This is a genomic window from Streptomyces sp. P6-2-1, from assembly GCF_050613165.1.
Lineage (GTDB): Bacteria > Actinomycetota > Actinomycetes > Streptomycetales > Streptomycetaceae > Streptomyces.
This window is the reverse complement of the sequence record NZ_CP192513.1, coordinates 7,157,221-7,214,891: the sequence shown is the minus strand read 5'-3', so window position 1 is coordinate 7,214,891 and position 57,671 is coordinate 7,157,221. Positions and strand designations below refer to the sequence as shown.

Annotated in this window: 39 protein-coding genes and 2 pseudogenes (2 of these 41 only partly in view); 23 read left to right on the top strand and 18 right to left on the bottom strand. The window is 71.8% G+C overall.

Annotated features, from left to right (window positions below):
• From ACQYWQ_RS30295 to ACQYWQ_RS30280, 4 genes are all read left to right on the top strand, one after another.
• Positions 1–182 carry the final stretch of an ATP-binding protein gene (locus ACQYWQ_RS30295; protein ID WP_431039002.1) on the top strand. 949 nt of this gene lie to the left of the window's left edge, so only the last 182 of its 1,131 coding nucleotides appear in the window; its start codon lies beyond the left edge, outside the window; it ends in the stop codon at positions 180–182.
• A 770-nt stretch (positions 183–952) separates the two neighbouring features.
• Entirely contained in the window at positions 953–1,708 is a 756-nt protein-coding gene (locus ACQYWQ_RS30290) for a hypothetical protein (protein WP_431039001.1), read from the top strand.
• Complete coding sequence (locus ACQYWQ_RS30285) at positions 1,669–3,381, top strand: preprotein translocase subunit SecA (RefSeq protein WP_431039000.1); 1,713 nt, start codon at positions 1,669–1,671, stop codon at positions 3,379–3,381. The genes ACQYWQ_RS30290 and ACQYWQ_RS30285 overlap by 40 nt, the downstream gene beginning before the upstream one ends.
• 78 nt (positions 3,382–3,459) lie before the next feature.
• The gene (locus tag ACQYWQ_RS30280; protein WP_431038999.1) at positions 3,460–6,633 is read left to right on the top strand and encodes a DEAD/DEAH box helicase; all 3,174 of its coding nucleotides are present in this window, start codon (positions 3,460–3,462) and stop codon (positions 6,631–6,633) included.
• Positions 6,634–6,735: 102 nt separating this feature from the next.
• Here the strand turns inward: ACQYWQ_RS30280 and ACQYWQ_RS30275 are convergent, their stop codons facing one another.
• Positions 6,736–7,920, bottom strand: a complete 1,185-nt coding sequence (locus tag ACQYWQ_RS30275) for a hypothetical protein (protein WP_431038998.1) — start codon at positions 7,918–7,920, stop codon at positions 6,736–6,738.
• 129 nt (positions 7,921–8,049) lie between these two features.
• Here ACQYWQ_RS30275 and ACQYWQ_RS30270 point away from each other — a divergent pair, with 129 nt between their 5' ends.
• Positions 8,050–9,021, top strand: coding sequence for a PIN domain-containing protein (locus ACQYWQ_RS30270; RefSeq protein WP_431038997.1), 972 nt, complete (start codon positions 8,050–8,052; stop codon positions 9,019–9,021).
• Between the two features lie 603 nt (positions 9,022–9,624).
• On the opposite strand, the pseudogene ACQYWQ_RS30265 reads toward ACQYWQ_RS30270, so the two are convergent.
• The 4 genes and pseudogenes from ACQYWQ_RS30265 to ACQYWQ_RS30250 form a co-directional block, all read right to left on the bottom strand.
• Positions 9,625–10,065: pseudogene (locus tag ACQYWQ_RS30265) on the bottom strand (response regulator); the annotation flags it as partial.
• Positions 10,062–11,238: pseudogene (locus ACQYWQ_RS30260) on the bottom strand (sensor histidine kinase). The pseudogenes ACQYWQ_RS30265 and ACQYWQ_RS30260, both read right to left, overlap by 4 nt.
• Before the next feature lie 188 nt (positions 11,239–11,426).
• Positions 11,427–11,864: a lysostaphin resistance A-like protein gene (locus ACQYWQ_RS30255; protein ID WP_431039410.1), complete on the bottom strand. Its 438-nt coding sequence runs from the start codon at positions 11,862–11,864 to the stop codon at positions 11,427–11,429.
• Positions 11,864–12,100 carry a hypothetical protein gene (locus tag ACQYWQ_RS30250; protein ID WP_431038996.1) on the bottom strand — a complete coding sequence of 79 codons (237 nt, stop codon included), beginning with the start codon at positions 12,098–12,100 and terminating at the stop codon, positions 11,864–11,866. The genes ACQYWQ_RS30255 and ACQYWQ_RS30250 overlap by 1 nt, the downstream gene beginning before the upstream one ends.
• 411 nt (positions 12,101–12,511) lie before the next feature.
• On the opposite strand from ACQYWQ_RS30250, the gene ACQYWQ_RS30245 reads away from it, so the two are divergent.
• On the top strand, positions 12,512–15,454 hold the full coding sequence (locus tag ACQYWQ_RS30245; RefSeq protein ID WP_431038995.1) for an acid phosphatase: 2,943 nt from the start codon (positions 12,512–12,514) through the stop codon (positions 15,452–15,454).
• Between the two features lie 317 nt (positions 15,455–15,771).
• On the opposite strand, the gene ACQYWQ_RS30240 is transcribed toward ACQYWQ_RS30245, so the two are convergent.
• Both ACQYWQ_RS30240 and ACQYWQ_RS30235 read right to left on the bottom strand, forming a co-directional pair.
• Positions 15,772–16,176 carry a cupin domain-containing protein gene (locus ACQYWQ_RS30240; protein ID WP_431038994.1) on the bottom strand — a complete coding sequence of 135 codons (405 nt, stop codon included), beginning with the start codon at positions 16,174–16,176 and terminating at the stop codon, positions 15,772–15,774.
• A gap of 141 nt (positions 16,177–16,317) precedes the next feature.
• Positions 16,318–16,635, bottom strand: a complete 318-nt coding sequence (locus tag ACQYWQ_RS30235) for a hypothetical protein (RefSeq protein WP_431038993.1) — start codon at positions 16,633–16,635, stop codon at positions 16,318–16,320.
• Between the two features lie 97 nt (positions 16,636–16,732).
• On the opposite strand from ACQYWQ_RS30235, the gene ACQYWQ_RS30230 reads away from it, so the two are divergent.
• Both ACQYWQ_RS30230 and ACQYWQ_RS30225 read left to right on the top strand, forming a co-directional pair.
• Positions 16,733–17,617: a LysR family transcriptional regulator gene (locus tag ACQYWQ_RS30230; RefSeq protein WP_431038992.1), complete on the top strand. Its 885-nt coding sequence runs from the start codon at positions 16,733–16,735 to the stop codon at positions 17,615–17,617.
• Positions 17,618–17,756: 139 nt separating this feature from the next.
• Positions 17,757–18,263 (top strand): DUF4232 domain-containing protein, encoded by a 507-nt coding sequence (locus ACQYWQ_RS30225; protein ID WP_431038991.1) that lies wholly within the window; start codon positions 17,757–17,759, stop codon positions 18,261–18,263.
• Between the two features lie 55 nt (positions 18,264–18,318).
• On the opposite strand, the gene katG is transcribed toward ACQYWQ_RS30225, so the two are convergent.
• Both katG and ACQYWQ_RS30215 read right to left on the bottom strand, forming a co-directional pair.
• Complete coding sequence (gene katG / locus ACQYWQ_RS30220) at positions 18,319–20,535, bottom strand: catalase/peroxidase HPI (protein WP_431038990.1); 2,217 nt, start codon at positions 20,533–20,535, stop codon at positions 18,319–18,321.
• 290 nt (positions 20,536–20,825) lie between these two features.
• Complete coding sequence (locus tag ACQYWQ_RS30215) at positions 20,826–21,884, bottom strand: LacI family DNA-binding transcriptional regulator (protein ID WP_431038989.1); 1,059 nt, start codon at positions 21,882–21,884, stop codon at positions 20,826–20,828.
• 367 nt (positions 21,885–22,251) lie between these two features.
• Here ACQYWQ_RS30215 and ACQYWQ_RS30210 point away from each other — a divergent pair, with 367 nt between their 5' ends.
• The 3 genes from ACQYWQ_RS30210 (at position 22,252) to ACQYWQ_RS30200 (ending at position 27,936) form a co-directional block, all read left to right on the top strand.
• On the top strand, positions 22,252–23,328 hold the full coding sequence (locus ACQYWQ_RS30210) for a DUF1996 domain-containing protein (protein WP_431039409.1): 1,077 nt from the start codon (positions 22,252–22,254) through the stop codon (positions 23,326–23,328).
• 192 nt (positions 23,329–23,520) lie between these two features.
• Positions 23,521–25,266 (top strand): discoidin domain-containing protein, encoded by a 1,746-nt coding sequence (locus ACQYWQ_RS30205; protein ID WP_431038988.1) that lies wholly within the window; start codon positions 23,521–23,523, stop codon positions 25,264–25,266.
• A gap of 480 nt (positions 25,267–25,746) precedes the next feature.
• The gene (locus ACQYWQ_RS30200; RefSeq protein WP_431038987.1) at positions 25,747–27,936 is read left to right on the top strand and encodes a discoidin domain-containing protein; all 2,190 of its coding nucleotides are present in this window, start codon (positions 25,747–25,749) and stop codon (positions 27,934–27,936) included.
• A gap of 83 nt (positions 27,937–28,019) precedes the next feature.
• On the opposite strand, the gene ACQYWQ_RS30195 is transcribed toward ACQYWQ_RS30200, so the two are convergent.
• Positions 28,020–28,745 carry an ABC transporter ATP-binding protein gene (locus ACQYWQ_RS30195; protein ID WP_431038986.1) on the bottom strand — a complete coding sequence of 242 codons (726 nt, stop codon included), beginning with the start codon at positions 28,743–28,745 and terminating at the stop codon, positions 28,020–28,022.
• A gap of 281 nt (positions 28,746–29,026) precedes the next feature.
• Here ACQYWQ_RS30195 and ACQYWQ_RS30190 point away from each other — a divergent pair, with 281 nt between their 5' ends.
• The 5 genes from ACQYWQ_RS30190 (at position 29,027) to ACQYWQ_RS30170 (ending at position 38,444) form a co-directional block, all read left to right on the top strand.
• Positions 29,027–32,383, top strand: a complete 3,357-nt coding sequence (locus tag ACQYWQ_RS30190; protein ID WP_431038985.1) for an FtsX-like permease family protein — start codon at positions 29,027–29,029, stop codon at positions 32,381–32,383.
• 1 nt (position 32,384) lies between these two features.
• Positions 32,385–35,117 (top strand): ABC transporter permease, encoded by a 2,733-nt coding sequence (locus ACQYWQ_RS30185; protein WP_431038984.1) that lies wholly within the window; start codon positions 32,385–32,387, stop codon positions 35,115–35,117.
• Positions 35,117–36,130, top strand: a complete 1,014-nt coding sequence (locus tag ACQYWQ_RS30180; RefSeq protein ID WP_431039408.1) for an ABC transporter ATP-binding protein — start codon at positions 35,117–35,119, stop codon at positions 36,128–36,130. Before ACQYWQ_RS30185 ends, ACQYWQ_RS30180 begins: the two co-directional genes overlap by 1 nt.
• 183 nt (positions 36,131–36,313) lie before the next feature.
• A complete protein-coding gene (locus ACQYWQ_RS30175) occupies positions 36,314–37,543 on the top strand; it encodes an MFS transporter (RefSeq protein WP_431038983.1) in 1,230 nt (409 codons plus the stop codon).
• 73 nt (positions 37,544–37,616) lie between these two features.
• Positions 37,617–38,444, top strand: a complete 828-nt coding sequence (locus ACQYWQ_RS30170) for an aldo/keto reductase (RefSeq protein ID WP_431038982.1) — start codon at positions 37,617–37,619, stop codon at positions 38,442–38,444.
• Positions 38,445–38,563: 119 nt separating this feature from the next.
• On the opposite strand, the gene ACQYWQ_RS30165 is transcribed toward ACQYWQ_RS30170, so the two are convergent.
• Positions 38,564–39,556, bottom strand: coding sequence for an NADP-dependent oxidoreductase (locus tag ACQYWQ_RS30165; RefSeq protein WP_431038981.1), 993 nt, complete (start codon positions 39,554–39,556; stop codon positions 38,564–38,566).
• A gap of 142 nt (positions 39,557–39,698) precedes the next feature.
• Between ACQYWQ_RS30165 and ACQYWQ_RS30160 the strand changes: the two genes are divergently transcribed.
• Together ACQYWQ_RS30160 and ACQYWQ_RS30155 are read left to right on the top strand one after the other, a co-directional pair.
• Positions 39,699–41,237, top strand: coding sequence for an ATP-dependent DNA ligase (locus ACQYWQ_RS30160; protein ID WP_431038980.1), 1,539 nt, complete (start codon positions 39,699–39,701; stop codon positions 41,235–41,237).
• A gap of 328 nt (positions 41,238–41,565) precedes the next feature.
• Positions 41,566–42,909, top strand: a complete 1,344-nt coding sequence (locus ACQYWQ_RS30155; protein ID WP_431038979.1) for a SpoIIE family protein phosphatase — start codon at positions 41,566–41,568, stop codon at positions 42,907–42,909.
• A gap of 78 nt (positions 42,910–42,987) precedes the next feature.
• On the opposite strand, the gene ACQYWQ_RS30150 is transcribed toward ACQYWQ_RS30155, so the two are convergent.
• The gene (locus ACQYWQ_RS30150; protein ID WP_431038978.1) at positions 42,988–44,490 is read right to left on the bottom strand and encodes a DNA-binding protein NsdB; all 1,503 of its coding nucleotides are present in this window, start codon (positions 44,488–44,490) and stop codon (positions 42,988–42,990) included.
• A 254-nt stretch (positions 44,491–44,744) separates the two neighbouring features.
• Here ACQYWQ_RS30150 and ACQYWQ_RS30145 point away from each other — a divergent pair, with 254 nt between their 5' ends.
• Both ACQYWQ_RS30145 and ACQYWQ_RS30140 read left to right on the top strand, forming a co-directional pair.
• A complete protein-coding gene (locus ACQYWQ_RS30145) occupies positions 44,745–45,878 on the top strand; it encodes an aminoglycoside phosphotransferase family protein (RefSeq protein WP_431038977.1) in 1,134 nt (377 codons plus the stop codon).
• A 373-nt stretch (positions 45,879–46,251) separates the two neighbouring features.
• Positions 46,252–48,255, top strand: a complete 2,004-nt coding sequence (locus ACQYWQ_RS30140) for an N-acetylmuramoyl-L-alanine amidase (protein ID WP_431038976.1) — start codon at positions 46,252–46,254, stop codon at positions 48,253–48,255.
• Between the two features lie 63 nt (positions 48,256–48,318).
• On the opposite strand, the gene ACQYWQ_RS30135 is transcribed toward ACQYWQ_RS30140, so the two are convergent.
• From ACQYWQ_RS30135 to ACQYWQ_RS30110, 6 genes are all read right to left on the bottom strand, one after another.
• Positions 48,319–50,697: a glycoside hydrolase family 95 protein gene (locus ACQYWQ_RS30135; protein WP_431038975.1), complete on the bottom strand. Its 2,379-nt coding sequence runs from the start codon at positions 50,695–50,697 to the stop codon at positions 48,319–48,321.
• A gap of 193 nt (positions 50,698–50,890) precedes the next feature.
• Complete coding sequence (locus tag ACQYWQ_RS30130; RefSeq protein WP_431038974.1) at positions 50,891–51,391, bottom strand: hypothetical protein; 501 nt, start codon at positions 51,389–51,391, stop codon at positions 50,891–50,893.
• A 224-nt stretch (positions 51,392–51,615) separates the two neighbouring features.
• Complete coding sequence (locus ACQYWQ_RS30125; RefSeq protein ID WP_431038973.1) at positions 51,616–52,551, bottom strand: universal stress protein; 936 nt, start codon at positions 52,549–52,551, stop codon at positions 51,616–51,618.
• A 187-nt stretch (positions 52,552–52,738) separates the two neighbouring features.
• A complete protein-coding gene (locus tag ACQYWQ_RS30120) occupies positions 52,739–53,470 on the bottom strand; it encodes an alpha/beta fold hydrolase (protein ID WP_431038972.1) in 732 nt (243 codons plus the stop codon).
• Positions 53,471–53,561: 91 nt separating this feature from the next.
• The gene (locus tag ACQYWQ_RS30115) at positions 53,562–54,428 is read right to left on the bottom strand and encodes an oxygenase MpaB family protein (protein ID WP_431038971.1); all 867 of its coding nucleotides are present in this window, start codon (positions 54,426–54,428) and stop codon (positions 53,562–53,564) included.
• A gap of 91 nt (positions 54,429–54,519) precedes the next feature.
• Positions 54,520–54,927 carry a ferredoxin gene (locus tag ACQYWQ_RS30110; RefSeq protein WP_431038970.1) on the bottom strand — a complete coding sequence of 136 codons (408 nt, stop codon included), beginning with the start codon at positions 54,925–54,927 and terminating at the stop codon, positions 54,520–54,522.
• Positions 54,928–55,108: 181 nt separating this feature from the next.
• Here ACQYWQ_RS30110 and ACQYWQ_RS30105 point away from each other — a divergent pair, with 181 nt between their 5' ends.
• The 3 genes from ACQYWQ_RS30105 to ACQYWQ_RS30095 all read left to right on the top strand — a co-directional run.
• Complete coding sequence (locus ACQYWQ_RS30105; protein WP_431038969.1) at positions 55,109–56,419, top strand: MFS transporter; 1,311 nt, start codon at positions 55,109–55,111, stop codon at positions 56,417–56,419.
• 190 nt (positions 56,420–56,609) lie between these two features.
• The gene (locus ACQYWQ_RS30100; RefSeq protein WP_431038968.1) at positions 56,610–57,587 is read left to right on the top strand and encodes a rod shape-determining protein; all 978 of its coding nucleotides are present in this window, start codon (positions 56,610–56,612) and stop codon (positions 57,585–57,587) included.
• 33 nt (positions 57,588–57,620) lie between these two features.
• A protein-coding gene (locus ACQYWQ_RS30095) for a DUF6458 family protein (protein WP_431038967.1) crosses the window boundary here: on the top strand, positions 57,621–57,671 show its 5' portion. It continues 225 nt past the right edge of the window; the window shows 51 of its 276 coding nt (coding positions 1–51); the start codon lies at positions 57,621–57,623; its stop codon lies beyond the right edge, outside the window.

Genomic DNA, 57,671 nt, shown 5'->3' with positions numbered 1-57,671 from the left:
TGCACAAGCTGACCAAGCACGCCCTGACCGAGCACCACGAGTACCTCCACAACCGCACCGGCGGATACTTCCTCGCCCTGTCCCAGCTGATCTGCCAGGCAGCCACCCTCGCCATCCTCACCGGAACCGAGAACATCACCCGCACCGAACTCGACGCCATCCACATCGGCCGCGGGCACTAACTACGGGAAGCGATGCGCCTGAGGGAGCACTGGGACAAGATCTGCAGGTGCTGGCCATGCGGCAAGAACAACATGATGCGTGCCGCAGACAACGTCCTGCGTTACACGGCGGTAGTGTCCATACACCGGTCTGCGAAGGACTGGACCGCGTGCCGGAGACATCCCGGATGCTCCGTGGCACCAACAGAGGGTGCGGGGCACCCACTTCGCACTTCATCGTTGTTCTTGACGCGCATTGCGTGGTGATCCAGCTGGCCGGGCAGCACCGAAGGATTCACCGTGCCCTCCTCACTCCGCCGCCGGGCTGCACACCTCCGCGCCGCCTACACCGGTGAGACCTATCCTCTCGCCACCCCCGGCATCGCCCGACACGGCGCCGGCAGCGGCCTGGGCCTCGACACATGCACGGCGCCGCAGCGCCGGCTGCGCCCTCCTCGCGCTCGGCCTGCTCAACCACGGTCCGACCAGTACATGGCCTCGCCATGTCAGCCTGGCCACGTCACTCGCTACACCCTCGTCGTATCACCCCACCACGACGATCTGGTCATCACCGGCGGCACCGGTCTCGAGCACGGTTCCTCTCGGCGCGGGGCGGGCCCACGATCTGGAGGCCGACGGGAAGCCCGGCAGGGGTGAAGCCGGCGGGGACGGAGTGGGCGGGTGCGCCCAGCCGAGGTCTTCGTTGCGCAGGCAGTGGCCCAAAGCGCACGTCTGCAGGCGATGAGGTGTGATGAGGTTGTCTCATGGGGTCTCGACCTAAGCGCCGCAAGATGCGCAACAAGAAGCAGCGGCGTCGTTCCAGTTCCGCGCCGCCGGTGACCGACCCGCGCGTACAGATGCTGGTGAATTCCGTGGCGGAGTTGACTGCGCTCATGGCCACCCTTGATGGAGAAGATCCTGCAGCGGCTGCCGATGCGGCTTTCACCACGGCGGTCGACGGGTTTGTCGAGAAGGTGGTGCGGTTCGACGCGATCCGGCTGATCGAGGTGGCTCGTCAGCGGTTCCTGCCGTTCACGGTTTCGGGAAACGTTCCGAACGCCATTGAGGCGAACACCGCGCATCTGGAACTACTGGCGCTGGTTGCCTACGCCCTCCAGCAGGGTGCTGAGGCACGCGTACCGGCTCCAGCCGGATTCCAGGAGATGAGCCGGTACATCGCCGGGGCGACAGCTGCGCTCGACAATATCCTGCATCTCGCCCAGTTGCGATCGTTTGCTGCCACCGACCCGGATGACCAGCTCGCTTCGGTGTCGCTGCTCATTCGCAGCGCCGAGGTCTGGATGCGCAACTCGTCCTACCCAGAGATGGCCACGACAACGAACCTCGCGCTTCTTGATGGCAACCCAGGCGTCCGCGCTGCGTTGAAGGAGCATCTCGGATTTGACGCTCACGATGCCCTGGCTGTCCTCAACGCCTGCAACGACCTGCAAATGGATGCCCTGAACCACCGGCTGCAGACGATGCGTACCGCCGTGACGGATGCCATGTGGCCGCGACGCAGAACGGCCAGCTCGACGATGAGGTGAAGGAGTCGGCCAGGTCCAGCCTTCTGTCCGTGTTTGAACCCACCGCCGACCAGGCCACCGTCTCCGTCGATGACATCACCGCACGCACAAGCATTCCCGCAGCACGTGTCACGGCCGTCGTCGAGCAGTTCCGGCTCGACCTGAGTGCGACCCCTGCGGCGGATGTCATCGATGCCTTCACCACCGGCAGAAACCCCCTGCGCGCCCGCCCGCTCCTGGTCACCGACAACGGGCGGCTCATGCTGCCGCATCCGGCGCTGCACGTGTTCGCAGTGAGGGAGAACCTGCAGGGGTACCTGAAGACGCTTGGGCCGGTGTGGAGTCAGTACGCCAAGCACCGCGGGGAACTTCTCGAGTCCCGCACCCGCCGTGCACTGGGCCGGGTGTTCCCCGGCGCCCGCTTCCGCGACGCGTTCGAGTACTACGTGCCCGCCAACGACAACGAGGCCCAGGCCGCAGATCCGGCGAAGTACACCAAGCGCGTCGAGGGCGACCACCTCATCGTCCTCGACGATGTCGCCGTCATCGTCGAGGACAAAGCTGTCGCGCTCAGCGCACTGTCCCGCGGAGGGAAGAAAACACGCATCCACACTGATCTGACCGGCATCATCACGAAGGCAGCCGAACAATCCGGCCGCATGCGCGACGCGATCGAACGAGACGGCGGTCTTCGTGTCGAAAAAGAAGGCTGGGTCGACCTCAGCGGCATCCGCGAGATCCACACCATAGCCGTCAGCCTCGACGACATCTCCACCGTCCTGACCGCCACCGCGGAACTCGTCCGTGCCGGGCTGCTCAGCATCGACAACATTCCCTGGACGGTGTCCCTGCACGACCTTGAGCTCATCACCGAGCTCGTCGTGCACCCCGCACAGTTCCTGCTCTATCTGCGCCGGCGCCGCGATCCCGACGTCACCGTCATGTTCCACGCCCCGGACGAACTCGACCTCTTTCTCTACTTCTTCGAAGCCGGCCTGTTCGTCGAACCCGACCCGGTCCAGGTACGCGCGGCGTTCCCGTTCCTTCCCGAGCCGACCGCCGCCGATCTCCGCAGATACAGCACCCAAACGCCTGCGCTTGTGACCAGCCGGACCGACGCGCTCGACGCCTGGTTTCACGCCAGAACGCATGGCAGCTCGGGAGCCGGCACCACGCCCAAACCCGCGATGGCGCCCGCGCCGCTGCTGCCTCTCGCCGAAGAACTGCGAACACACGACGTCCAAGGTTGGCTCAGCATCGGAGCGACGCTACTGGCCCTGGAGTCGACCACCCAGCGCAAGGCGGCGCGGTACGGCGACACCCTCCTCGACAACCCGAACCCGTCCGGGCAGGGCCGCAGCCTAGCCATGCCGCTCACTCCCGGCGCCGACCCAGCCGAGGGATGGCTGCTGGCATGGGTCACGCAACCAGCCGGGCACAACCCCGACGCCGTCGAGAAGAGCGCCCGCGGCTACCTGCGTGCCAAGAAGTACCAGCTCGGCCTGCCGCGAGGCGTCGTCTTCCTCTACGACGAAGCGACACGTGAACTCGCCGGGGCTTTCTACGACGGGCACATCGGCCCGCTCGACGCAGCCCTGACCGCAACGGTGCACGCCCTGCGCCCCGCGACAGATCTACGAACGCTGCATCCCAACGCCAAGCGGCCTCCACGACGGGGCAAAGCCACAAAGTAACCGGCGAAGTAGGCCATCCCGTGCTCTGGTGGCCTATCGGTCGATAGATCCTCCGTTCCCGCACCAGAAGGGCTGCCCATGAACGTGACCACTCCCCCGTTGTGGGCCGATGATCTCAGGTTCGAGTCGAACAAGGTCCGTCAGCTGCTGGTACCTGAGGGCGCTCTTAAGTTGTCCGAGCAGGACGGAACGCTGCAGGTGTCGAGTGTCTTCGGCGTCTGGCCGGCGTGTCATGCGGGCCAGGAGCTGGCTGCGGAAGCTCTGACAGCGGTAGTTCCGGCGGGCGGCGGTAACGTTGCCTGGCTCGGGAGATTGCAGGCGCATGGCCCGGAGACGGTCGTGGAGTCTTTCAGGGGCGCCATCGGTTTCCGCCACCACGACGAGCCGCACAGTCTGCGCCGCCCTCAGGTCGGGGCGCTGCATGCGGTCATGGGGCACTGGGCGTCAGGGCTTGGGGAGCCAGGCGTCGTGGTGATGCCCACCGGGACAGGCAAGACGGAGACGATGCTTGCCCTCCTCGTGGCCGCGCGGCCTGAACGGTTGCTGGTGTTGGTGCCGAGCGCGGCCCTGCGGGACCAGATCGCAAAAAAGTTTGAAACGCTCGGTGTTTTGCAGCAGGAGCAGATCGTGGCCCCCGGTGCACTGCGGCCATGCGTGGGGCGACTTGAACGTGGCTTCAAGGATCCGGCCGAGGCTGAGCGTTTCGCGCGGGCATGCAATGTCGTCGTGGCCACCCCCAACATCCTGAACCGCGCCACGCCGCAGGTGAGAGCCGCGCTGTTGGGGTCGTTCTCGCATCTGATCGTGGACGAGGCCCATCACGCTGCCGCCGCCACCTGGGCAAGCGTCATCGACGAATTCGCGGACCGGCAAGTGCTGCTGTTCACTGCCACACCATTCCGGGAAGACGGACGCCGGCTTCCGGGGCGGATCGTCTTCCGGTTCCCATTGCGCGAGGCACAGCGGGACGGGTACTTCCGGCACATCACCTACCGGGCCGTGCTGGGGCTGCAGGACGTAGACGAAGAGCTGGCCACACAGGCGGTCGCGCAGCTGCGGGCAGACCTGTCGGCCGGATTCGATCACCTGCTGATGGCTCGGGCCGGGAACATTCGCTCAGCTGAACGCATCGCGGAGATCTACCAGCGACTGGCTCCAGACTTCGCCCCCACGGTGGTGCACCAGGACATCAGCACGGCCCGCCGCAGAGCAGCCGTGAAGGCTCTGACGGAGCGCACGTGTCGCGTCATCATCTGCGTCGACATGCTCGGCGAAGGCTTCGATGAGCCGGCGCTGAAGATCGCAGCCATGCACACGACTCGCAAGAGCCTCAGTCCTATGGTCCAGTTCATCGGCCGGTTCACCCGTGCCACAGCGGGGCTGGGCGAGGCCACCGTGTTCGTCGCCCAGGAGCCCCACAACGGCACCTCGCCGCTGCGCCAGTTGCTACGGGAGGACGCCGACTGGAACGAACTACTGCGCGATCTGACCGACCATCCAACCGTCACCGCTGAAGAGAACGATGCCTTCGACGCAACGTTCAACGGCGCTCCGGACGAAGTCGCCGTCAGCGTGCTCGAGCCGAAGATGAGCGCCATCGCCTACCGCGCGGCCACGTCCGAATGGACCCCCGAGGCTGCGCTCACGCTGTTTCACGGCAACGAACGTGTCCTGGACGAGACCATCGCCCTGGGTGGAGAGGGCCTGCCTGTCGTCTGGTTCGTCGTCGAGCGCCGTACACCGGTGCGCTGGGGCGCGCCACAGGCGCTGGAACAGGTCGTCTACGAGCTCGTGGTGCTGTACTTCGACACCACACGGCGGCTGCTCTACATCCACGGCTCGGAGAAGTCGAGCGTGTACAAGGATCTGGCCGAGGCAGTCCTCGGCACGGGTCACGAGCTCATCAATGGCGGTCGTACGTACCGGGTTCTCGCCGGCGTGGACCGGCTTGTCCCGACGAACGTCGGGCTGAAAGATTCCCGGGCCTACTTCACGCGCTTCTCGATGCATGTGGGGAGCGATGTGTCGAAGGGATTCGACACGGCCCAGGAGCACAAGAACCAGACCCATATCGCCGCGTCCGGCTTCGACCGGGGCGAGACTGTCGCAATCAGCGCTGCCGCCTCTGGTCGGTTCTGGTCTCCTACCACCGCCCCCAGCCTGAAGGCATGGACCGAGTGGTGCGATCACCAGGGCACAAAGCTCCTCGACAGCACGATCAACCTGGAAAGGATCTTCGACGGCTTCATCATCCCCGAGGACCTCACCGAGCGTCCGCCGTATGTCCTGCTGGGAGTCCAGTGGCCGTGGCAGGTCTACACGGGTACACGCGACAGGCTTACGGTCACCTACGGTCAGAGCAGCTACCCGATCACCGATGTCGACTTCGAAGTAGACAGCCACTCCCCCACGGGCCCGTTTCTCTTCTCCGTGACGGCCAAGGACTGGCGTGTGTCCTATCAGGCGTCCTACGAGGACAAAGGTCTCGTCTACCGCCCGCTCGGACAGGATGCTGTGGTCACCTCGAGAGGCCCGAGCGCTCGTCCGAAGTCGTTGGAGGAGTGGCTGAACGCCAACAAACCTGACCTGTTCCTCGAGGGTGACCGCCTCATCGACGACAACGGCAAGCTCATCAGCCCCAGCTACCAGCGCCGTCCCTTCGATGTGGATCTGTTGACACCACTGGACTGGACCGGAGTGGACTTCACCAAAGAGTCTCAGGGCGCAGGGCGACTCGTCGACTCAATCCAGTACCACGTCTCATCCCACCTGCAGGCCACCGGCTCCTTTGACGTTCTCATCGACGACGACGGCGCAGGAGAGGCTGCCGACCTCGTCGGTCTCACAGTTGACGGGAAGTACCTCGACGTGACGCTCGTGCACTGCAAGTACTCGAAGGAGAAAGCAGGTAAGCGGGTGAAGGACCTGTACGAGGTGTGCGGTCAGGCGATGCGCGGCGCCAAGTGGCGGCGCGGGGCGGTACAGCAGCTGCTGGCGCATCTGAACGACCGCGCCGTGAAGTACGCCCAGCGCAACAACGGAATCTCGCCGTATGACGTCGGAGACGCCAAAAAGCTGTTCGCGATCCGCGAGCGGGCTCACATGCTGGAACCCCGCTTCCACACCATCGTCGCCCAGCCTGGCCTGCAGGCCGGCCAGGCCACCAATGACCAGCTGCTTCTCCTGGCGGGCACGGAGAAGTACGTCCGCGAAACCACGGCCGGCGACTTCACCGTCTACTGCAGCCAGTAGCCGGGGCTGACAACGCGCCGTACAGAGCCTCTCGGAGTCTGCGCGGCGTACCTGACACCGCTCCAGACCAGCTGCAGTCGAGCGGCGTGACAGCCTGCTCGCTCAGCGGGTGTAGCGGACTTCGGGATAGGCGATACGGCCCGGGTCGTCGTGAGAGAGGAGTCCGGCCGGGTCGATCAGAGGCACCACTGCTTCGTAGAGGTCGTCGCCGGCTGGGTTGGACTGACCGTCGTAGCGCTCAGCCACGGCGAATCCTGCGCCTGAGACCAGGTCTGCAAGCTGAAGCGAAGGGTGGTTTTTGGACTTTCCTCTCACAAGCTCGCCCAGATGGACTCCGTAGGAGAGGTAGCGAAATTCGGGAAGCGTACGGCCGCGTGCTTCGTCTTCGATGCGGTCCAGGTTGGCGTCGGTCATGGCCCGCTGATCATCAAGCAGGAAATTGACCCGCCCCAGCTCCTTGGACCGGTTAGCGATGATCGCCGCCGTCGCGGGGATCAGGGGTTCGAGCGACTGTCCAAGAGCTGCGTCGGGGCCGTGGGCCTCCTGAAGGTACTCCGCGGCCTCTTCCTTCGTTGTGCGCAGGGCGGCAAGGGCTTCGGTGACTTTGCGTCGTCGGGACTGTGTCCATGCCTCCTCTACGAGGTTGTGGAAGTCCTCGACAGTGACGCTTTGGTCATGGTTCTTCGCCGCCGCGAAGGCAACGGTGGTAGACAGCAGGCGCCCGAAGAGCTCCGGCCCCAGAGCTCGGGGGCCTTCCGCGAAAAGGCTACGGGCCATCTGGCGAGCACGGTCTGTGTTGAGGATGTCGCGCCCTTGCTCGGCTTCCTTCTCTTCAATGAAGAGGTCGATCAGCTTACCCACGATGAAGTAGTGCTTGTCGACCAAGTACACCGATGCCCGCTCGTGCAGAGCCCCTCCGGGTGCGAGCATCGTGGCCAGTACTGCTCGGCGTGGGCTGTGGCGCGGCCCGGTGAACCCCTTGGAGAACTTCACTTCGGCTGCCTGCAGGCGCGTCGCCGTGCGTATCTCCTCCACGATCGGCGCGGCCTCGTCGTCGCTGATGGCGACTGTGCCGATGGACAGGTAACGGCTGCGCTGCTGACCGTAGAGCTGGTCACCGTCCCAGCCTGATTCGTCCAGGGCCACCCACTGCCCGAGGTCCTCGGTTTCGTCGGTCGGATGGGGCCGGTTACGGCGGGCGAAGTTTGGTCCGAGCAGACCTGTTCCAGGATTCGGCTGGCGAGCGAGTTCGTTCACTGCGCCATCGTCTGCCAGCTGGTTCGTCATCGGCAACAAGTTTGGTCATGGCGCGGCGACGTCGAACTTGGCCTGCGCGGCCCGTCCATCGGTGGCTTCCGTGACCCTACCTCTGCGGAAACCCTCACCATCGGGCCTGTCAGGTCCTACTCTCCGGTCATGAACAGCCAGGTCACCCCGCCCCTGACCGGATCCTTCCGGCTCGGCGTCTTCGACACCTCAGTTCTCACCATGGACATCCTCGCGGCCTTGCAGCGGGACGAGCCCTCCTCGTTCCTCGCCGCGATGCAGTACGGAACGCTGCGCGGGTTCATCCCTCACTACGTGTGGGCGGAGGTACCCCGGGTGCTCGCCGACCGCCGACGCGAGGGCGAGAACTTCGACCTGCGGGTGGCCGAAGACCTTTGGTGGCGTCAGTACATACCACTCCTGCACGTTGTGCCCACTCACGAGCTACCCATGACCTCGGCTGCCCATAAGGTCGCCCGCATCGACCCCAGCGACGCCGGGGCGGCGAAGCTGATGGACCTGTTGAGCCCGGTGGTGCTGCTCGCCGCCGACCGCGACCTGCTCCGCCAAGACCTCGGCCCCCGGGATTGGGGACGCGTCCGGGCCGGACTGGGGAAACTCGGCGGCGCCGAGAGCAAGGTCCGGCTCAACCTGACTCTCACCGTGCACGCCGGCAGCGGGGTCGCCCGCTTGGCCCGGCTCGCGTGGAACCACCCCGTCGCGGCTGTGGCCATCGCGACTGCGGCCGGGATCGGCACGTACCAGGCCCGAAAGCGAATCACGCCGGGAAGCCGTCAAGGGCTGGCCGAGTTCGGCAAGGCCCTGACGATGGCATTCGGGCTGCCCTTCGTCGAGCACCAAAGGCACGAGGAGGCGTGGAAGGCGGCGGAGTACGGCTCCTCCGGCGTCGGCTTGCTCTCCCAGGTCGCCCGCACCCTGGCGTGTTCTCCGGAGCCGCTGACCCGCAGCGCGATCCTGGAGCGACTCTCCTCGCCACTGGCGGAGCCCCACCGACGGCAGATGGACGGGCTCGGCCGGCTCCTACACCGCTTCCCCGCCTTCCACCAGGCCGTCCCCGGCAAGTGGCAGCTCGGACGCAGCAACCTACAGCTCACGGGCTGAGGCCCGACGGGCCGCCGCCCAAGCAAGGCCGTCAGCTGGGAACCCTGAGCCAATCAGACCACGGAGGCGGGAAAGGCGATCCGCACGACCAAGGCCAGCACAGTCCTGATGCCCTGCGTGCGAACCCACAGTGGAGCAACGAGACGACGCGGGTCGGAGTCGGCGAAGAGCTCGGTCCTGCCCGGGCCCCTCGGTACCCCGGTCAGAGTCAGGGGACCGCGGAAGAAAGGCGACGTCGGCCGGCCTGGGCTCGGCAGGTCGGGTGTTCAGGGCCCCGCGCCGACGCCCGGAAGAATCCGTCCTGTACAGGTACTGCTGGCTTCTGAAGAAGGGGAGCGCCACCACCTGAGCAGTAGACTCGCCTATCCCCCACTACGCCTCTGACCTGCACAAACAGGAAGGTAGTCTCATTGGATTCTCGCAACACTTACGAGAATCCCATTCCTTCAACGGAGCCGCAGGTCACACCCCTTCAGCTGCAGGCACCGCTCAAAACTCCCCTGGTCAGACGCGTTCCCTCACCCCTCTCAACTGTCCAACCCAAGTCACGGAACATCAGATCAGAGCTGCTGCGACCATCCGGCAAGAAACAAGAACTCACAGGCGTATACGGGCGGCGTAATGACCGACCAGACGACGCGTCACCTCGGGACCCAAAAACGCCGCACCGGTGGCCACGATCCGGACACCGCAGACCAACCGATCGAGCGGCGCGTCCTTCAGCAGGAAGCCACTGGCCCCGGCCCGCAAGGCCTCGTAGACGTACTCGTCCAGGTTGAAGGTGGCTACCACAAGGATCTTGACGGGCCTGCGTACCCCCGCACCGGCCAGCAGGCAGGTGGCTTCGAGGCCGTCGAGGACGGGCATGCGGATGTACATCACAACGACATCAGGCATGGTTTCCCGGACGAGTGCGACGCCGGACTTCCCGTCGCCGCACTCACCCACCACCTCCATGCCGGGCTGGGCATCGATAATGGTGACCAGGCCGGCGCGTACCAGCATCTGGTCATCGCACACCACAACGCGGATCGGCACGCTCACAAGGTGCCGACCGCCGGTACCCGGGCCCGTACGCTGAACCCACCGTCCGGCACCACGCCGGCAGTGAACTCACCGCCCAAGACCTCGACGCGAGCACGCAGCCCTTCCAGGCCGCGTCCAGCACCGATGACCACCGTGCCGCGTGAGCCACTGCCATCCATATCGACCTCCACGGTGACCTCCCCTCCCCGTGCCACACCCATACGAAAACCCGACCCCCGTGACGTACTTGAGGGCGTTGGTGAGTGCTTCCTGCACCACCCGGTAGGCGACGAGGTCGGCGCTGCCTGTCGAGGTGGGTGGGATGCCGTGTTCGGTGAATTCCACGGGCTGGCCTGCCCGGCGGGTCTGCTCGACCAGGGTGAGCACGCGGCCGACGGCCGGTGTTCTCGGCTCCTCGTGTTCCTGTCTCCCGGTGGGTTTCCCGGGGCCGGAGTCGGGGTTGAGCAGGTCGAGGAGGTGGCGCAGGTCGGCGAGGGCCTGGCGGCCGGTGTCGCCGACGGCGGACAGGGAGTGTTCCAGCCGGTCGGGAGCGGCGGTCAGGTAGCGGGCGGCCTCGGCCTGGACGACCATCGCGGTGACGTGATGGGTCACCACGTCGTGCAGTTCTCTCGCGATGCGTGTCCGTTCGGCGGTGCGGGTCTCGACGGCGATGTGTTCGCGGCGCTCCGCCTCCGTGAGACGCGAGGCGCGCAGCCAGGCTCCGGCGGCCCACGCCGCGGCCAGCAGGAGGTAGAACGTCGTGAACTCTTCCGGGGTCTCGCCGTCACCGCCGAGCCGTGCGACGGCGAGTGCGAGCGGTACGTAGGCGACGGTGAGGAGGCCGGCGGTGGTGCGCCGGCCGCGCTCCAGGCGGGATCCCGTACTGATCAGCACGAAGGGCAGGGCGGTGCCGGCCGCCGTGTGGTAGCCGCGCAGTTGGTCGAGGGCGAATCCTCCGGCCACCAGGGCGAGGCAGACGCCCGGCCAGCGCCTGCGGAACGCGAGTGGGAGGCATTCGAGGGCGAGGACGAGAGCGGCGAGTGCGTCGAGGGGGCGGGTCGGCAGATCGCCGAGTTCCGTCCCGTGACCGCTCAGGCCCGGCAGGAAGGGCCCGGCCAGGAGCAGGAGGGCGAGGGGGAGGTCGCGGGCGGTCACATCGAGCCGCCGCCAGGCCCTGACCACCCGCCGCATGTCCGTCACCGTGCGAGTGCGGCGAGGGCGTCGACGCGGTGGGCGCGCTTCATCGGGACGATGGTGCCGCGCCGGTACGCCAGCCACAGGAAGGCGAGCATCACCAGTGCGCCGAAGACCACCGCGTAGAGACTGGCCTCGGGGCCGAGTAGAGAGACTGGCCTCGGGGCCGAACTCGCCACCGGTGATCAGTTCGGTGCCCGAGGTCGAGGCGTTGAGCATCCGTGTGCGTCGCCGCTGCCCGACACCTCGGTGCCGAAGATACCGGCCTCGGCGAAGTTCCATCCGAAGTGCACGCCGATGGGCAGCCACAGGGAGCGGGTGGCCGCGTAGGCGGCGGCGAGCATGCCACCGGCCTCGACAGCGATGGCACAGGCACCCAGCAAAGTGGCATTCTCGTTGAGCAGGTGAGCCGCTGCGAACACCACGCCGGACAGTGCCAGAGCGAGGTACGTACCGAGGCCTCGTTCCACGAGGCGGAAGAGCAGGCCGCGGTACATGAGTTCCTCCGTGACGGCTGCGCCCGCCATGAAGCCGAGCAGCGCGAGGGCCCCGCTCAGCGAACCGTAGCCGTGCACCTCGTAGTCACCGAGGAAGGAAAGGTTCGCGATGACGCAGCTGAACATCACGATACCGATGAGCAGTCCGCGCAGGAGCGCCCCCTCGCTCCCTGCCCGGCCAGTTCGGTGACCAGGCGTCGCTCCGCGCGTCCCACGACCCACCGGTAGACGAGGACCGCGAGCACGACCGCTATACCGCCCAGCGGGATCGCGAGCCACGGGTTGTCCCGCACCCCCGTCAGTGCCCGGCCGCCGATCGCGCTGATCACCACGACGGCCAAGATCTGCCACACCAGTTTCACGACGACTCCCTGTTCGGTTCCGTTCCGGCCACGAGCGGGGCGCGGCGGCTGAACGCAACGGTAGGGAAACCTTGATCACGGATCGTCACCACAAGGGAGACAGTTGGGCGTAGCTCTCACGAGGGACAGACGAACGCACGGACACACCTCGGCCGTCGCGGTCCCAGTCCGCACGGAGGCAGGCTGACGGCACCACCCCGCTCTGTTCGTGGCACGGCGGAGTGAACTGACGTATGAGTCTGTCGTGTTGATAGCTCTGCTCCGCAACTCGGTTGCCAGGAGGGGAACATACGGTGACGCGGGCATTGACACCTCTGGTGGACGACCGTCACGCTCGACCTTGCTGACAACGTTGTCCGAGCGAGGCTGTCGTCGTCTCGCCGGGAGGTCATGAGGCCAGGAAGTGGGTGCGTGCCTGTGTTCGGGAGACCCGGCCGTGGACTCGCGGCGGTCATCGCCGCTCTGGTGCTGGTCCCGTTGGGCGGGCAGCCGCTCGCCGTCGCGGCCGGCGGTCCGTCGAACGATCCGCCACCGGCGGGCGGGTACTGGGCTGCCTCGTACGAGCCCGGCACGTCGCGGCCCGCCGGATTCCCGGCGGCGGGAACGACGCGTAACCTGCGGGGCGAGACGGCGAGTCCTACCGCGCACGTGACCAAGGCGCGTTCGGACCACGCGAACGCCACCAGTGTCGACGAGAACGTCAACGGTCTCTTCGACCAGGACAGTTCGACCAAGTGGTACGCGAGTGGCAGCGGCCGGCCGACGGGCGACCGGCCGGTCCACGTGATCTACGCCCTGGGGTCGGCGCAGGCGCTCTCGGGGTACTCCCTGACTTCTGCCAACGACGCCCCGCCCCGTGACCCCGCCGCCTGGACTCTGCTGGGCAGCAATAGCGCTTCCGCCGCCGAGAACGCCGACGACAGTTCGTGGAGCGCGCTCGACGACGAGAAGGGCCAGCGGTTCGCAGCCCGCGGGCAGAGCAACTTCTACGCGCTGGACGCTCCGCGCAAGTACCGCTACTACCAGCTGCGGCTGACGGACACCTGCGCCGAGCGGTGCGAGGGCGCGACGGGTGACCGCACCAAGCTCCAGCTCGCCGACTGGACCCTGCGCGGCCTCCCGGACGCGGCGACCTCGCCACTGGGCGTCTCGGTCGAGAACGCCGACTCGGGCGGAGCCGCCGACGGCTCGTACGCGCTGCGGTACGCGGGGCTGGTGCCGAGGTCGGGTCCGGCGAAGTCCTCGGTGGTACTGCGGTCCGGCCTCGACGTGCCCCTCGGCGAGGACGCGACGCTGAGCTGGGCGGTCCGGCCGCAGGACGCCGCCTCCGCTCACGTGAGCGTCGACCTCGTCCACACCGATGCGCATGGACGTCATCCCCGCGTCCTCACTTCTCCCGGCACCGGGCAGCGCCGCGAACCGGCGGCGGCCCCAAACGGGTGGAGCACGGTGTCCGTCGATCTCGGCGGTCTCGCCGGGAGGCGGATCACCGAGGTCAGGCTGCGCTACGACGATCCAGCGGCGAAGGCCGGTGCGAGGATCTCGGGCTGGATCGACGCCATCCAGCTCGGCAAGCCTCTTCTCGACGCGTCGACCACGTGGAGCTACCTCGACGCGCCGGGCGTCGATCCGGCGGCCGGGAACGCGGACCGTACTGCCTGGACCCGGCCCGGTTCCCCGCCGGGAGGCATCCCGTGGAAGACGGCCGCCGGTCCCTTCGGTGCCAAGAACCAGGGCACCGACCTCGGCCCGGACTTCCCCGTGCGTACGCGACTGAATCTGTACAAGGACGGCTCCGCGGGCGACACCGTCGAGGCGTACTTCTTCCGTACCGATTTCACCCTGGACCGGGCGATGATCGACGCGACCGGCGGGCTCGTCGGCAGCGTCGTGCACGACGACACGGTGACGATCTACCTCAACGGGCGGCGCATAGCGGGACGCAACGACGGGGCGATCTCGAAGAACCTCCAGTACCAGACCCCGGAGGGCACCTCCGGGCAGGGCGACCCCCTGCGCACCGCCTTCGTCGTCCCGGCCTCGGCCTTGCGCGCGGGCACCAACACGCTCGCCGTGGAGGTGCACCAGTGCGATCACACCAGCTCTGACGCCTACTTCCGCCTCGACTCCCTGGCCCCGGCCCAGGGCTCGCTGCCCTTCACCGACGACCAGCTCAGTAGCGTCCACGACTCCGATCGGCTGCCCGCCGCTCCCGACGGCGGCGACTACTTCACGTGGCTGCTGCGCTCGTTCACCCAGGCGCGGGACACGCACTCCCTCATGGGGGAGAACCAGGCCCTGCCCAAAGGCACGACCTACGACGAGCTGACCGCCCTGAACGACCGGACGGTCGTCGACATCAACAACGCGCCGGCCGACGCCAGCGACCCCGAAGTGCACGAGGCGCTGATCGACGGCAGGAGCAGCCCCTACCAAACGATGGCCGACGGCTTGGGAACGCAGCTCGGAACGCTCTACTCGCAGGCGCTGAAGAACGGCGAGCTGCCGCGTACCGAAGCGTTGTTGTCCGGCCGCGTCGAACACACACCGGACTCCTCGGCGGACTGGTACCAGACGGCCAAGAACACCTACCAGTACAAGCGTCCCTTTGTCCGTATGGGCTTCGGCGACGAGGACGGCCTCATCAAGCCGTGGGACAGCCGGGGCGGCTACGACGGCCTGGCGAAGGACGGCTCCTTTCCCAGCGGGCACACGAGCCACGGCTACGCACAGGGCATCGTACTGGCCACCCTGCTGCCCGAACTGGCCCCGCAGATCCTGGCCCGCGCCTCCGAGTACGGAGAGCACCGCATCCTGCTCGCCTTCCACTACCCGACCGACATCATGGGCGGCCGGATCGTCGGGGAGCGGACCGCGCAGGGCCGCTGGTCCGACCCCGGGTTCCGTACTCTGCTGGAACAGGCGCAGGACGAACTGCGGGCCGTGCTCGCGCAGAAGTGCCGCGAGTCGGGGGCCGGTGACAGCCTCTCGCGGTGCATCGCGCACGATCGGCCCTACCTGCCCACGGGCGAGGCGGTGGATGTTTACACCCAGCGGCTGACCTACGGATTCCCTCGGATCGGGCCGGAGGATCAGCCCCCGGCCGTGCCTGCGGGTGCCGAGGACCTCCTGCGCACCGCCCTGCCGAAGCTGTCCGCCGCGCAGCGCCGTACCGTCCTGGCCGCGACCCAGCTCCCGTCCGGGTACGCCCTCGACGAAGACGGCGCCCCGGGCAGCTGGCAGCGGCTGAATCTCGCGGCGGCGATGACCGCGATGGTCGCCGTGCACCGGGACGGGACCCTCACTGTCAACGGCGTCCACGTCAACCGGGAAGGCATGCCCACAGACGGATGAGCGGCGGAGGACGAGCGGCCCTGGTCGCGCGGGCGGCCCTGAAGAAAACCGCTATGTCGGAACCCTGCTCATGCCCGCCCCGGTCGGAATCCTGACCGGGGCGGGCGGGCCGAACGCCTCATCAGCCGCCCAGCCCGCCCGGACACCTCCGGCCGAGCGGCCAACGCCAGGGCTGCCTGCGGGCGTGAAGGCAGGGTCTCTTGACAACGCGGCGCCGCGAAGTCGGCCGAGGTCCAGGAGACCTTGTTGGCGCGGTTGTACGCGAACTTCCGCCTGACCAGTGAAAACCTCCCCCACGGGTGCGGGACAACAACTGCTCAGTAGGTGGTCACCAGGGGCTTGCCCTTTTCCACGACGTAGGTGGAGAGCATCATCGTTGTCTCTTTGCCGGTGTTGACGGCGTTGTGGATGACTTCGGTGGTGATGAAGAACGGGTCGCCTGTTCGCAGGTGGAGGGGTGGGCGGTGGTCGTCGAATTCCATGCGGACCTCGCCTCGTACCAGGTAGCCGACCTCCACGCCCGGGTGGCTGTGACGGCCCGAGGCCTCGCCGCACGGGATTTCCACGAGCGTCTGTGCGATGTCCCAGCCTGCCGCCGGTGAGGGGTGTTCCTGGAGGAGGACGCGCGTCACCTCGTCAGCCGCGGCGGCCGGTGAGGCCGTTGTGACGAGGGCGGCCATCGCCGCGCCCGTACCCGTCAGGACAGTTCTGCGATCCAGCATGAGGCGTCCCTTGTTCGCAGGAGCGTGTGTGCTCTTTCCGTGCACCGTAGGAGCACATACCCTCCCCCACGTCACCTTCTTGCAGGGTTACTCATTACGTGTGACGCCTGCGGGGCCGGTCGACGGGCGCGCGGGCCGGGATTACGGCAGCGGCTCGTGGTTGACCCACACGACCTTGTACGGATGACGGGACTGCCAGCGGGTGATCAGCTCGGCCACGCCCGGCACCGCGAAGCTCGCGGCGAGGGCCTCCGTGTCGGCGAAGCCGATGCGGACGACCGCGCTCGCGACGAAGACGGGGCTGTGCTCGTCGCCGGGGACGGGGACGTGGTGGCGGGCGGCGAAGGTCTCGACGAGGCCGGATTCCCGCAGCACGGTCTCCAGCTCCTTCAGATAGGCGTTCAGGTCGTCGTCGGGAATCGCGGAGTCGAAGGAAACGATCATCGTGTGGTGCATCATGCCCCCATTGAACGGGGAGTTTTCCCCGAGCGTCCAAGACCCCTTCGTTCTTGATCGATGCCTGCGTGGAATGGAGGGGTCGGTTAAGGTCGGTGCTATGGCGGAGATGGAGACGCGGGAGCTGGAGTACTTCCTCGCCGTCGCCGAGGAGTTGCACTTCGGGCGGGCGGCGGAGCGGCTCGCGATCGCGCAGCCCGCGTTGTCGAAGGCGGTGCGGCGACTGGAGGGGCGGCTCGGGGTGCGGCTGTTCGATCGGTCCAGCAGACATGTGGCGCTCACTCCGGCGGGCGAGGCGCTGGGCCGGGAGGGACGGCACGCGCTGGACGCGGTCGCCGCTGCCGCGCGGGCGGCGCGCCGGGCCGCCGCGCGCGAGACCCGGTTGCGGCTGGTGATGAAGCCCGGCGGGGACGCCGATCTGCTGTCAGGGATTCTGGCCGCGCACGCGCGTGTGGACGGTGCGCAGCAGGTCGACATCCTCTTCGGCGGGGCGACCGACCGTGCCGAGCGGGTGCGTACCGGGCTGGCCGATGTCGCTCTGCTGTACCTGCCCTTCGACGATGCGGCGGGGCTCGATCACGAGACCTTGCTCGTCGAGGACCGCGTCGCCCTGCTGCCCCGGAATCATCGTCTCGCCTCGCGGGAGCGGCTGACGCTTCAGGATCTTGTGGGTGAGACCCTGCCGCGGTGGCGGGGGGCGGGCTGGACGGGGGCGCCGGAGGGTGCCGTGCCGGGCCCCGAGGTCGTGGACGGACCGGAGATGGCGCAGTTGGTCAGGCTGGGGCGCACGCTCGCGTTGTTGCCGCGCTCCCTGGCCGAGCCCTCGCACCCGGATCTTGTCTGTCTCCCGGTGGTCGACGCGCCGCGCAGCGCGCTCGTCATCGCCTGGGCGGAGCAGGATCGTCGGCCGCTCGTGGCGGCGTTCGTACGGGCCGCCGTGGAGGCGGCGGGGACGCGGCACCGTGCGGGCGGGGAGGAGGAGTGAGCCCGGCCCGGGGAGGTGGTCAACTCCGGTCGCGTGATTTCCGCCGGACGTGTGGTCGGGGCCGGAAGGAACATGGGGGCCGGCGGGGAGGGGCAGGGATCGGGCTGTTCGTACACGCTCCACAGAACCGAGAACGCTCATGGGACTCATGCGTCCGCGCAGGACCGCCGTCGCTCTGGCTGTCGGGGTCGCTGCCTCCGGGCTCGTCGCGGCGCTGCCCGCAGCTGCCGCTCAGGGCGCGGCGCCGCGGCCGTCCGCCTGCCGGCCCGCCAACCACCTCGCGAAGATCACCGAGGGGCCGCACAGCGCGGGGCACCACCACTACCGGGTGACGCTCACCGCGCCGCGCGGGTACGCCTCGTGCACCCTCGCGGGTTCGCCCGTCGACGTGCGGTTCTCGCATGACGGGAAGGACAGTGGGCTCCGTGCCGGGCGGTACGGGGAGCAGGGGCGCAAGGTGGTGCTGGAGTACGGTCGCCCGGTGCACTTCGACATCCAGGTGCCGACGGACGCGCGTCAGGTGGCGGCCGACGAGGTCGGGTTCACGCTCCGGGCTCCGGGTGGGGAGATCCCGGGGACCTCGGTCGCGGACGGGAGCCTGAAAGTGGCGCGGGGGACAGTGGTCGGGCCCGTTCGGGCAGGGTGACGCGCGAGGCCCCCCCGGGGTGCTCCCCCGGGGGGGCCTCGCGTGCGTGGTGGGATCAGGCGACGTCGAAGCGGTCGAGGTCCATGACCTTGGACCAGGCCGCCGCGAAGTCCGCGGTGAACTTGTCGGCCGCGTCGTCGCTCGCGTAGACCTCGGCGAGGGCGCGCAGCTCCGAGTTGGAGCCGAAGACGAGGTCGGCGCGGGTGCCGGTCCAGACGACTTCGCCGTCGGCGTTGGTGGCCTCGTAGGTGCCGCTGCCGTCGGCGGCGGCGCGCCAGGAGGCGTCCAGGAGGTTGACGAAGAAGTCGTTCGTCAGGACTCCCGGGCGGTCGGTGAGGACGCCGGCGGTGGAGCCGCCGGTGTTCGCGCCGAGGACGCGCAGGCCGCCGACGAGGACCGTCATCTCGGGTGCGGAGAGCGTCAGGAGGTTGGCGCGGTCCACGAGGAGGTACTCGGCGGGGAGCCGGGCCGCCTTGCCGGTGTAGTTGCGGAAGCCGTCGGCGGCGGGCTCCAGGGCGGCGAAGGACTCGGCGTCGGTGTGTTCCTCGGTCGCGTCGACGCGGCCAGGGGTGAAGGGGACCTCGACGGCGTGGCCGCCGTCGGCCGCGGCCTTCTCGACCGCCGCAGTACCGGCCAGGACGATGAGGTCGGCGAGCGAGACGTGGCCGCCGGTCGCGGCGAAGTCGCGCTGGATCGCCTCCAGTCCTGTCAGGACGGTCGCGAGGCGCTCGGGGTCGTTGGCCTCCCACTCGCGCTGCGGGGCGAGGCGGATGCGGGCGCCGTTGGCGCCGCCGCGCTTGTCGCTGCCGCGGAAGCTCGACGCGGAGGCCCAGGCGGTGAAGACGAGGTCGGAGACGGAGAGCCCGGAGGCGAGGACCTTCTCCTTGAGGGTCGCGATGTCGGCCGCGGTGAGCGGGGTGCCCTCTGCGGTGGGCAGCGGGTCCTGCCACAGGAGGGTCTCGGCGGGCACCTCGGGGCCGAGGTAGAGGGACTTGGGGCCCATGTCGCGGTGGGTGAGCTTGTACCAGGCGCGGGCGAAGGCGTCGGCGAACGCGGCCGGGTCCTCGTGGAAGCGGCGGGCGATCGGCTCGTAGACCGGGTCGAAGCGCAGGGCGAGGTCGGTGGTGAGCATGTTCGGCGCGATCTTCTTCGCCGGGTCGTGGGCGTCGGGCACGGTGCCTTCGCCCGCTCCGTTCTTCGGCTTCCACTGGTGGGCGCCCGCGGGGCTCTTCGTCAGTTCCCACTCGTAGCCGAAGAGATTGTCGAAGAAGCCGTTGCCCCACTGGGTGGGGGTGCTGGTCCAGGTGACTTCGAGGCCGGAGGTGATGGCGTCGGCGCCCTTGCCGCTGCGGAAGGTGCTGCGCCAGCCGAGGCCCTGCTGCTCCAGCGGGGCGGCTTCGGGGTCGTCGCCGACGAGGTCGGCGTCGCCCGCGCCGTGGGTCTTGCCGAAGGTGTGGCCGCCCGCGATGAGTGCGACGGTCTCCTCGTCGTTCATCGCCATGCGGCGGAAGGTCTCGCGGATGTCGCGGGCCGCCGCGAGCGGGTCCGGGTTGCCGTTGGGGCCTTCGGGGTTGACATAGATGAGGCCCATCTGGACGGCGCCGAGGGGCTCTTCGAGCCGGCGGTCGCCGGTGTAGCGCTCGTCGCCGAGCCACGTGGTCTCGGGGCCCCAGTAGACGTCGTCCTCGGGCTCCCAGACGTCTTCGCGGCCGCCGGCGTAGCCGAAGGTCTCGAAGCCCATCGATTCGAGGGCGACGTTCCCCGCGAGGATGAGGAGGTCGGCCCAGGAGAGGCTTTGACCGTACTTCTTCTTGACGGGCCACAGCAGGCGGCGGGCCTTGTCGAGGTTGGCGTTGTCGGGCCAGCTGTTGAGGGGGGCGAAGCGCTGCTGGCCGGCGCCCGCGCCGCCGCGGCCGTCGCTGATGCGGTACGTACCGGCGCTGTGCCAGGCCATGCGGATGATGAGGGGGCCGTAGTGGCCGAAGTCGGCGGGCCACCAGTCCTGCGAGGTGGTGAGGACCTCTTCTATGTCGCGCTTGACGGCGGGGAGGTCGAGGGACTGGAACGCGGCGGCGTAGTCGAAGTCCTCGCCGAGCGGGTTGGCGACCGGGGGGTTCTTCGCCAGGATCTTCAGGTTGAGCCGTTCCGGCCACCACTGCCGGTTGCCGCCGCCCTGGGTCGGATGGGGTGCGCGGGCGGTGTGCGCAACGGGGCAGCCGCCGGACTCCTCTGTCTTCGGGTCGGTGACGATGGCGTCGTGGTTCTCGGTCATGGACATCCTTCCGGACCTGTGCGGTTCCTTGGGTACGTGCGGGAGTGCGCGCGGGGGCAGAGGTGTGGTGGGTGTCCTGTCCTGGGCCTCCGTGTCGCCTCCGGCTCGTACCGGAGCCGATCCTACGATGGACTTTGTCCAAGTCAAGAAAAAACCTACCCGGTGCATGACAGGTCCGGGGGCGAAACGACGGCGAAACGACGGCAGGGGCGCGCGGCAGGGGCCGGGCGCCGGGGCGGGCCGGTGGCGCGGTCCGTACGGCCTCTGCGGGGAGGCCGGCGGGCCCGCGGTCAGGACGAGGCGCGGATCACGAGTTCCGGGTCGAAGACCACCGCGACGGGCTCCGTGGCGCCGGTCTCGATCTGGGTGTGCAGGAGGCGCGCCATCTCCGCGGCCATCTCCTCGACGGGCTGGCGGATCGTGGTGAGGGGCGGGTTGGCGGTGACGGCGGCGGTGCTGTCGTCGAAGCCGACGACGGAGACGTCGGCGGGGACGCGTCTGCCGCGTTCGCGCAGGACCTGGCAGGCGCCCTGCGCCATGAGGTCGTTGGCGGCGAAGACACCGTCGAGATCGGGGTGTTCGTCCAGGAGGCGGCGCATCGCGGTCTCACCGCTGGCGAAGGTGAAGCCGCCCTCGGCGTACGGGACCCAGGCGCGTCCCTGGCGGGCCATCGCCTCGCGGAATCCGGTGAAGCGCTCCTGCCCCGCGAGGACGTCGAGGGGCCCGGTGATGGTCGCGATGGCGCGCCGTCCGCGTGCCAGGAGGTGGGCGGCGGCGAGTGCCGCGCCGTCACGGTGGGCGAGGTCGACGTAGCTGAGCGGGACGGGCAGCGCGGGGCGGGCGAAGAGGACCGCGGGGACGCCGGTGTCGGCGATGCGGGCGGGGAGCGGGTCGGCGGGGTGCGTGGTGACGACGAGGGCGCCGTCGGCGCTGCCCTGGCGCAGGTACGCGATCGCCTCGGCGCGGGCCGCCTCGGTCTCGGCGAAGAGGAGGACGGGGTGGAGCGAGTGCGGCCGCAGGTAGCCGATGATGCCGCTCACCGCGCGGCCGAAGAAGGGGTCGGCGAAGACGCGGGCGGCGAATCCCGGGTCCGTGTCCTCGCCCTCGACGCCCGCGCCGGAGACGACGAGGGCGACGGTTCCCGCCTTGCGGGTGACGAGGGAGCGGGCGGCGCGGTTGGGCGTGTAGCCCGTGGCGGTGATCGCCTCGCGGACCGCGCTCTGGATGCCGGGGTCGACATTGCGCACGCCGTTGACGACGCGCGAGACGGTGGCCCGGGACACCCCGGCGACGCGGGCGACGTCCTCCAGGGTCGCGGCCCGGCCGCGGGTCTGCGGCTCTCTGCTCATGGGAAGCAGCGTAACCCCTGGGAGAGCGCTCTCCCCTCCCTTCGCCCGAACCCACGCCAAAACGCTGCTCAGCCGGCTCGGCGAGGCCCGGAATGCCGTCAACTCCTCGTGGGCGGACGGCTGGAGCGACGATGGCATCACGGAAACATGACGTTCATCTTCTCTTGACATGCCTTCGACGACAGCGGAACACTCCCGTTGGGAGAGCGCTCTCTCACATCCGTCACCCCGTTCCGCCCGGCCCCTGACGACGGGGCGGGACGGGGGCGGGTGAGGGCGCTCCTCCTCCACACCCCCACGGACAACAGGAGGTCTCCGCATGTCGAGGAGATCGCGTTTCCGCAGATCGGCCTACGGGTCGGGACTCATGGTCACGGCGGGACTGCTCGCCGCGACGGTGGGGCTGGTGCTTCCGCAGGCGTACGCCGGTGACCAGTCCTCCGCTTCGGCCCCCAGCTCGCAGGCCGCCGCCTCCACCTCGTCGCACGCCGGGATGAATCACGCGCAGGCCGCTCCCCGGGCCTTCGGTGACGACCCCGACGGCGACGGCTACATCCCCGCCGACCCGCCGGTCAGCGCCGAGCCCTCACAGGCCAACCCCCCGCACCGCTACTTCCACGAGTTCCAGGCGCACTGCTCGGTGACGCACACCGCGCCGGACGACCCGATCGTCTTCCCCGGTCAGCCGGGCGCCTCGCACGACCACACGTTCATGGGGAACGTCTCCACGGACGGCAACTCCACGACCTCGTCGATGGACGCCGCGGAGGGCACCACCTGCGTGGCCCCGGGCGACAAGTCCGGGTACTGGATGCCCTCGCTCTACAAGGGCGACACGAAGATCCTCCCGGTGGACGTCCAGACCATCTACTACAAGTCGGGCGTCACCGACTACACCAGCGTGCGGCCCTTCCCGAAGGGCCTGCGCTTCCTGGTCGGCAGCCCGATGCAGAGCGCGGAGGAATTCCGCAACCACAAGGGCTTCGTCGAGGGCTGGGAGTGCGGGGAGAGCTACTTCAACACCGAGTTCCCCGCCTCGTGCCCCACCGGTCAGGATGTCCAGCTCAACATCCGCTTCCAGGCCCCCAGTTGCTGGGACGGGAAGTACCTGGACACGCCCGACCACACGAGCCACATGGCCTATCCGGTGGTGAAGACGGGCACGAACGACAACGTGTGCCCGGCCGACCACCCGGTGGCGCTGCCGATGATCGAGTTCAAGATGGCGTGGCCGGTCAACGGTGACACGTCCGATCTGCGGCTCGCCAGCGGCGCGGCGCACACGTTCCACTACGACTTCTTCAACGCGTGGGACGACGCGACGCTCGCCGCGATGGTCGACCACTGCATCGTCGGTGGCCTCCAGTGCGACCCGCGGGGCTACGACGAGACGCATCCGGAGGAAGGCGCGGCGCTCGACGAGAACTACGAGTTGCCGAGCTGAATCCGGTAGCGCGGCGCCGGGGTGGCGCACGTTCACGGGGGGGGCCACCCCGGCACCGAACCGCCGAACCGGTGCGTCACGCGCCGTCCTCGGCCGGTAGGCACCAGCAAGTCCCGTCTCCCCCTTCCCCTTTCCTCCCTTCACTTCCCCCCACTCCCCCACCCACGGACTCCGGAAGGAGCCTCCTCTCCCATGCGCAGAATCACCCGCACCCGCGCTCCGCTCGCGGTGGCCGCCGCCCTCGCCGGCGCGGCTTTCGCCCTGCCCGCCCCCGCCGCCCACGCGGCCGGTGACGTCGTCAAGGTCACCGGTTCCCAGGGGAACTGGCAGCTGACCGTCAACGGGCAGCCGTACACCGTCAAGGGCCTCACCTGGGGCCCCTCGCCCACCGATGCCCCGCAGTACCTGCCCGACGTGGCCTCGATGGGGGTCAACACCATCAGGACCTGGGGCACGGACGCCAGCAGCAAGCCGCTCTTCGACGCGGCGGCGGCGAACGGCATCCGGGTCGTGGCCGGTTTCTGGCTCCAGCCGGGCGGTGGCCCCGGCAGCGGCGGCTGCGTCGACTACCTGACCGATACGACGTACAAGAACGACATGCTGGCCGAGTTCCCGAAGTGGGTGGACACCTACAAGGACAACCCCGGCGTGCTGATGTGGGACGTCGGCAACGAGTCGGTGCTCGGGCTCCAGAACTGCTACAGCGGTGACGCACTGGAGGCGCAGCGGGACGCGTACACGTCGTTCGTCAACGAGCTGGCCGTGAAGATCAAGGCCGTCGACCCGAACCACCCCGTCACGTCGACGGACGCGTGGACGGGTGCCTGGCCGTACTACAAGAAGAACACCCCGGCGCTCGACCTGTACGCGGTCAACGCCTACCAGGACGTCTGCGGGGTCAAGGACACCTGGGAACAGGGCGGTTACGACAAGCCGTACATCATCACCGAGACCGGTCCCGCCGGTGAGTGGGAGGTGCCGGACGACGCGAACGGGGTGCCCGACGAGCCGGACGACGCGGCGAAGGCCGCGGGCTACACGCGGGCCTGGCAGTGCATCACGGACCACGAGGGGGTCGCGCTCGGGGCGACGATGTTCCACTACGGGACGGAGTACGACTTCGGCGGGATCTGGTTCAACCTGTTGCCCGCCGGGGACAAGCGGCCCTCGTACTACGCGGTGAAGGAGGCGTACGGGAAGTCGACGGCGGACGACAACAAGCCGCCGAAGGTGGACGCGCTCCAGGTCGAGGGCGGGACCTCGGCGGTCGCCGCGGGCAAGCCGCTGACCGTGTCGGTGCCGGCGAGCGACCCGGACGGTGACGCGCTGAGCTACGAGGTACAGGTGGGGTCGAAGTACATCGACGACGCCTCCGCGCTCACGACCGTCGACGCGGAGGATCTCGGCGGCGGGAAGCTGAAGGTGACCGCGCCGGACCGCACGGGCGTGTGGAAGCTGTACGTGAAGGTCAAGGACGGCAAGGGGAACGTGGGCGTCGGCACGACGTCGCTCAAGGTCGTGGCGCCGCCGGTGGGCGGGACGAATCTCGCGCTCGGCAAGGCGGCGACGGCCTCTTCGTTCCAGTCGGACCCGACGGGCGGCTGCCCGTGCGGGCCCGACAAGGCGGTCGACGGTGACGCGGCCAGCCGCTGGGCGAGCGACTGGAGCGACCCGCAGTGGCTCCAGGTCGACCTGGGCGCGCCGACGGCGTTCCGGCACGTGCAGCTGGACTGGGAGTCGGCGTACGCGAAGGCGTACACGATCCAGGTCTCGGACGACGGGAGCGACTGGCGGACCGTGCACGAGGAGACCGCGGGCAACGGCGGGATCGACGACTTCGACGTGAGCGCGACGGCCCGCTACGTGCGGGTGAACGGAACGGAGCGCGGGACGGGGTACGGGTACTCGCTGCACGAGTTCGGGGTGTACGGGGACTGAGGGCCTCTTGTCGCGGTACGGGGCCCGGTGGCCGCGTACCGGTGCGTGAACCGCGCCGCTGAGGCGGTGGCGCGGCGCCGGGCGGGTCTCCCCGCTGCCGTCCGGTGCGTGGGCGGGTGTGGTGGGCCGGAGGACGGCTGACCGCACCCGCCTTGCGCGTTCGCGGTACGTTCCTTCACTTCTTGGTCACAAGCAGTCGGCGAGCGAACGTTTTTCGCCACCTCCTGAAGGTGTCTCTGGCTGGAAAATCTCCCCAAGTCCGCGCGGAGAAAGTGTTATCCAGGCTTTTTCGACCGGTCGGTGCAGGTGCTGTAACGCCCAAGTGAAGGGACCTTGTGCACAACTCTTGACGCTATCCAGGGGGTGGGAGAACGATCTCCGAAGAGCGCCGAACTTCGCGCTCACTTCCCACCCGCACTGTTTGTGCACCACCGCGTCGGCACCCGTGTGCCCGCGGTGACTCATGCCCAGGAGACCGACATGGCTGTGTCCCTGAGTCCGGGAGCCGTTCGCGGCGCCCGACCACCTCGAAGAACCCTCGTGGGAGTCGTCGTACTGGCCCTCGCGGCCGCCCTGCTGGCCCTCGTGCCGGCGACGGCGGCGCACGCGGCGCCCGTGCTGCTCTCGCAGAACAAGAACGTCACCGCCTCCAGCGAGGAGAACTACGGCACCCCGGCGACCGACGCCGTGGACGGTGACAACGGCACGCGCTGGTCGAGCGCGGCATCCGATCCGCAATGGATCACCGTGGACCTCGGCGAGACGGCCTCGGTGAGCCAGGTCGTGCTGCGCTGGGAGACGGCGTACGCGAAGGCGTACCGCGTGGAGTTCTCCTCCGACAACCAGAACTGGACATCGAAGTACTCGACGACGAGCGGCAACGGCGGCACCGAGACGCTGGACATCAGCGGTGACGCGCGCTACGTGCGGGTCTACGGGACCGAGCGGGCCACGCAGTACGGCTACTCGCTGTGGGAGTTCCAGGTGTACGGCACGACGGGGGGCGGTTCGAACCCGGGTGGCCCGATCACCGGGGGCGGTGACCTCGGCCCGAACGTGAAGGTCTTCGACCCCTCGACCCCGAACATCCAGGGGCAGGTGGACTCGATCTTCCAGCAGCAGGAGTCGGCGCAGTTCGGCGACGGGCGCTACCAGTTGCTGTTCAAGCCGGGCACGTACAACAACCTGAACGTGCAGCTCGGGTTCTACACGTCGATCTCGGGGCTCGGCCTCAAGCCGGACGACACGAGCTTCAACGGTGACGTGACGGTCGACGCGGGCTGGTTCAACGGCAACGCGACGCAGAACTTCTGGCGCTCGGCGGAGAACCTGGCGCTCACGCCGGTGAGCGGGGACGACCGCTGGGCCGTCGCGCAGGCCGCTCCGTTCCGCCGGATGCACATCAAGGGCGGGCTGAATCTGGCGCCGGCCGGCTACGGCTGGGCGAGCGGCGGGTACATCGCGGACAGCAAGATCGACGGCGCGGTCGGCCCGTACTCGCAGCAGCAGTGGTACACGCGGGACAGCACGGTCGGCGGCTGGACCAACGCCGTGTGGAACATGGTGTTCTCCGGGGTGGAGGGCGCGCCTGCGCAGTCCTTCCCCGACCCGCCGTACACGACGCTGAACAACACTCCGGTCTCGCGCGAGAAGCCGTTCCTCTACCTCGACGGGAACGACTACAAGGTGTTCGTCCCGGCGAAGCGGGAGAACGCGCGCGGGGTGTCCTGGAACGGCACGCCGCAGGGGCAGTCGGTGCCGCTGAGCCAGTTCTACGTGGCGAAGCCGGGCGTGTCGGCGGACACCCTGAACCAGGCGCTCGACCAGGGGCTCAACCTGCTGTTCACGCCGGGCATCTACCACCTGGACAAGACGGTGAACGTCAACCGGGCGAACACCGTGGTCCTCGGTCTCGGCTACGCGACGCTGATCCCCGACAACGGGGTCACGGCGCTGAAGGTCGCCGACGTGGACGGGGTCAAGCTCGCTGGCCTGCTGCTCGACGCGGGCGCGGTCAACTCGCCCTCGCTCCTGGAGGTCGGCACGGCGGGCTCGCACGTGGACCACGCGGCGAACCCGACCTCGGTCCAGGACGTCTTCGCGCGGGTCGGTGGCGCGGGTCCCGGCAAGGTCACGACGGCGTTCGTGGTCAACAGTGACGACACGATCATCGACCACACGTGGATCTGGCGTGCCGACCACGGGGCCGGCGTGGGCTGGGAGACCAACCGCGCCGACTACGGCCTGACCGTCAACGGCGACGACGTCCTCGCGACGGGTCTGTTCGTCGAGCACTTCAACAAGTACGACGTGCAGTGGAACGGTGAGCGCGGGCGGACGATCTTCTTCCAGAACGAGAAGGCGTACGACGCGCCGAACCAGGCCGCGATCCAGAACGGTTCGATCCAGGGGTACGCGGCGTACAAGGTCGCGGACTCGGTGACGACGCACGAGGGCTGGGGACTCGGCAGCTACTGCAACTACACCGCCGATCCGGGCATCAAGCAGGATCACGGCTTCCAGGCCCCGGTGAAGCCGGGCGTGAAGTTCCACGACCTGCTGGTGGTCTCGCTCGGCGGGATGGGCCAGTACAACCACGTCATCAACAACACGGGCGGGGCGACGAGCGGGACATCGACGGTGCCGTCGACGGTCACGTCGTTCCCGTAGGAGCCGTGTGGCCGAGAAGTGGTGAGTGAGTGAGGCGGCCGGTCCTTCGGGGCCGGCCGCTTCGGCGTGCGCCCGGGGTGGGGTCAGGCGGCGGGGACGGTGTCGTCCTGCCAGCTGGTGAGGCCGTCGGCGAGGTGGAGGACGCGGTCGGCGAGGGCGAGGAGCTGGGTGTCGTGGGTCGCGACGAGGGCGGTGACGTGTTCGCTGCGGACGACGGCGCGCAGGAGTTCCATGACGGCGAGGCCGGTGTCGGCGTCGAGTTGTCCGGTGGGTTCGTCGGCGATGAGGAGGGCGGGGCGGTTGGCGAGGGCGCGGGCGATGGAGACGCGCTGGCGCTGGCCGCCGGAGAGTTCGCCGGGGCGCTGGTTGGCGTGGTCGCCGAGGCCGACCAGGGAGAGGAGCATCGAGACGCGTTCCTCGCGCGCGGCGCGGGAGACCTTGCGCAGGCGCAGGGGGACCTCGATGTTCTCGGCGGCGGAGAGGATCGGGACGAGGCCGAAGGTCTGGAAGACGAAGCCGACGCGTTCGCGGCGCAGCGCGAGCAGGCCGTTCTCGTCGAGGGCGGAGAGGTCGGTGTCATCGACGACGATGCGGCCCGAGCCGGGGGTGTCGAGCCCGCCGACGAGGTTGAGGAGGGTCGTCTTGCCGGAGCCCGAGCGGCCGCGCAGAGCGATGAGTTCGCCGCGCGGGAGGTCGAAGCTGACGCCGCGCAGGGCGTGGACGGCGTTCTCGCCGCTGCCGTAGGAGCGGTGGAGGTTCTCGACGCGGACCATCGGCGTGGTGGGGGTGGTGGTGTCGTTCTCCGGCATGGTGTCCCCCTGCGGCGGTGGTGCGCGCGTGGCGATGGTGTGCGGGCGCTGGTGAGGTGCGGGCGGCGGTGTCGCACGCCGGGCGGGGCGATGGTAGCAGCGGGCTTTTCGGGGGTGGGGCGGTATGCGGGGCGGCGGCGAGGGGAAGAGCGCGGCGGTCACAATAGCGTGAAGCTTTACCCTGAGGCTCTTCATCGGGGGTGACGTGACCGGATAGTTTGCGGGTCGCGGTCCCCGTTCGGTGGCCATTTTTCTCTTTGCACCCCGGGGGCGGGAAAAGGTTGACGCTCTTCGTTCTGCTGCGCCTGCGCGCGCACCGGGTCCTCATGGGCGCCTCGCTCGTCGTGGTCCTGCTCGCGACGACGCTCCTCGCGACGCTCGCGCTCTTCGCCCAGTCGGTCGGTGACGGGGCGCTGCGGCACGCGCTCGGCGATCAGGGGGGTGCGGGAGCGGCGCTCGTGGTGAGCGCCGAGGTACCCGCCGGTCAGGAGAAGGCCGCGGACCGGGTGGTGCGCCGTGAGGCGGCAGCGAGTTTCGACGGGCTCCCCGTGACGGTGCGGGCCTTCACGCAGTCGGGTACGTACGCGCTGCCCGCCGGGCTCGGTGGGCGCCCTGCGCCGGGCGGCAAGCCGGACCTGACGCAGTTCGCCGCGCTCGACGCCTCGCGGGTGCGGGTGGTGGCGGGGACGCTGCCGCACGGTGCCGCGGCGTCGGGGCCACTCCCTGTGGCGTTGCCGCAGCGCGTCGCGCGGCAGTGGGACCTCAAGCCCGGCTCCGTGTTCGATGTGACCGACAGGGCCGGGGGGAAGAGGCTCGCGGTGCGGGTGACGGGCGTGTACCGCCCGGCGGACACCACGGACCCGTACTGGCAGGCCGATCCGCTGCGCGGGCGCGGGGCGCGCACCGTCTCGTTCACGACGTACGGGCCGCTCGCGGTGAGTGCGCGGGCGGTGGCCTCGGGGCGGCTCGCCGCGGGGACGTCGTCCTGGGTGGCCGTCGCGGACACGCGGGGGGTGCGGACCGGGGACGCCGGCGCTCTGCGGCGGGCTTCGGTCGCGGGAGCCGAGCGGCTGCGCGGTGCGGCGGCGCTCGGCGGGAACGCGCAGGTGCGCGACGGGGTACCGGCGCTGCTCGACCGTTTCGCGACGACGCTCGGGGTCTACCGTTCGACGCTGCTGATCGTCGCTGTCCAGCTCGTGCTGCTGGCGCTGTGCGCGCTGGTCCTGGTCGCGCAGTTGCTGTCGACGGAGCGGGCGGGGCACACGGGGCTGTTGCGGCACCGGGGGGCTTCGCGGGCGCGGGTGGTGGGGCTCGCGGGCGCGGAGGCGCTGGCGGTCGCCGTGCCGGGGCTCGTGGTGGCGCCGTTGCTCGCGGGGCCTTTGGCGCGGTTGCTCGTGGAGCGGTCCTCGCTCGCGGACAGCGGGCTGCGGCTCGCGTACGGGGCGACGCCGCTGGTGTGGCTGGTGTCGGTGGGTTTCGCCGTGGTGTGCGGGCTGGTCCTGACGGGCGCGCTCGCGGCAGGGAGCGGGGCGGGGCGGGGCCGGGCGGGGGCGTTGCCGGGGTTCTTGCGCGCGGGCGCGGATCTGGGCCTGCTCGTCGCGGCGGGGCTCGCGTTGTGGCAGCTCACGAGGCAGGGGCCGCGGGAAGGCGGCGGGGCGGGACCGGACTGGTTGCTCGTGGTGGCTCCGGCGCTCGCGCTGCTCGCGGGCACGGTGCTCGTGCTGCGGGTGGTGCCGCTCGCCGCGCGGCTCGCCGAGCGTCTCGCCGCGCGGGGCAGGGGGCTGCCGGGTGCGCTCGTGGCCTGGCAGTTCAGCCGTCGTCCGCAGCGGGGCGCGGGCCCTGTGCTGTTGCTGGTCCTCGCGGTCGCGATGACGCTCCTGACGGTCGCGCAGAGCGCTTCGTGGAGCGGGGCGCAGGACGATCAGGCGGATTTCCGGGCGGGTACCGGGGTGCGGGTCGTCGATCCGACGTCGGGGCTCGCGGGTGACGCGGGGACGTACGGGGCTGTGCCGGGGGTGCGGGCGGTCGCGCCGGCGAACCGGGCGTCGGTGGATCTGCCGCAGGGGGGTGGGGCGACGGTGCTGGCGCTGGACACCGCGCACGCGCCGGACAACTTGCTGTTCCGTGCGGACATCGCGCCGGGCGAGGGCGCGGTGAAGGGCCTGCGCGTCGCCGGGGACGAGGCGCGGGCGGGGCTGGCGCTGCCCGCGGGGACGCGGCGGCTCGCGCTGCGGGTGCGGTGGGAGGACAGCCGTACGGGCAAGGCGCCCAAGGGCTTCGCTCCGGCGCTCACGGTGACGGTCAGGGATGCGCAGGGGCAGCCGTACGTGCTGTCGGCGGGGCGGCTCGGTGGTGGTGGCGCGGTGCGTACGCAGTCGGTGGACCTGGTGCCCGAGGGACGGGACGTGCCGCGCGGCAGGCTGTGGCTGAGCGGCTTGCGGGTGTCAGGGGAGCTGCCGCCCGGTCTCGACGCGCGGGTGCGGCTGAGCGTCGAGCGGGTCGGGGCGCTGACGGGTACGGGCGCCGGTGCGGGACGGACCGTTGCGGTGCCCGATGGCTTGCGGTGGCAGGGCACGAGTACGCCGGTGGTGGAGCTGACGCCCGGGCGTGCGGTGCCGTTGCGTCCCGAGGCGGCCGCGGACAGGCCGCTGTCGGTGACGGCGCACCTCGCCGCGCCGGGTGGGTCCTCGTGGGCGTCGGCCGCGGGGACGGGCGTCGATCTGGAGGTGTGGGCGGGCACCGGCAAGGCTCCCGCCGCGGTGCCCGCGCTCGCTTCGGAGGCGTTCTTGACGGCGGCGCACGCGAAGCGGGGTCAGACGCTGACGGTGCCCGTGAACGGTACCGAGGTGCGGGTCCGGGTCGTCGGCACGGTCGCGCACGTGCCGACGACCGGGGACGAGGCGGCCACGACGGCAGGGGCCGCGGACGCCGCCGCGGCTTCCGGGGCGGATTCCTCCTCCGGCGCGGAGGCGCAGGAGGAGGGTTCGGGCGGGGACGAAGCCGACGTCGCCCTGCTCGTGGATCTGCCGACGCTGAACGCGGTGCTCGCGGGGGCGGGAGCGACGCCGCTCCCGCCGACGGAGTGGTGGCTCAGTACGGCGCGGGGGCGCGCGGCGGCGGTGGCCGCGCGGTTGCGGGACCGTCCCGGCAGTGACCCCGCCGATGTCCTCGTACGGGACGAGGTGCGGGAGACCCTGGTCGGTGACCCGCTGGGCGCGGCGCCCCGTACGGCGTTGTTCGCCGCCGCGCTGGCGGCCGCGGCGATCGCCGCTGTCGGGTTCACGGCGGGGGCGATGGGCTCGCTGCGGGAGCGGCGCTCGGAGCACGCGGTGTTGCGCGCGCTCGGGCTCCCGGGGCGGAGGCTGGCCCGGCTGGCCTTCTGGGAGCAGGTGCTGCTCGTGGGGGTGGGGCTGGGTGCGGGTGTCGTGCTGGGGGTCGTGCTGAGCAGGTGGCTGGTGCCGTTGACGGTGCTGACCGCGCGCGCGGCGCGGCCGGTGCCCGGGGTGCTCGTGGACCTGCCGTGGGGGCGGGCGCTGCCGCTGCTCGCGGGGATCGCCGCACTGCCCCTGCTCGCGGTCGCGCTGTTGTCGACGCGCCGTACCCGGATCGCGGATGCGCTCCGCCGGCTGGAGGACTGACGTGACATCCGTTGTCGAGGGGCTCCGGCGGGTCCGTGGGGTGCCCGCGCCGTGGACGCGGACCCGGTTGCGTACGGCGCGCGGGGCCTCGTGCGCGTTCGCGGCCCTCGTGCTGTTGACGGCGTTCCTCGCGGCGTATTTCCCGCGCGCGGTGCAGGCGAACGAGGACCGGGGGGTGCGCCGCGCGGTGGCGGAGACCGCCGCGTCCCGCACGACGGTGGACGTCGGGCTGATCCGGCCGGATCTGGCGCCGGGGGAACGGGCGAGGACGCTGACGTCGGGGAGTGTGGCGGAGGGCTACCGGGCCTTGCTGAGGACGGTGCCCGCGCCGGTGCGGGTGGATGCGGGCCAGTCCTCGTACGGGGTGCGGACGAGCAAGGACCTCCAGGCGACGGACAAGGACCTGCCGAGTCCCGACGCGGTGCTGCCGCGGTTCACCGCGGCGGCGCAGGCGGGCCTGACGGAGCACGCGCGGCTGACGTCGGGGCGGTGGCCGCGGGCGAAGGGGACGGTGTCGGAGGACACGGAGCGGGTCGAGGTGGCGGTGAGCGGGGCGACCGCGAAGGCGCTGGGGCTCAAGACGGGGCGGCTGCTGCACGTCCAGGGCGCCGATCTCGTCTTCGTGGTCGTGGGGATCGTGGAGCCGCGTGATCCGGAGGGCGCCTGGTGGTCGGCGGAGAGCCAGTTGCGTACGCCGACGATGACGGCGACGTCGGGGCGGCCGCCGCAGAAGTACTGGCGCGCGGGGTTGTTGCTGCCGCCCGCCGCGGGGCCCGCGCTGCTGGGCACGCTGGGGCAGCCGGAGGCCTACTGGCGGCTCGCGCCGCGGACGGACGGGCTGACGGCGGGGGTGCTGCCGCGTTACACGGCGGCGCTCGGTTCGCTGAAGGGCGGGCCGGATCTGCTGCGCGTGAAGGAGGCGGTGGAGGCTCACGCGGTCGTCTCGACGGATCTCGACGCGGTGATCGCGGCGCATCGCGGGCTGTCGCGGGCGCTGTCGCCCGTGGTGACGGTCGCGGCGGTGGGCGCGGGTGCGGTCGCGGCGGTGACGGTGGCGATGGCGGCGGGGCTCTCGGCGGGGCGGCGGCGCGCGGAGTTCGCGCTGCTGCGGGCGCGGGGGGCGTCGCTCGCCGGGCTCGGCGGGCGGTTGCTCGCGGAGTCGGCGTCGCTCGCTGTGCCCGCCGCGGGGCTCGGGCTGCTGGGGGCGTGGGCGCTGGAGCCCGGGGCCGGGCTGTGGCCCTCGGTGCTGGCGGCGGGCGCGGTGGCGGTGCTCGGCTGTGTCGCGCTGCCGTTGCGGGCGCTGGCCTCGCACCGGAAGGCGGGCGTGCACCAGGAGCGCGAGGATCTCGCCGCGGCGCGGCCGGGGCGGGGGCGTACGGTCGCTGAGCTGACGGTCCTGGCGGTGGCGGTGCTCGTGCTGTTCGCCGCGCGGCGTGGCGGTGGTGGGGCGGGGGCGGTGCCCGTGCTGCTGGCGCTGGTCGCCGCGCTCGTGCTCGTGCGGTGTTATCCGCTGCCGTTGCGGTGGGCGGCGCGGGTCGCGGGGCGGGCGCGGGGGCTGACGGGTTTCCTGTTCTTCGCGCGGGCGGGGCGGGCGGCGCCGGCCGGGACGCTGCCGTTGTTCGTGCTGCTGATCGCGGTGACGACGGCGGGGGTCGGCGGGGCGGTGCTCTCGGATGTCGCGGGGGCGCGGGACCGTGCGGCACTCGCGACGGCGGGGGCGGACGCGCGGGTCTCGGCGACGGGGGCGCTGGCCGCGTTGCCGCGCGGTGTGGATGAGGGGGCGCGGAAGGTCGCGGGTGTGAAGGAGGTGGCGCCCGTGCTGATCGACGAGACGGTGGCGCTGCCCGTGGAGACGGGGGCGCAGAGCACGCGGCCGCTCGCGCTGATGGCGGTCGATCCGGCGTCGTACGGGAGTTTCCTGCGGGCCCAGGGGCTCGGTGGCGCGCCGGTGCCGCCGCGCGCGGAGCGGGGCGGTGTCGTGGACGCCGTCGCCTCGGCGCGGGTCGCGAAGGTCTTCGGTACGAAGCCGCGCGAGATCTCCTCGCTCGCCGGTCACGTGCGGGTACGGGTGACGCGGGTCGCCGACGGGCCGCCCGCGCTCGGCGGCACGGACTTCCTGCTCCTGGACCGGGCGGCGCTCGCCCGGCGGCCCACGACGGATCTTCTGGTGGCGGGCGAGCCGGACGCGAAGGCGTTGCGGAAGATCGTGGACGGGGCGCGGCCGCAGCCCCGGTTGCGGCTGCGCGCGGAGGCGCGGGCCGCTTACGCGGACTCGCCGTTGCAGGAGGGTGTCACGCGGTTGTTCGCGGCGGCGGTGGGTGCGGCGGCCGGGTACGCGCTGCTCGCGTTGTTGCTCCACGCGCAGGCGGGGGCTGCGGAGCGGACGGCGTTGCTGGTGCGGTTGCGGGTGCTGGGCCTGTCGCGGCGCGGGACGCGGACGCTGACGTTGCTCGACGCCCTGCCGCAGACGCTGCTCGCCGCGGGGGGCGGGGTGCTGGTGGGCTGGGGGGCGATCCGTCTGCTCGCTCCGGTGCTCGACCTGGAGCGGCTCGCGTTCGCGAGCGCCGACGGGCGGGGCCCTGAGGGGGTGGTGGCCTCGCTGCACGCGGGTGCGGGGGTGCTGTTGCTCCCCGCCGCGGGGATCGCTGTGCTCGCGGCGCTGGTCTCGCTGGGGCAGGCCTGGTGGCTGCGGCGTACGAGAATGATCACGGAACTCAGGGCAGGAGACGCATGATGGGCGAGCCCACCGGGGCCGGGGCCGGAGCGGTCCCGAGTCTGAGCGAGCTGGAGCGGCGGGCCGCCGAGCGGCGCGATACGCGCGCCTACGGGCACGACGCGCTGGTGGCCTGTGACCGCCTGGTGCGGGTCTTCAGTGCCGACGGGGTCGAGGTGCAGGCGCTCCAGGGGCTTGATCTCCTGGTGCACGAGGGTGAGTTGATGGCGCTCGTGGGGGCGTCGGGGAGCGGGAAGTCGACGCTCATGAACATTCTCGCCGGCCTGGACCGGCCGACGGCGGGCTCGGCGACGGTGGGGGGTTTCCCGCTGCTCCAGATGGGCCGCAAGGACCGCTTGCGCTATCGGCGTGAGGTGGTGGGTTTCGTGTGGCAGCAGACGGCCAGGAACTTGTTGCCGTTCCTGACGGCGGCGCAGAACGTGGCGTTGCCGATGCAGCTGCGCGGGGGCGGCAGGGGGGCAGCGACGCGGGGGAAGCGGGCGCGGCGCGCCGAGGAGCTGTTGCGGATGCTGGAGGCGGGGGACTGCGCCGACCGGCTGCCCGGGCAGTTGTCCGGGGGGCAGCAGCAGCGGGTGGCGATCGCGGTGGCGCTGGCGAACGAGCCCTCGCTGCTCCTCGCCGACGAGCCGACCGGGGAGCTGGACTCGGCGACGGGTGCGCAGGTCTTCGCCGCGTTCCGGCGGGCGAACGAGGAGCTGGGCATGACGGTCATGATCGTCACGCACGACGCGGAGGTCGCGAACGAGGTGAACCGTACGGTCGCGATCCGCGACGGGCGGACGTCGACGGAGGTGCTGCGGCACACGGAGATCGGCGCGGACGGGCAGGAGTCGGTGTCCGCGCACGAGTACGTGACGCTCGACCGGGCGGGGCGGCTTCAGTTGCCGCCGGACTACACGTCGGCGCTGGGTCTGCGGGACCGGGCGATGCTGGAGCTGGAGCCCGATCACATCCGGGTGTGGCCGGACCGGCGTGGGGAGAGCCGGGAGGGCGGGGACACCGTAGCGGGCTGAGGCCGCGGGGCCGGGCCGTGGAAGGGGCGGGACGGGGGGAGATCCCTGGTCCCGCCCCTTCGTCGTGCACCGCTTGCCCGCGCTTGCATTTATAGCGCGTGCGCAAGTATTGTCTGTGCACGTAAGCAGCTTCCGCACATTTCCGGGGCTCGCAGATATCCAGCTTTCGAAGGGTTCCTCCTCATGCCTTTGGCGCTCCTGGCCCTTGCCATCGGGGCTTTCGGCATCGGCACGACCGAATTCGTGATCATGGGCCTCCTGCCCGAGGTCGCCGACGGCTTCGGGGTCTCGGTGCCGACCGCGGGGCTCCTGGTGACGGGCTACGCACTCGGTGTCGTGATCGGCGCCCCGATCATGACGCTGCTCGGCACCAGGGTGCCGCGCAAGCGGATGCTCATGCTGCTCATGGGCCTGTTCATCGCCGGCAACGTGATCTCGGCCGTGGCTCCGGTCTTCGGCGTGATGCTCGCGGGGCGGGTCGTCGCCTCCTTCGCGCACGGCGCCTTCTTCGGCATCGGCTCGGTCGTCGCGGCCGGTCTCGTCCCGCCCGCCAAGCGGGCGGGAGCCATCGCGCTCATGTTCACGGGGCTCACCGTCGCCAACGTCGTCGGCGTCCCGCTCGGCACCTACGTCGGGCAGGCCGCGGGCTGGCGGGTCACCTTCCTGATCGTCGCGGCGCTCGGCGTCGTCGGGATGCTCGGCATCCTCAAGCTCGTCCCCGAACTCCCGCGCCCCGAGGGCGTACGTCTGCGCCACGAGCTGTCGGCCCTGCGCAACGTGCAGGTCGTCCTCGCGATGGCGATGACCGTGCTCGGCTTCGGCGGGGTCTTCGCCGCCGTCACCTACATCGCCCCGATGCTCACCGAGGTCGCCGGTTTCGCCGACTCCTCGGTCACCTGGCTCCTCGTCGTCTTCGGCGCGGGCATGGTCGCGGGCAACCTCGTCGGCGGCCGGTACGCGGACCGCAGGCTCATGCCGATGCTCTTCACCGTGCTCGGCGCGCTCACCGTCGTCCTCGCGCTGTTCACCGTCACCGCCCACTCGCGGCCGGGGGCCGCGCTCACCCTCTTCTTCATCGGCGCCCTCGGCTTCGCGACCGTCCCGCCGCTCCAGAAGCGGGTGCTCGACCAGGCGTCCGGGGCCCCCACCCTCGCCTCCGCCGTCAACATCGGCGCGTTCAACCTGGGCAACGCCCTCGCCGCGTGGCTCGGCGGCCTCGTCATCGACGCGGGCTTCGGCTACACCTCGCCCAACTGGGTGGGCGCGGCCCTCGCCTTCTCCGCCCTGATCCTCGCCTTCGTCTCCGCCGGGCTCGACCGCAAGCGGCCCGCACCCGGCGCACCTGACGCACCCGCGGCCCCGCGGATCGCCGGTACGGAGCGGACCCCGGCCACGCACACCCCTTCCCTCTGACCGCCTTCCCCCGCCGGGACGAACGCCCCTGACGCAGCGTCGCCCGGCCCCGTACAAGAAAGAAAGCACCACCATGAGCACCTTCTCGCCCACCGTCACCCTCAACAACGGGGTCGTCATGCCCCAGCTCGGCTTCGGGGTCTTCCAGGTCCCCGACGAGGAGACGACCGCCGCCGTCACGAGCGCCCTGGAGGCCGGATACCGGTCCGTCGACACGGCCGCCGTCTACGGGAACGAGCGCGGCGTCGGGCGCGCGCTCGCCTCCTCCGGCATCCCGCGCGAGGAACTGTTCGTCACCACGAAGCTGTGGAACGACGACCAGGGCTACGACGCGACGCTGCGCGCCTTCGACGCCTCGCTCGACAAGCTCGGCCTGGAGTACACCGACCTGTACCTCATCCACTGGCCGACGCCCGCCCGGGACCGGTACGTCGACACCTACCGCGCGCTGGAGAAGCTCCTCGCCGACGGGCGCACCCGCGCGATCGGCGTGTCCAACTTCCAGCCCGCGCACCTGGAGCGGCTCGTCGCCGAGACCGGTGTGCTGCCCGTCCTCAACCAGGTCGAGCTGCACCCGGGGCTCCAGCAGCGTGAACTGCGTGCCGCGCACGCCACGTTCGGCATCGCGACCGAGGCGTGGAGCCCGCTCGCGCAGGGTGCGCTGCTCAAGGAGGACGCCCTGACCTCGCTCGCGGCGAAGCACGACCGCAGCCCCGCGCAGATCGTGCTGCGCTGGCACCTCCAGAGCGGGAACATCGTCATCCCCAAGTCGGTGACGCCCGCCCGAATCCGCGAGAACCTCGACGTCTTCGGCTTCACGCTGAGCGACGAGGACATGGCGGCCGTCGACGCGCTCGACCGCGGGCTGCGCACGGGGCCGCACCCGGACGAGCTGAACTGACGTCCCCGGCGAGCGGGCGAGGGGCCGTACGCGGTGCTGCGTGCGGCCCCTCGCCCTGCGCGGCGGCGCCCCCCGAGCGCCCCGTCCTCGGTCGCGCCCGGCCCGCGCCCTCCGTACGGTCAGTTCTCGCTGATCCGCAGGACCTGCTTGCCGCGCACTCCCCCCTTCTCACCGCGCGCGTACGCCTCCGTCGCCTTCGCCAGCGGGAGCACCGCGTCGACGTGGACGCGCAGCGCGCCCTCCTCGACCAGCGCGGTGATTTTGCGCAGCGCGGCGCCGTCCGGCTCCACCAGGATGCCCGTGTACCGCACCCCTGCCGCCGCCGCCCGCTCCTTGATGTCGCCCCCGCCACTCGAAGGGACCGTGATGAGCAGGCCGCCCGGGCGCAGGACCGCGAGGGAGCGCGCGCTCGTGTCGTCCTTCGCGCCCACGAGGTCGAGGACCGTGTCGACGCCCGAGACGTGCTCCTCGAAGCGCTCGCCCCGGTAGTCGACGACCTCGTCGGCGCCCAGCGTGCGCAGCCACTCGTGGCGCGGCGCGCTCGCCGTCGCGATGACATGCGCCCCGATGTGGTGCGCGAGCTGGACCGCCAGGTGGCCCACGCCGCCCGCCGCCGCGTGGATGAGGACCCGCTCCCCCCTGCGCAGCCGCGCGGTGTCCACGAGCGCCTGCCAGGCGGTGAGCGAAGCGAGCGGCAGCGCGGCCGCCTCCTCGAAGTCCAGACCCTTGGGGATCGGTGCGAACTGCCGCGCGGGCGCGGTGACGTACTCGGCGCAGGCACCCGCCGTGCGCGGGAACCACGGCATCCCGAGCACCGCGTCGCCCGGCTTGTACAGCGTCACGCCCGTACCGACCTCCTCGACCGTGCCCGCGACGTCCCAGCCGGGCACGAGCGGCGGGCTCGCGAGGCTCGCGGCGGCGCCCAGGCCCTCGCGGGTCTTCCAGTCCACCGGGTTCACTCCCGCGGCCCGCACACGCACGAGGATCTCGGTGGGCACGGGCGCCGGGCGCGGCACGCGGTCAAGGCGCAGGACCTCGGGGCCGCCGAAGCCGGTCTGGACGAGGGCGCGCATGGTGCGCTCGGGGCGGTCCTTGGCGGTGCTGTCCGTCATGGGCGGGTTCCTTCCGGGGACTGTCACGGGTCCGGTGCGGCGGTACGGGGCGAGCGGCGGCGCCGCGTACGTGCCCGGTGATCCTTTCGCCTCCATGCAACACCCTCGTGCGGGCCCGGCGCGGCCGGGGCACGATGGGGGGATGCTCCTGGTGACGCTCGTGGAGGTGTCGGGCGCCGTGGCCGCGACACGGTCCCGCTCGCGCAAGACGGAACTGCTCGCGGAACTCTTCCGGGCCGCCGGGCCCGAGGACGTGCCGCTCGCCATCGCCTACCTCTCGGGCCGCGTGCCCCAGGGGCGGATCGGCGTCGGCTGGAGCACCCTGCGCGAGGCGCCCGCGCCCGCCGCGGCGCCCGCGCTGAGCCTGCACGACGTGGACGCCGCGCTCGACCGGCTCGCCGCGGTCGCCGGCAAGGGGGCGCAGGCGGAGCGGAGGCGGCTCGCGGGGGCGCTCCTCGGCGCGGCGACCGAGGCGGAGCAACGCTTCCTCGTCGGTCTCCTGACCGGCGAGGTGCGGCAGGGCGCGCTCGACGCGATGGCGGCCGAGGGGCTCGCCGCGGCCGCCGGGGTGCCCGCCGCCGAGGTGCGGCGGGCCGTCATGCTGCGCGGGGCGCTCGTGCCGGTCGCGCGGGCGCTGCTCGCCGAGGGCCGCGAGGCGCTCGCGGAGTTCCGGCTGACGGTGGGGCGCCCCGTACGGCCCATGCTGGCGGGGACGGCGGCCTCGGTCGCCGAGGCGCTCACCGCGCTCGGGGCGTGCGCGGTGGAGGAGAAGCTCGACGGCATCCGGGTGCAGGTGCACAGGGAGGGGGAGCGGGTCTCGGTGTGGACGCGGACCCTGGAGGACATCACGGAGCGGCTCCCCGAGGTCGTCGAGGTCGCGCGGGCGCTGCCGGTCGCGCGCTGCGTACTCGACGGCGAGGTCATCGCGTACGACGAGGCGGGCCGGCCGCGCAGCTTCCAGGAGATCGCGGGCCGGACGGGCTCGCGCACCGATGTCGCGAAGGCGCGGGCGCTGGTGCCGGTGGTGCCGGTCTTCTTCGACGTGCTGCTCGTCGGCGAACGGGAGTTGCTCGACGCGCCGTTCGCGGAGCGGCACCGTGGACTCGCCGCGCTCGTCGCGGAGGAGAACCGGGTGCGGCGGTACGTGGCGGAGGGGCCCGACGCGCTCGCGGGGGCCGAGGACTTCCTCGCGGGGACGCTGCGGCGGGGACACGAGGGGGTCGTGGTCAAGGATCTCGGTTCGTCCTACAGCGCGGGGCGGCGCGGCGCCGCGTGGCGGAAGGTCAAACCCGTGCACACGCTCGACCTCGTGGTGCTCGCGGCGGAGTGGGGGCACGGGCGGCGCACGGGGAAGCTCTCGAACCTGCACCTGGGGGCGCGGGGAGCGGACGGGGAATGGATCATGCTGGGCAAGACGTTCAAGGGGCTGACCGACGCGATGCTCGCCGAACAGACGGAGAAGTTGCTGGAGTTGGCGGTCTCCGACGACGGTCGCACGGTACGGGTGCGGCCCGGGCTCGTCGTGGAGGTCGCCTTCGACGGGGTGCAGCGTTCCTCGCGGTACCCGGCGGGGCTGACGCTGCGCTTCGCGCGTGTGGTGCGGTACCGGCCCGACAAGTCGCCGGAGGAGGCGGACACGGTGGCGGCGGTGCGGGAGGCGGGTGCGGCGCGGCTGGAGTGACCGGCGGGGCCGGAGGGGGCGTGAGGAGCCGGAGGGGGCCGTGAGGAGCCGCCTCGGGAGCGCGCGGCGGAGACGGTGACATATGCCGGGGGCACCATCGGTGCGGGTGTTGCCAAACGCCTTACACGGCGGGCGAGGCTGTGTCAGAGTCTTCACGTCGCCCGTCCGTGAGTACGCCGCATCGGAGCCGCCCATGCCCCCGCCCGCCACGGACCGTCCCGCGCCACAGCTGTGGCAGGACGGCCCGCTCACCGGAGGCGCGCCCTCGGTGGTGCGGCCCCGGCGGCCCGGCGACGGGCCGGCTCGGGCGACGGCACCGCGCTCCGGGATGGATCAGGGTGAACTCGACGCGCTGCTCGGGGCGTTGCGCGAGCGGCGCACCGCGGGCGCGCTGCCGCCGCACATCGGCAGCGCCGAGTGGGACCTCCTCACCGACGGCGCCCGCTGCTCCGCCGAGTTCGCCGCGATCCTCGGGCGCGACCCGGCGCTCCCCGCGCCCGGGCTCGACGAACTCCCCTCGTACGTCCACCCCGAGGACCGGCCCGCGCTGACGGCGCTCATGACCGGCTGCCTCGTGGACGGCAGGGCACTTGACGGGACGTTACGGCTGCTGCGCGCGGACGGCAGCGAGCGCACGGTGCGCCTGCTCGGCGAACCGGTGCTCGACGCGGAGGGCTGCGCGGCCTCGTTGTGGCTCGTCGTCCGCGAGACGACGCCGGGGAGCGGGCGGCGCACGGTGCCCGCCTCCCCCGCCGAGGCGCGCGAGGAGCACCGGGTGGCCGTGGCCCTGCGCGACAGCGTGCTGCCGCCGTGGCAGGGCCCGGTGCGGTTCCCTTCGGGGGGCGCGCACCAGGGCCCCGGCGCCACGGCGGCGACCGACGCGGCACCCGCCGCCCGCGCCGCCGCGCCCGTACGCAGCCCCGCTCCACCGGGGGCACGACGGCCCCGCCGCCGTTCCTCACCCCCTCCCGGGACCGCCGCGCGACACGACGAGGCGCGCGGACGGGTGCTGGATCTGACAGTGCTCAGGGCCGCGGTCCCCCCGGGCACGAGCAACGGTCACTGGTACGAGGCGGCCGAACTGCCCGACGGATCGACCCTGTTGGCCGCCGGTGAGGTGGCCGGGCACGGTCTCGCCAGGACCACGGACACGGCGACGCTCCTCGGCGCGCTGCGCGGCATCGCGCTCACCGGGGCGGGTCCCGGTGCGCTGCTCGACGTGCTCGGCCAGGTCGTGGGCGCGGGTGCGCCCCGTACCCCCCTCGCCTCCGCGCTGTGCTGCCGCGTCCAGCCCGGCTCCCGGCGCGTGGTCTGGGCGCAGGCGGGGCACGCGGCACCCTTGCTCTTCCGCGAGGGCACCGGGCGGTCCCTGGAGCGGCCCACGGGCCATCTCCTGGGCGCGCCGCGGGACATCGGGCACGCGGAGCACCACGCCGTGCTCGCCCCGGGCGACGTGCTCGTCCTGCGCAGCGGTGGACCCGTACTCGCCGCTTCCCCCGCCGCTCCCGCGCCGGACGAGGCCGACGCCCTGCTCGCGCTCGCCCCTCGGCTCGCCGGGGTGACCGCGGCACGGGAGGCCGCGCGGGTCGTCGGCGAGGCGCTGGGCACCGGCTCGGGCACGGGTGTGCCCGGGGGTGAGGGCTGTCTGCTGATCGCTCTCGTACGGGAGTGACGCGCCGCCACACGGGGGCGGGACGCTCTCGCGGGGGGCCGCGGGGTTCCCGTACGGGCTCCTCGCGCAGCGCCGGGTTCAGGCTCCCGCGACGCGTCCCGTGCCACGGTTCCTCCCCGGGCCCTTCGGCATGACGCGCTCGATGTCGCCGCGCAGGACGTCGATCTGGGCGTGGCCGGCGAACTGCCCGGTGAGGCGGTACATCTGTCGCAGCCGGTCCCAGGTGCGCAGCGAGGACGTCTCGCCGATCGACTGGAGTGCCAGGCGGGCGTAGACGTCGGCCTGTTCGGGGTCGTTACCGAGGAAGCAGGCCGAGGCCATCGAGAGGTGGTCGAAGATCTGCGAGCGCTGGCGTTCGGCGTTGCGCAGGGCGAGGGCACGTTTGGCGTGGGCCTGGGCGACGGGTGCCGCGCTGGGGTCGTGCTCGGCGAGGGTGCGGTAGGCGAGGGCCTGCATGCCGTACAGGTCGGCCTCGTCGAACATCTGCATCCAGCTCAGGTGCTCCCCCGCGCCCTTGTCGGAGACGAAGAGTTCCTCCGCCTCACCGAGCGTGCGGCGCATCGCCTGGCCGTGGCCCATCGAGGCGTGCGCCCACGCCTCGATGGTGCGGAACATCGCGCGGGTACGGGGCAGGGCGCCCTCCCCGGCGCCCGAGCCCGCGAGCTTCATGAGGTCGAGGGCCTCCCCCGGGTCGCCGAGGTGGATCTTCTGGCGGGCGGCGCGGGAGAGCGCCTCGCTCGCGCGGGGGCGGTCGCCGCCCTCGCGGGCCGCGTGCGCGGCGATGAGGAAGTACTTCTGCGCGGTGGGTTCGAGGCCGACGTCGTGGGACATCCAGCCCGCGAGGACCGCGAGGTTGGCGGCGACGCCCCAGAGCCTGCGCTGGAGGTGGGCCGGGTGGTGGTAGGCGAGCATGCCGCCCACCTCGTTGAGCTGGCCGACGACGGCCTTGCGCTGGAGGCCCCCGCCGCGGGAGGCGTCCCAGGCGCGGAAGACCTCGACGGAGTTCTCCAGTTCGTCGATCTCCTGGGAGCCGACGGGAGCCGCTTCGTAGCGGTCCCAGCCCGCCGGCTCGGCGTGAAGGGGGTCGCCCTCGCGCGGCCGGTCGGCCGCGAGGACGGGGTCGGTGTGCAGCCAGTCGTGCATGGCGGTGCTGAGGGCGGAGCCCGCGGCGAGCGCGGCACCCGCGCCCACCAAGCCGCGTCGGTTGAGCATGAGGTCCATTCCCGTGAATTCGGTGAGGAACGCGGCCGTCTTCTCGGGCGCCCACGGCACACCGTCGGGGTTGTCGACGCTCCCTCCGGTGCGCGCGCTCCCCGCGCGCCCGCGCCTGACCAGGCCGAGGTCCTCGATGGTCACGACACGACCGAGACGCTCGGTGAACAGGGCAGCCATCACCCGCGGCACGGGGTCCCGCGGGATCTCGCCCACGTCGATCCAGCGCCGTACGCGCGAGGTGTCGGTGGCCAGCTGGGGGTGGCCCATCGCCGCCGCCCGCCGGTTCACCAGTCGCGCGAGTTCGCCCTTGGACCAGCCGGTCATGCCGAACAGGTCGCCAAGGCGGGTGTTGGGTTGTCCGCTCACGTCAAGCCCCCAGGTTCTCGGCTGATTTGACACTAACGGCCGGTCACGTGCGGAGCGAGTATTCGCCAGGGTTCGCCAGGGTGCGCCAGATGGTCTGCCACGGCGGCCCGGGTGTCGGGTAGGAAGCGCGCCAACCCGGCCCGGCGCCCCGTCAGCACTCCCCAGGGTGCCGCGGGTTCACCGGGCCGGGCGGGCGCGTCCGATGCGCGGGCCCAGCAAGGGCTCGCGGGCCCAGGAAGGGATACGCCCGCCCCATGTACACCGCTCAGTCGCCTGTCTCCGCGCCACCCCGTGCGCCACGTGCGCGCCAGCCCGGCGCCCCGTTCCTCGATCCCGCCCGGGCGGCCGCCGTGCCCTTCGGCGCCGCTCAGTCCCGTACCCGGCGGACGCAGGGGGCGCCGGGCCCGCAGCGGCTGAGCGGCAGGCTCGATCTGTCGGGGCCGCAGGGCGAGCGCCTGCGCGCCGCCGTCACCGCGGTGCACCGCATCTGCCCCGACTTCCATCCGGTCCAGCTGCTGCGCCGCAACGGGCACTCGGTGCTCCTCGCGGGCACGACGGGGCGGGCGACGGTGGTCGCGAAGTGTTTACTGGACCGCTCGCCGGTGTGGGCCGGCCGCATCCGGCAGGAGATAGCCGCCTACCGCTCCTTCGTGCGGCAGCGGCCGCCGGTACGGGTGCCGCGCCTCGTGGCCGCCGACCCGGACCAGGGGGTCCTGGTGGTGGAGCGGATGCCCGGGCGCCCGGCCGCGCTCCAGCGCCACCCGGTGCACGCTCCGGCGCGCGCCGATCTGCGGGCCGCGCTCTCGGCGTTCACGCGGGTCAACTCCTGGCGTCCGGCTGCCGGGACCTTCGAGACACCCCTGGACTACGGGACGCGCCTTGCCCGCTTCCACGAGCTGGGGATGCTGACGGACCGTGACCTCGACGACCTCCAGAAGCTGCTGCACGGCGTCGCGGGCAGTGCGGGCCGCGCCGGGATGTGGCAGTTCAACCACGGGGACGCGCTCCTGTCGAACGTGCTCCTCTCACCGGCGGGCCCGGTGCTGCTCGACTGGGACAGGGCCGGCTGGTACCTGCCGGGCTACGACCTCGCGACGCTGTGGTCGGTGATCGGGGACGCCCCCGACGTGCGACGGCAGATCGCCCAGCTCGCGCAGGCGGCGGGCCCCGCGGCCAGGGACGCCTTCCTGGTGAACCTGATGCTCGTCCTGACGCGCGAGATCCGTACGTACGAGAGCGCCGTGCAGCGCACGATGCACGAGACCGCCCCGGTCACCGTTCCCGGGGTCCCCGCCTCCGGCGAGGAGCAGCGGCTGCTCCTGCGGCGGCTGCACGACGACTGCGCCACGGCGCGGCGGGCGGTGCGCGCGGCGGTCGGTACCCGCTGAACGGCCCGCCCGGCACGGGTGGCCCGCGGCACGGTCCGGCCGCGGGCCCCGGGGCGTGCACGAGACGCCCGAAGTGTGCGGTGAAACGTTTCTCCACCGTGCGCGACCGAAGGGGTGGAATTCCCCGGTCCTGGGAGGTGCCCTCTGGCACGTACTGCCGGAGGCTGGTCGTGGGCGAGCGGTATGTCGCCGCTGGCAGCGGAGCGGACGGCCTCGCACCCTCCATTGGTCCACTCCTGTGGTGGCACCGCAACCGGGGCCTGACATGGGGATTCCCGCTCCCGGATCATGATTGACGGATCGTCGGCAAGCGGGTACCACTGGCACGTCCGGTCACGAGACTCCAGCGCGTCCACTCCCCCAGGAGGCTGCTTTGCGAGGAATTTCCCCCGTCCGTTCCAGACGGCGGACGGCGGCGGTCGCTCTCGCCTCGTCCGCCCTGCTCCTGCCGCTCCTCCCCACGACGCCCGCCGGAGCCGCGCAGTCCCCCGCCGGGGCCGCGCAGTCCCCCGCCGCCCAGGACGCCGGGCGGCTCCAGGGCGCCTTCACCTCCGCCGCGGCCACGTACCACGTCCCGAGCGAGGTCCTTCTCGGCGTCTCCTACCTCCAGTCGCGGTGGGACGAGCACGGTGGCGCGCCGAGTGTCAGCGGCGGCTACGGGCCGATGCACCTGACCGACGCGCGGACCGCGCTCGCCGCAGTCGTGACGCACCCGCACGGCGAGGGCGCCGAGGACCCGCGCGGCGACACGAGCCGCCCGCTCGGCCCGACCGCCCACCGCACCCGCACGCGCGCCGAGAAGCTCCCCGCGCGCCTGGAGACCCTCCCCAAGGCGGCGTCCCTCACCGGTATCCCCGCCGACAAGCTCCGCGGTGACGCGGCGGCGAACGTCGCGGGCGGCGCGGCGCTCCTCGCGGCGGCGCAGCGCGCGCAGGGCAGGCCGCTGAGCCAGGACCCGGCCGACTGGTTCGGCGCGGTCGCCGCGTTCTCGGGTGCCGAGGACAGCACGGGCGCGGCCACGTACGCCGAGGACGTCTTCGCGGTGATCCGCGACGGGCAGCGGCGCACGACGGACGCCGGGCAGTCGGTCGCGCTCCCCGCGGACGCGCGGGCGAAGGCGCAGCCGCAGCAGTTGCGCGCGATGGGCCTGAAGAAGACGGACACGGGGAAGACCGAGTGCCCGCCGACGGTGGCCTGCGCGTGGGTGCCCGCACCGTACGAGGAGTACGGGGACGGCGACTACGGCAACCACGACCTCGCGGACCGCCCGAACGACCAGTCCGTCGACTCGATCGTCATCCACGACACCGAGGAGACCTGGGACAGGACGCTCGACCTGGTCCAGGACCCGACGTACCTCGCGTGGCACTACACGATCCGTTCCACGGACGGGCTCATCGCGCAGCACTTCCCGACGAAGGACGTCGGCTGGCACGCGGGCAACTGGTACGTCAACGCGAAGTCGATCGGCATCGAGCACGAGGGCTTCCTCACCGACCCGGACGCCTGGTTCTCCGAGTCGATGTACCGGTCGTCGGCGCGGCTCGTGAAGTACCTCGCGAAGAAGTACGGCATCCCGCTCGACCGGCAGCACATCCTCGGCCACGACAACGTGCCGGCGACGACGACGTCCGGGATTCCCGCGATGCACACGGACCCGGGCCCGTACTGGGACTGGTCGCACTACTTCGCGCTGCTGGGCAAGCCGGTGCGTGCCACGGCGCTGCCCTGGTCGGACGTCGTGACGATCGCGCCGAAGTACGAGGCCAACAAGGTGGCGTACACGGGCTGTTCGGCGGATGACCCGGCGGCGGCCTGCCCGCTCCACGGGTCGAGCGAGCTGTGGCTGCGGCAGTCGCCCTCGGAGGGCGCGCCGCTCCTGAAGGACATCGGCCTGTACCCGAACGGCGAGGACGCGACGCCCGGGGTCAACGACGTCGGTGCGCGCGTGTCGAGCGGTCAGCAGTACGTGGTCGCCGAGCGGCGCGGCGCGTGGGTGGCGCTCTGGTACAACGGGCAGAAGGGATGGCTCAGGAACGCGCTGCTCCAGCCGGTCGCCGTGCCCTCGCAGGGCCTCGTGGTGACGCCGAAGAAGGGGCGCGCGGACGTGCCGGTGTACGGGCGTGCCTACCCGGAGGCCTCGGCGTACCCGGCGGACATCACGCCGCAGGCCCTCTCCCCGTTCTCGTACAAGCTCCTCGCGGGGCAGCGGTACGTGACGGGCGGGAAGGTGCACGGGGAGTACTTCTCCTCGCCGACGTTCGACACGACGGGCCACAAGGTGGTGCGTGGGGAGAACGAGTACTACGAGATCCAGTTCGGGCACCGGGTGGCGTACGTGAACGCCGACGATGTGACGGTGTCGCGCGTGCGCTGAGTTCCCGGGTGAGCGGGGCCGGTCCTTCGCGGGGGCCGGCCCCGTTCGCGTGCGCGGGGTCCCTCACTCCCAGGTGTAGGTCTCGCCCGCGACCGCCTTGAAGGTGGTGGTGCCGCCGGGCAGGAGGTCGCTGCGGACGGTGAGTTCGCGGGTGCGCGAGGCGGTGAGGGCGATGCGGGTCGCCCTGCCGTTCGCCCAGCCGATCTCCAGTGTCGCGCCGCCCCGGGCGCGCAGTCCGCGCACCGTGCCGCTGTCCCAGGCGGCGGGGAGGGCGGGCAGGACCTCGATGACGTCGTGCTGGCTCTGGAGGAGCATCTCGGTGATGCCGCTCGTGGCGCCGAAGTTGCCGTCGATCTGGAAGGGCGGGTGGGTGTCCCAGAGGTTGGCGAGTGTGGAGTCCTTGAGCTGTTCGGCGAGCATGGTGTGGGCGTGGTTCCCGTCGCGGAGCCGCGCCCAGAAGTTGATCTTCCACGCCTTGGACCAGCCGGTGCCGCCGTCGCCGCGTGCGGTGAGGGAGACCTTCGCCGCCTCGGCGAACTCGCTGCCCGGCTCGATCTGGCGGCCGGGGTGGAGGGCGTAGAGGTGGGAGACGTGGCGGTGGTCGTCGGTGCGGCCGTCGAGATCGGTCTTCCACTCCATGAGCTGCCCCCAGGAGCCGACGCGCAGTCCGGGGTCGATGCGGTCGATGGTCTCCCGCAGGGTGGTGCGGAAGGCGGGGTCGTCGCCGAGGGTCTGTGCGGCTTCGAGGGTGTTGACGAAGAGTTCGCGGACGATCTGCTGGCTCATGGCCGCGCCCGCGGTGAAGTCGCCGTGCTCGGGCGAGAAACTCGGCGTCACGACAAGGGTGTTGTCCCGCGGGTCGGTGCGCAGGACGTCGATCCAGAACTCGGCGGCCTCCTTCATGGCGGGGTAGGCGGTGTTGCGCAGGTAGTCGGTGGAGCCGTCGAAGCGGTAGTGCTCGTAGAGCTGCGAGGTGAGCCAGGCGGCGGCCTCGGGGAACCAGAAGCTCGTCGGCCAGTCGTGGACTCCGGTGAAACCGAAGGGAGTCGTCTCGTCGTGGACGACCCAGCCGCGCGCGCCGAACATGGATTGCGCGGTGGTGCGTCCCGGCTCCCTGAGGGCTTGCACGAAGCGGTCGTAGGGGGCGGTGGTCTCGGCGAGGTTGGTGGCCTCGGCGGGCCAGTAGTTCATCTGGAGGTTGATGTTGACGTGGTAGTCGGCCGACCAGGGTGGCTCGGTGCTGTTGTTCCAGGCGCCCTGGAGGTTGGCGGGCAGGGAGCCGGCGCGGGAGGAGGCGATGAGGAGGTAGCGGCCGTACTGGAAGAAGAGTGCTTCGAGCGCGCGGTCCGCCGCGCTGTCGCCGCCGGTGTAGGCGGCGAGGAGGGCGTCGGTGGTCTGCTCGGGCGCGGACCCCTGGCCGAGGTCGAGTTCGACGCGCGAGAAGAGCGCGGCGTGGTCGGTGGTGTGGCGGTCGAGCAGTTCGCGGTAGGGGCGGGCGGCGGCCTGGTCGACGGCGGTCGTGACACGCTCGTGGGGGTCGGCGCCGCGGTAGTCGGGGTAGGTGTCGGCGTAGTCGGTGCCCGCGGCGAGGACGAACCAGGCGCTGTCGGCACCCGAGACGGTGAGGCGGTCGCCGTCCGCGGAGACGGTGCCGCCCTCGGTGCGCAGGCGCAGCTGGGCCTCGAAGCGCATGCCGTTGTCCTGGAGGGTGCCGCGGATGGTGAGGCGGTCGCCCTCGGTGGTGGCGGTGTAGTCCTGGCGCGGTGAGGTGTAGCGCAGGGTCAGCGAGACGCTGCCACCGCGGTCCGCGGTGAAGTGCCCGGCGAGTACCTGGTCCGGGTACGAGGCGAAGACGGTGCGGTGGAAGGTGGTGCCGTCGTGGGGGTAGCTGACGGTGGCGAGGGCCTGGGCGAGGTCGAGGGTGCGGGTGTAGCCCTCGGCCGTCCCCGGGGCGCCGTCGATGTCGATGAGGAGGTCGCCGAAGGTCTGGTGGCCGCCGTAGCCGATGCGGGGCTGGCCGAGGCGGGCCGCCGCGTCCTCGGGGGTGACGCTCGTGTGCGCGTCGATGTCGGCGCGGACGGAGGCGAGGGCGTCGGGGCGGGGGTTCTCCCAGTTGCCGTAGCGGTAGCCGGGGGTGCCGGGGCCGCCGGTCCACAGGGTCTTCTCGGCGAACTGGATGTGTTCGGTGGGCAGGGTGCCGAAGACGCTCGCGCCGAGTGCGCCGTTGCCGACGGGGAGGGACTCGGTCTCCCAGTCGGCGGCGGGGGCCGTGTAGCGCAGGACGGGGTGGCCGGGGTCGGCTGCGCGGGTGCCGTGGCTGCCGGTGCCGTGCGTGGGGGCGGCGTGTGCGGGGGTGCTGAGCGGGCCTGTTCCCGCGGCGAGGGCGCCCGCGACGCCGAGGACGGTCTTCACTGTCGTTCTTCGTGTGGGGCCATGCGACATGCCTCGGGACGCTAGACGTGGCCCCTGTGTTCGACAAGAGCGATGACAAACCACACAGAACCCCCGTATCCGCGTGACAGGAGGTCCGCAAGTGGAGGGGATCGCTCCGGCCGGTGGGCAGCGCATTCCGGACAGGGGGAAGGGGGCCGTCCGGGTGGGGCGAGGGGGGTGCGCGGCAGGTGCGGGGGCGCGGTCAGCCCTGCTGGAACATCGCGGCGGGCAGCGGTTTGAGGAGCGCGTAGAGGTCGTCGGTGATGGGGCGGTCCCAGGCGGCGATGGTGACGAGCACGTTGTCACTGCGGTCGAACTGCACGCAGGAGATGCGGCCGTCGGAGAGCTTGAGGCGGCGCACGATGAGGAGGTTGTCGCCCTGCATGACCGGCATGTCCTCGACGTCGACGACCTCGACGTCCTCGTCGTTCTCCAGGGCCAGGAGGAGCTGCGCGACCTCGAAGGGGACCTGTTTGTCGGCGAGTTCACGGGCGGGCGAGCCGGCCGGGAGGTTGCCGATGATCATGGCGGGTCCGCGGCCGCCGAACAGGTCGTACTGGAGGAAGACTCCCTGACAGCTGCCGTCCTGGGCGGGCAGCAGCCCCGCGACGAGGTTCCCGGGCCAGTCCCCCGGGTCCATCGCGAGGACGTCGAAGTCGGGGCCCGCGGGCGTGGCGGGAGTACGGCGGCGGAGGAACGACATGCGGCCTATGGTACGTGTCCCGCTCCGGTCACGAGCGGGCACCCCTGCGTAACCGGGGGGCTCGGAGAGGGGGTGCGGGAGTGGCGGAAAAGGGGTGGTGGGGCAGGGGTCGCGCGGGGCGCTCCCCGGGAGGGGCGAGGCGCGGCGCGAGGGGTACGGGGGCGGGGGCGACCGCTGTCGGCTCGCCCCCGCCCCCGTATCACCACTTGTTCCCGTGCCGCGGCTCAGGCGGCCGCGTCGGCCTCGCTCTCCGCCTCGTCCTGGGCGGTGAGCGGGACGACGGCGACGGGGGCGGCGGCGTGGAGGAGGACGGCCTGCGTGACGGAGCCGAGGATGCGGGCGGGCTGGAGGAGGCGCCTGCGGTGGCGGCCCACGACGACGAGTTCCGCGCCGTTCGACGCGGCGACGAGGTGACCTGCGGCGTCGCCGGCGGCGACGGAGACGAGGGCCTCGACGCCGGGGTGGGCCGCGCGGTGCGGGTCGAGGTGGTCCTTGGCGAGGCTGAGGCACTCGGCCTCGGCGGCCTCCTGGTCCTCGACGGTGGGCGTGTAGTCGCCCACGGCGGTCCAGGCGAGCGTGGGCCAGGGGTAGGCGACGACGATGTGCACGGCGGCGCCGCGCCGTTCGGCCTCGGCGAACGCGAAGGTGAGCGTCGAGTCGTCCTTGAGGTCGACGGGCAGGCCCACGACGACGCGCGGCCCGTCGGGCACCTCGATCGTCACGTCCTCGGCCACGGCGCGCCCCGGGCGCGGGACGACGACGACCGGGCAGGAGGCGTCGCGAGCGGCGGCCATCCCGTTGGAGCCGAGCAGGAGACTGGCGAACCCGCCGCGGCCGCGCGAGCCGAGGACGAGGAGCTGGGCGTCGGCACCCATCTCGGGCAGGACCGCGTCGGGCGCGCCCTCGACGGTGACGAACTCCAGGACGGGAAGCTTCCCGCCGCGCTCCTCCAGGTCGGCGCGCAGCCGGTCGAGCACGGGGTCCCCGACCTGTTCGGGCCCGGAGGCGAGTACCTCGGGCTGGGTCCAGGCCGCGTACTGGCGCACGTGCACGATCCGCAGCACGGTCTCGCGGAGCCGGGCGGTCTCGATCGCCCAGTCAAGGGCCCGAAGGCTGTCCTCCGAGCCGTCCACGGCCGCTACCACCGGCAGCTCACTCATGATGTCCTCGTTCCCGGCGCCCCGCTTTCACCAGGCACCTCTTGAGCCCCTACAGCTCCAGCCTTCCCCGGTGGAGCGGGATGTGCCAGGGCCGAAAGACCCCACCGCTGGCATCATCTGCCAGCCCTTGTGCCCCCGCATCCGCGCGGCACACGGACAGGCTTGGCATATGCCGGAGGCGGGCCTGTCACGCGCCGTCGAGGAACGGCAGGACGTGGGCGAGGAAGGCCTCGGGGCGGGTGGCGTGGATGTGGTGCCCGGCGGGGACCGTGACGAGGCGGGCGCGCGGCAGGCGCTCGGCCAGCGCGGTGACGGTGGACTGGTCGACGACGCTCGTGGGGCCGCCCGCGAGGACGAGGGCGGGGACGTCCGCGCGGTCCATGTGCTCCCACCAGGCGGGGTCGGGGTGGTTGCGCGGGTGCTCGGTGGCGAGGACCATCCGCCAGTCGAAGCCGAGCGGCCCGGTGGGCCGTTCGGGCACGGGACGGGGCGGGACGAGAGGCAGCGGCGCGGGGACGTCCTCCAGGACGAGGCGGCGGATCAGCTCGGGGTGCTCCTGCGCGAGGAGGCAGGCGATGACGCCGCCCAGCGAGTGGGCGACGAGGTCGACGCGCGGGAGCGAGAGGGCGGCGAGGAAGGCGCGTACGTCCTCGCGCAGAAGCGGGAAGGAGTACGTGCCGGGGTACTCGCTCGCGCCGTGGCCGCGCGGATCGAGCGCGAGGACGCGCCGGTGCGCGGCGAGGGGGCCGAGGACGGGTGCCCAGTCGGCGGAGGACTCACCGCGCGCGGGCAGGAGGAGGAGCGGGGGCGTCTCGGGGGAGGTGCCGGCGGGCCCTGCCTCGCGGTAGGCGAGGGTGAGGCCGTCGGCGTGGACGGTGCGGAGCGGGGGCAGGGGCTCGGGAGCGGGACGCGGGTGCATGACAGCACCTTGACCGACCGGGGTCCGGGGCGGGGCGTGGTTTCGCGGCGAGCGGAGCCGGGGCGCGCGTCCCGCGGGGCCTGAGCGGCTCTTACGTGTCCCGGGTGGGGACGCGGCGGCTCGGGCGGGCCTGCGGGCCGAGGCGGGCGACGGCGCCGTGGATGTACTTCGGGGGCATCTGCCAGCGCAGTTCGCCGGGGACGGCGCGCAGCAGGCGCGCGGTGGAGCGCAGGCGGCGGGTGACGACGGCGGGTGGCGGGGCCTCGCGCCCGTAGAGCTGGTGGGCCCAGGGCGGCAGGGAGCCGTAGGCGAGGGCGGAGACGCGGCGCCAGAGCAGGGCGCGGGCGGGCAGGAGCGGGAGGGGGACGGGCGGGCGGCGCAGGAAGTCGTCGACGACGCGGGCGTCGGCGCCGACGGCGAGTTCGCTCTTCACACTGCGGAAGTAGCTGTCGAGTTCGCCGACGGTGGCGGGGACCTGGGCCGGGTCGAGGCCGACGAGGCGGGCCCCGGTGCGCTGTTCGGCGACGTACCGGTCGGCGCCGGAGTCGTCGAGCGGGAAGCCGGAGCGGCGCAGGGTGTGGAGGTAGGAGGAGACCTCGGCGCAGTGCACCCAGAGCAGGAGCGCGGGCTCGTCGACGCCGTAGCGTTCGCCGGTCGCGGGGTCGGTGGCGCCGAGTCCGCGGTGGATGCCGCGGACGCGGGCCGCGGCGCGTTCGGCGGTGGGGGTGTCGGCGTACGTGGTGGCGGCGACGTAGCGTGCGGTGCGGATCAGGCGGCCCCAGGCGTCCTGGCGGAAGTCGGAGTTCGCCATGACGCCGCGCAGGGTGCGCGGGTGGAGCGCCTGGAGCCACAGGGCGCGGACGCCCGCGATCCACATGGCGGGGTCGGCGTGGAGCTGCCAGGTGACGGTGCCCGGCCCGTAGAGGCCGGGGTCGGCGTGGAGCTGCTGCTCGGCCACGGCGGGACCTCCGGGGGCGCGGGTGCGGTGGGCAGGGCCATTGTGTCCCTGCGGAGGCGGCCGCGGCCCGGTGGGGTACGGGCGCGGTGGTTCAGTGGGCGGCCAGGGTGGCGAGGAAGCGGGTGCAGGAGGCGGCGCAGGCGCGGCAGGCGGCGACGGCCTCCTCGGCGCCCGGCAGGTTCGCGCAGTGGGCGGCGCAGTCGAGGCACGCGGTGCGGCACCAGTCGATGCGGAAGCGGAGTTCGTCGTCATCGGGGTCGTGGAGGGGTTCGGCGCCGAGGAGCCTGGCGGTGCTGTCGCAGACCTCGACGCAGCGCAGGGCGCGCAGCACGGCGGGTTCGGCCGCGGGGGTGCCGCAGTGGCGTGCGGTGGCGGTCGCCGCGGCGCGGCAGGAGGCGGCGCAGGCGAAGCGGTCCTCCAGGTAGCGCACGAGGCGCGCGCGGGGCCAGGGGTCCTCGGGGGCGGGTGGTGTGCGGGGCGCTGCGGACGCCTGTGTCACGGCGGTCTCCTCTCGGGCGGCCCCGGTCCGCGGGGTGGGGTGCGTGCGTTCGAGGGGCGGGTTGCCGCGTAGGGGGCGGGCAAACGCGGGTACGGCTTCGGGGTGGGGCGGGGGGGCGTGCCGGGGGGACGCGGCGCGGCCCCAGGTGTGGCGGGCCGTCACCCTGGAAAGGGTCGTGTCCATGACATACACGTCCCCCGACTCCCCCACCACTCCCGGCTCCCCCGCACCGCGCTCCCCCGCCCGCCGCCCGGTGCGCCAGCTCGCCGCGGCCGCGGTCGGCAACGCGGTGGAGTGGTACGACTGGTACGCGTACACCTTCCTCGCCACGTACCTCGCCGACCAGATCTTCCCGAAGGGCGCGGACAACTCGCTCGTCCCGCTGCTCTCCACGTTCGCCGTCTTCGCCGTGGGGTTCTTCATGCGCCCGGTGGGCGGGCTGCTCATGGGCGCGGTCGCCGACCGGCGGGGGCGGCGGGCCGCGCTGACGGTGACGATCCTGCTGATGGGCGGATCGAGTCTGCTCGTGGCGCTGACCCCGACGTACGCCGCGGCGGGGCTCTTCGGCCCGGTGGTGCTGGTGCTCGCGCGGCTGCTGCAAGGGCTCTCGGTGGGCGGGGAGTTCGCCGCGTCGACGACGTTCCTCGTGGAGTCGGCCGGGCCCGGCAGGCGCGGGCTCTTCTCCAGTTTCCAGTACGTGTCGACGACGGCCGGGCAGCTCATCGCCTCCGGGGTCGCCGCGCTGCTCGTGCGGGTACTGAGCGAGGGGCGGATGGAGTCCTGGGGATGGCGGCTGCCGTTCGTGCTCGGCGCGGTGCTGAGCCTGGCCGGGTTCTGGATCAGGCGGGGCGCCGAGGAGACCAGGAGCGCGACGCACGCGGCCGCGCGCCCGCCGCTCTTCGAGGCGCTGCGCCGCCATCCCCGGGCCTCGCTCCTCATCGGCGGGATCACCGCGGGAGGCACGCTCGCGTACTACACGTGGACGTCGTACCTGCCGACCTACGCGGAGCTGAACGCGGATGTGGCCAAGGGCGACGCGCTGCTCGCGTCGACGCTCGCGCTCGCGTTCTTCGCGGTGCTCCAGCCGCTGGCCGGGCTGCTCTCGGACCGCTACGGGAGGCGTCCGCTGCTGCTCTTCTTCGGGCTCGGCTTCGCGCTCCTGTGCGTGCCGCTGCTGCGGCTGCTCACCGGTTCGTTCCTCTCGCTGCTCCTGGTGAGTTGCGCGGGGATGGTGCTCCTGACGGGGTTCACGTCGATCTCGGCCGCGGTGAACGCGGAGGTCTTCCCCGCGCGGGTGCGCGCGGCGGGGATCGGATTCCCGTACTCGCTGACGGTGGCGCTCTTCGGCGGCACGGCCCCGTACGTCGGGACGCTCTTCAAGGAGTGGGGGCGGGCCGGGCTCTTCCCGTGGTACGTGGCGGTGCTGTGCCTGCTCTCCTCGGTCGTGTACCTGCGCCTCCCCGAGACGGCGCACAGGCCCCTGGAGCGCTGAGCCCGGCCGCGTGCGCGGCCCGGCCGCCTCGCGCGCGTACCCGCTCGGCGCCTTCCCGTACCGCCCGCACCCGCCGCCGACCCGATCGGCGCCCGCGGACTTGCCGGGCGCCGGTGGGCGGGCCAGCGTCGCAGCGAGGGCCCGGAGCGGCACGCGGGCGTTCTCCGGCTCGGACACGGGAGTGGGCACCATGAGTACGCGGAGCAGGCAGGTGGCGATCGACCTGGGCAGTGCGCGGCTGCGGCTGCGTGATCAGCGGCAGGCGTGGTCGGCTCCGCACGTCGCGATCGTCGACGAGGAGGGTTCGGTACGGGCCTGGGGCGATCAGGCGCTCGCGATGGCGGGGCGCCTGCCGCCGCGCCTGCGGCTCGTGCGCCCGGTCGAGGGCGGCGCCGTGGCGGATCTGCCGCTCGCCGCGCGGCTGCTCGGCTCGGCACTGCGGGCGGCCTCGGGCAAGTCGCGGCGGCTGCGCGGGGCCCGCGCGGTGGTGTGCGTCCCGGATCATGCGACGTCCCTGGAGCGGCACGTGCTGCGGCAGGTGTGCAAGGACGCGGGCATCAACCAGGTGCGTTCCGTGCCGCACTCGGTGGCGGCGGCCGTGGGCGCCGGGGTGAGCGGGAGCCCGGCGGGTGCGCTCCTGGTGGACATCGGGGAGCACCGGACGTCGGCGTCGATGATCGCGCTCGGCACGGCGCTCGTGACGCGGACGGTCAAGCGGGGCGCGGGCAGCGTGGACCTGTGGCTGATGCGGCACGCGCGCGAGGAGCACGCGCTGACGATCGGGGCGCAGGTCGCCGAGGAGGCGAAGCTCGCTGCGGCGCTGGAGACGGGGGCGCGGCTGCCGGTGCGGGGGCAGGACAGGGACGAGGGGCTGCCGCGGGTCGGGGAGCTGACGGTGGCGGAGATCCGCGCGGTGCTGCGCCCGGTGTACGAGGACGTGGCGGGGCTCGTCGCCGCGGTGCTCGACGCCTCGCCGCCGGAGCTGGTGGACGACGTCTTCGAGCGGGGTGTGCTGCTGCACGGCGGCGGGGCGCGGCTCTACGGGCTCGACGGGCATCTGCGGCAGGAACTGGGGATGCCGGTGCACCTCGTGGAGTCGGGGGCCGATACGGCCGTGGAGGGTGCGTGGCTGCTCGCCGCGGAGGGGCCGGTGCTCGAACTGGCGTGAGGGTTCGTCCGATGGTGCGGAGAGGTGAGGCGTATGACGGCTGCGGCGGGGCTCGCTGTGATGATCGTGGGCGCGGTGCTGCGG

Bases quoted from the DNA above. Each gene is read 5' to 3' on its own strand.
- ACQYWQ_RS30290 (WP_431039001.1), top strand. From the start codon at position 953: ATGCGCAACAAGAAGCAGCGGCGTCGTTCCAGTTCCGCGCCGCCGGTG.
- ACQYWQ_RS30280 (WP_431038999.1), top strand. From the start codon at position 3,460: ATGAACGTGACCACTCCCCCGTTGTGGGCCGATGATCTCAGGTTCGAG.
- ACQYWQ_RS30275 (WP_431038998.1), bottom strand. From the start codon at position 7,920: ATGACGAACCAGCTGGCAGACGATGGCGCAGTGAACGAACTCGCTCGC.
- ACQYWQ_RS30270 (WP_431038997.1), top strand. From the start codon at position 8,050: ATGAACAGCCAGGTCACCCCGCCCCTGACCGGATCCTTCCGGCTCGGC.
- ACQYWQ_RS30255 (WP_431039410.1), bottom strand. From the start codon at position 11,864: ATGTTCAGCTGCGTCATCGCGAACCTTTCCTTCCTCGGTGACTACGAG.
- ACQYWQ_RS30240 (WP_431038994.1), bottom strand. From the start codon at position 16,176: ATGCTGGATCGCAGAACTGTCCTGACGGGTACGGGCGCGGCGATGGCC.
- ACQYWQ_RS30235 (WP_431038993.1), bottom strand. From the start codon at position 16,635: ATGATGCACCACACGATGATCGTTTCCTTCGACTCCGCGATTCCCGAC.
- ACQYWQ_RS30230 (WP_431038992.1), top strand. From the start codon at position 16,733: ATGGCGGAGATGGAGACGCGGGAGCTGGAGTACTTCCTCGCCGTCGCC.
- ACQYWQ_RS30225 (WP_431038991.1), top strand. From the start codon at position 17,757: ATGGGACTCATGCGTCCGCGCAGGACCGCCGTCGCTCTGGCTGTCGGG.
- katG (WP_431038990.1), bottom strand. From the start codon at position 20,535: ATGACCGAGAACCACGACGCCATCGTCACCGACCCGAAGACAGAGGAG.
- ACQYWQ_RS30215 (WP_431038989.1), bottom strand. From the start codon at position 21,884: ATGAGCAGAGAGCCGCAGACCCGCGGCCGGGCCGCGACCCTGGAGGAC.
- ACQYWQ_RS30210 (WP_431039409.1), top strand. From the start codon at position 22,252: ATGGTCACGGCGGGACTGCTCGCCGCGACGGTGGGGCTGGTGCTTCCG.
- ACQYWQ_RS30205 (WP_431038988.1), top strand. From the start codon at position 23,521: ATGCGCAGAATCACCCGCACCCGCGCTCCGCTCGCGGTGGCCGCCGCC.
- ACQYWQ_RS30200 (WP_431038987.1), top strand. From the start codon at position 25,747: ATGGCTGTGTCCCTGAGTCCGGGAGCCGTTCGCGGCGCCCGACCACCT.
- ACQYWQ_RS30195 (WP_431038986.1), bottom strand. From the start codon at position 28,745: ATGCCGGAGAACGACACCACCACCCCCACCACGCCGATGGTCCGCGTC.
- ACQYWQ_RS30180 (WP_431039408.1), top strand. From the start codon at position 35,117: ATGGGCGAGCCCACCGGGGCCGGGGCCGGAGCGGTCCCGAGTCTGAGC.
- ACQYWQ_RS30175 (WP_431038983.1), top strand. From the start codon at position 36,314: ATGCCTTTGGCGCTCCTGGCCCTTGCCATCGGGGCTTTCGGCATCGGC.
- ACQYWQ_RS30170 (WP_431038982.1), top strand. From the start codon at position 37,617: ATGAGCACCTTCTCGCCCACCGTCACCCTCAACAACGGGGTCGTCATG.
- ACQYWQ_RS30165 (WP_431038981.1), bottom strand. From the start codon at position 39,556: ATGACGGACAGCACCGCCAAGGACCGCCCCGAGCGCACCATGCGCGCC.
- ACQYWQ_RS30160 (WP_431038980.1), top strand. From the start codon at position 39,699: ATGCTCCTGGTGACGCTCGTGGAGGTGTCGGGCGCCGTGGCCGCGACA.
- ACQYWQ_RS30155 (WP_431038979.1), top strand. From the start codon at position 41,566: ATGGATCAGGGTGAACTCGACGCGCTGCTCGGGGCGTTGCGCGAGCGG.
- ACQYWQ_RS30145 (WP_431038977.1), top strand. From the start codon at position 44,745: ATGTACACCGCTCAGTCGCCTGTCTCCGCGCCACCCCGTGCGCCACGT.
- ACQYWQ_RS30135 (WP_431038975.1), bottom strand. From the start codon at position 50,697: ATGTCGCATGGCCCCACACGAAGAACGACAGTGAAGACCGTCCTCGGC.
- ACQYWQ_RS30130 (WP_431038974.1), bottom strand. From the start codon at position 51,391: ATGTCGTTCCTCCGCCGCCGTACTCCCGCCACGCCCGCGGGCCCCGAC.
- ACQYWQ_RS30125 (WP_431038973.1), bottom strand. From the start codon at position 52,551: ATGAGTGAGCTGCCGGTGGTAGCGGCCGTGGACGGCTCGGAGGACAGC.
- ACQYWQ_RS30120 (WP_431038972.1), bottom strand. From the start codon at position 53,470: ATGCACCCGCGTCCCGCTCCCGAGCCCCTGCCCCCGCTCCGCACCGTC.
- ACQYWQ_RS30105 (WP_431038969.1), top strand. From the start codon at position 55,109: ATGACATACACGTCCCCCGACTCCCCCACCACTCCCGGCTCCCCCGCA.
- ACQYWQ_RS30100 (WP_431038968.1), top strand. From the start codon at position 56,610: ATGAGTACGCGGAGCAGGCAGGTGGCGATCGACCTGGGCAGTGCGCGG.